Raw genomic sequence first — 47,444 nt, 5'->3', positions numbered from 1 at the left:
TCGGGTTCCGCAACCTGACCAACTACATCGCCCGAAGCCTGCTCGAGACCGGCGGCTTCAGACCCCAACTCCTACACCCCCGATTGGGATGAGCCTCTTTGCCGTACGGGCCCGGGAGGACGAGCGCCACCGGCGGGCTCGACGAGATGATCGTCTCGCCCGACGAGTACGAGGCCATTCATCTACATAGGACCGACACGCCTTCGGCTTCTGCAACGACCTCTCAAAACCGTCGACCATCCTTCGGGCCTGATCTGCTCACCGACGTGTCCGTGAAACGGGTCAACATCACCGCCGTTGTGCGACCACCAGGACGGTTGGCGTCTCAGCATGGCGGATCCTCCGTGGCTGAAACTGGGCCCTGTGCCTCGGAGATATCGGTATCGGGTCGGAACGGGTGGTCTGTGAGCACGGCCGAACGGGCGACCATGATCCCGCCGACGGCAGCGGTGACGATCTGGAGAGCGACCGCCAGCAGCGCCTTTACAACGTCGGCGACCCCCGGGGCCACGAGCACCGAGCCGATGATGACCAAACTGATCCCGACACCGGAGGCCGTCGCGACTGAGGAAGCCCGCATGTAGACGTCGCCGAATCGGAGCAGCCCGATCGCGGCGAGGAGTAAGGTGAGCCCGCCGGCGACGGCGACGATCTGCCCGAGGAGGATGAGGACCTCGCTCATCGTGCACCTCCGGTGAGCGCGCGGGCGAACGAGACGGCGGCCAGGAATGCGACCATGGTCGCCACGAGCACGAGATCGAAGGTCGATGTGCTGCCAGAGCGGACACCACCGAGTGCGATCAGACCGACCACGGTGACAGTGAGCAGCTCGGCGCCAATGACACGGGAGCCGCTATCCGGCCCGCGCACGATACGCACCACTGCGAGCAGCGCGGCCAAGCCACAGCAGACGAACGCGATGTCGAGCCCGATCACACCGACACCTCCTTTCGTGGCGGACCGAACGCTCGCAGCATGCGGGCTTCCATGTCGCGCAATTCCGTTACCGCGGCCTCGGCGTCCTCGTGGTACATCGAATGGACCAGCAGCGCGCGGTGGTCATCGACGACACCGAGGGTGAGGGTCCCCGGAGTCAGCGTGATCAGCGCCCCCATGACCGCGGCCCGAGCACCGGTCTCGGACGCCAGAGGAAGCCGGACCACCCGCGGCGTCGCGGACGAGCCCGGCGTGAGGAGGTCGGCCAGCACGTCACGACAACTGAACAGGACCTGGCCAGCGAACCATAGGCCGAACAGGAACAGGCGCGGCAGCCGCGCGATGGATCGAATCATCCGAGCACCGCTTCCACATAGCCGCCGGTGTCGAGCAGGCCGGCCGCCGCCGTCGCGGACAGCCCGTAGAGCAGCTCGGCGCCGAGTCCGAGGCCGAGAGTCACGGTGGCCAGCACGAGCGCGGGCAGCGTCAGTCGCAGCCCCACGGAAGGCACCGGTGGAGCCGCGACGGTGGTCCCACCGCCACCGCCACCGGCCGGCTCGCCGTTCTCGTCGGGCCTGCGGACCAGCGCGTTCCAGATCTTGATCATTGACAGCAGGGTGAGCAGGCTGACCACGATTGCGACGACCGCGGCGGCGACCTGGCCGGCGTCGAGCGCTGCGAGGATCAGGGTCAGCTTCGCCACGAACCCGGAGAACGGCGGGATCCCCGCCAGCGACAGGGCAGCCACGCCGAACGCCGCGACCAGCAGCGGATCGCGGCGGGCGACGCCCCGGATCCCGTCCAGCGCGCCGGTTCCGTGCCGTTCCTCGACCGCGCCCGTGGACAGGAACAGCGACGCTTTCACGATCATGTGGTGCAGCAAGTAGAAGATGCCCGCTGCCAGCCCGAGCGGGGTGAACAGGGCGACGCCGAGCAGGATGTAGCCGATCTGGCTGACCATGTGGAAGGCCAGGATCGAGCGCATCGTGGACTCGCCAACCGCTCCGAGGACACCGACGAGCATCGTCGCCGAGAACAGCACGACGCCGATCCACAGCCAGCGGGTCTCACCGTCGAACACGACGGCGTAGATGCGGTAGATCGCGTAGATCGCGACCTTGGTGTGCAGCCCGGAGAACAGCGCCGTGACTGCAGGCGAGGTCGAAGGGTAAGCGCGGGCGAGCCACCCGTGCACGGGGACGACGGCAGCCTTCATCGACAGCGCGGCCAGGCAGATTCCGACCGCGGCCGCGACGGTCCCGGACTCCTGTGCCGCTCCAGCGAGTTCGGCCAGGTTGACCGTTCCAGCGCTGCCGTAGACGAGCGCGACGCCGGCGAGGAAGACGGTGGAGACGAACAGGTTGAACGCGACGTAGAGCCGGGTGCCGCTGACCGAGAGCAAGGTCCCCTGCCTGCGCCGGGCCAGGACCAGAAGCCCGTACGAGGGCAGGAGCATGACCTCGATGAAGACGAACAGGTTGAACAGGTCCGCGGTCAGCAGAGCGCCGTTGACCCCGCCGACCAACGCCAGGACCAGGGGTGGGAACAACCGCGCGGCTCCGGGTCCGGTCATCAGCCCGAAAGCGGTGCACACCAGCGCGAGCAGCCCGGTCACAGCCAGCATCAGCGACGACAGCGCGTCCGCGACGAACGGGATCGCGATCCCGCCGGGCCAGGCGCCGACCGGCTCGGCCAGCACCTCGCCGCCGGAGGTGGCGGCGACGAGCGCGATCCCGGCGGCGAGGTTCGCACCGAGCAACCCGAGCAGGACGACGCGGGCCCACAGCGCGCCGGCCCCGGCCGGCGCGGTGAGGCCGGCGGCACCCAGCGGCAGCCCGACGAGCAGGGGGAGGAGAGCGGCGGTCGTCATCGGGCCGGCTCCGATCGTACGGCTGGACGTTCCCGGTCGGAGGTGTCGTCACCGGGTCGCCCGGTCACGGCGAGCACGAGCATGACGACGGTGATCGCGAAGGCGATCACGATCGCGGTGAGCACGAACGCCTGTGGCAGCGGGTCGGCCGCCGCGGCCGGGTCGGTGCCCTCCAAGGGCTCGCCGCGGCGCTGGATCCCGCCGGAGGCGAACAGCAGCAGATTGACGGCGTGGCCGAGCATCAGGAAACCGAGCACTGCTCGCAGGTAGCTGCGGTCGAGCATGAGGTAGGCGGCTCCTGCTACGAGAAGTCCGATCGTCAGGGCGAGGATCATCGCGAGACCTCCTCGGATGCGTGGTCCTCCTCGGACCGGTCGGGCGGCAGACGGGAATCGGGCTCGTCCTCCTCCTGTGGTGCGCCCAGCAGGTTCAGCCCGGCGACCACCACGCCCAGGACCGCCAGGTACACCCCGACGTCGAACACCAGCGCGGTGGAGAGGTGCACGCCGAGGACGTCGGCGTGCAGCGGACGTAGGAAGGAGCCGTCGAGCAGGCCGAGCAGCCCGGTCGCCGCCGCGACCACGGCGCCCATTCCGGCCACCAGGAGGAACGGCAGCCGGACCCGGCCGGTGGCGTCGGACGGCGCGGCGAGATACGCCAGTACCAGCGCCGAGGCGCCGACGAGCGCGCCGATGAACCCTCCCCCTGGAGCGTTGTGCCCCCGCAGCAGCACGTACACAGAGGCGAGCAGCAGGAACGGGACGAGTACCTTCGCCGCCGTGCGCAGGAAGATCGCGTTCGCGCGGGGATCGGTCACCGGAGCAGCCGGAGCGTCGGCCACCTGAAGGGACTGCGGCCTGCGCGCGTCGAGCAGCGCGGTCATCACCAGGGCGGCCAGCGCGAGCACCACGAGCTCGCCGAAGGTGTCGAGCGCTCGGAAGTCGACCAGGATCGTGTTGACGACGTTGCTGCCGCCGGTCTGCTCCTGCGCCTCGGCCAGGAACCACGTCGACGCCGCGGACGGGCCCCGCCACCCGGTCGATACCAGAGTCGCGGTGGTCGCCGCGACCCCCGCACCGACCGCGAGCACCGCACGCGTGACGGTACGACGGGCGCCGCCGGGCCCCGCCGGGAAGCCGCGAGGGAGGCGCCGCAGGATCAGCACGATCACCGCCACCGTCAGCACCTCGACCAGGAGCTGGGTGAGGGCAACGTCCGCGGCACCGAGGCCGAAGAACCACAGAGCCACCGAGAACCCGACCACGCCGGCTCCCAAGACCGCGGCGAGCCGATTGCGCGCCATCAGGACGGCCCCGATCCCGCACGCAGCGAGCAGCAGGAGCAGCATGTCGGACGCGCCGGAGGTGCCGGGTGCGGCGGCGATGTCGCCGGCCAGCAGCCCGACAGCGACGGTACCGGCCAACGCGATCAGCAGGATCGGGACGAGCAGGTGCCGGGCAGGTGCGTCGCCGGCGGTGGGGCGGCCGGTGACGCGGCCGAGTTCGATGATCCCGCTGCGCAGACTCTCTACGGCGCTGACGCCGGTGAACGGCCACAACGGGCGGTCGAGGAGCCGGTCGACACGCTCATGTGCGAGCACCAGCCCGGCGCCGACGGCGATGGCCAGTGCGGAAACGAGCAGCGCTGGGTTGAGCCCGTGCCACACGTAGAAGCCATCGATCGCTGCGGGCGGGACCTGAAGCGAGGCCGCCGCGGAGGTGCCGAGCAGTGGATCGAGGGCGCTCGCTGCGGGCCCGAGGACTCCGCCTGCGAGAGCGGTCACAGTGACGGTTCCGGCCATGGTCCGGGCTCCGCCTCCAGGGCGCAGATCGGCGGCCGGTCCGAACATGACCGGGACGACCATGCGGGCGCTGTAGGCGACGGTCAGCACCGCCGCCGTTCCGAGGCCGATAGCAGCGAGCGTGCCCGGCCCGGTGCCGGCGGTCAGCGCGGCGTCGAGCACATACTCCTTGGAGACGAAGCCCAGCGTGATCGGGATCCCGGCCATGCTCACCGCGGTGAGGACGATCATCGTCGCCGTCCAGGGGGTCGCACGGAACAGGCCGCGCAGCTCGCGAAGGTCTCGGGTGCCCGCCCGGCGTTCGAGCAGGCCGACCGTCATGAACCCGGCCGACTTGAACAGCGCGTGTGCTACCACGTGTGCGCTCGCCGCGAGCAGGGCCGTGGGGGTTCCGATGCCGATGACCGCCACCAGCAAACCGAGCTGGCTGACCGTGGAGTACGCGAGAAGCTCCTTGAGATCGTGCCGCTGCAACGCGAACACCCCGCCGAGCAGGGCCGTGACGACCCCGACCGTCACCAGCAGCCAGGGCCACACCGGCGAGGCCGCGGCCGCTCCGGAGAACCGCATCAGCAGGTAAATTCCCGCCTTCACCATGGCCGCCGCGTGCAAGTATGCGCTCACCGGAGCAGGGGCGACCATCGCATCCGGAAGCCACGAGTGGAAGGGGAACTGTGCCGCCTTCGTCATCGCCGCCATCGCGACGAGCACGGCGACCACGCCGGCGAACACCGGGTCGGTTCCCCACGCCGGGTCGGCGAGCGCGACCGACAGCTGTGTCGTGCCGGTGCGCACCACGATCGTGCATACAGCAGCGAGCAGCGCGAGCCCGCCCGACACGGTGATCAGCAGCGTCCGGGCGGCCGGCTCGCGGCCTTTCGGGCCAACCCGCAAGATGAGCAGGTAGGAGCATATCGTCGTGATCTCCCACGCGACGAAGAGCAGCACCAGATCATCGGCCAGCACCAGGGTCAGCATGGCCGCGGCGAACGCGGTCATCAGTGTGTAGAACCCGCCGGAGCGTTCCTCGGTCAGGTAGGACGTCGAGTAGGCCATGATCACCGCGCCGATGCCGAGCACCAGCAGAGCGAAGAGTGCACCCAGGCCGTCCATCCGCAGCCGCAGCATCACCTCGACGGCCGGGATCCAGGGAAGGGCCTCGTCAACGGATTCCGGCGACGAGGCGGGCCCGGTGGCGACCACGACGGTGAGCGCGCCCAGCACGGCGGCGGCGACCCAGCCGGCACGGGTCCCGAGCCGTGCGCCCAGCATCGGCATGACCAGCACCAGTGCCCATGCGGTGACTAGCACGGGGAACAACGACACGAATCCTCTTCCCGGGACGTCGGGCGGGTGACGGACAGGAGCGCCGGACCGGTCCGACGTCCGTCACGGAGACGGCCCCGGCCGGACCGGGCGAGCGACCCCCCGAGCTGGTGGCCGCTCTAGGCAGGTCCGCCGAGCGGCGCGAGAGCGGCTCAGGCGTCCGGAGCCACGCCGGCCAGCATCGGCCCCCACGATGTTGGGTGACCGTTGGTGCCCGGGTGTCGGACGAGCCACGCTACGGCGCGCAGTACGCATGCGGTGCTCATGGGCCGGAGTCTAGACGGAGGAACCTATGGGACGCGGAGCCCCTGACGATCAGTCCGGTCACTCGTCGACGTGACGTGCCGGTGGTCCGCTCACAGTCCTGGCCTGTGAGCTTCCGCCCTTCTGCACGCTAGTCGCCTCGGGAGGCGGCAAGAGTCGCCTCAGTACTGCAAACGGGGGTTCGGCGTGTCGGGAGAGGCTGATCCAGGTCCGGGCGACGTTGATCGTCGGGTGGAGGATCTTGCTGGGGGGTGGCGGCGTCGGACCAGGTCATCGGGTTGATCGGGTGGCGGTTCTTCCGGCGGGAGCCCCGTGCCCGGGCCGGTGCCTATGTCCGTGGGCTGCTCGCGTGCCCGGAACGCAAGAACGGGTGGACCCTGGCCGAGCATGCGGGTGCGGTGTCGCCGGACTCGACGCAGCGGCTGCTGGGGACCGCGGACCGGGACGTCGACGGGGTCCGCGACGACGTCCGCGGCTACGTCCTCGACACGCTCGGCGACCCGGCCAGTGGGGTGTTCGTGGTCGACGAGACCGGGTTCATCAAGAAGGGCATCCGGTCGGCCGGGGTGCAACGCCAGTACACCTGGTAGAGCGGATCACCGCTGCGGCCCCGACGGCCCAGGGTCTGTTGCTGGAGGCGTTGGTGGGAGGTGTCGAGCTTCGCCCCGGCCAGGGCGACGACGTGGAAGGGGTCCGTCACCGTGACCGCGTCCGGGATCTCGCTGGTGGCGGCGTTCTTGTAGCCGGTGAGCCCGTCCATCGCCACGACCTGCACCTGCGCCCGGAACTCCGGTGTGCGGGCGCCGAGCCAGCCGGCGAACGCGGCCGCCGAGCGGCCCTCGACCAGGTCCAACAGCCGGGCCCGCCCGGTCTGGGCGACCACTGCGGTGAGGTCGACGATCACGGTCACGAAGCGGTCCCCGGCGGCGTGGCGGGTATGGGCCCAGCGGTGCTCGTCGACCCCGAGCACCCGCACCCCCGTCCAGGCGGGCCGGGCCGGTCGCGGCGAGCAGCTCGGTGGTCGCCGTCACGGCGATGGTGTTGATGGTGTCCAGGACCGGCCCAGCTCGCGGGCGACCGCGGCCACCGTGGCGCGGTCGACGACCAGGCGGCGCAGCACGAACCGCGCACACCGTGCGGTGGTCGACGCACCCGCCCGGGCCAGCCGGGACGTGTCGTGGGCGAGATCACCCGCTCGCACGACGGCGCGGGGCAGCGGTGACGCCGAACCCGGACTCGTAGCTGCAGCGGGTGCCCGGCCACCGGTAGATCAGTGAGCCGGCGCTCGACGCTGTCGCGGTAGACCCCCGTCGACGTGCACTCCGGGCAGCACGACGGCATGTGGTCCACGACCTCGCACCACACCACCGTCGTCTCCCCGTCCACGGCGGTGTCGGTGATCGTGACCCCGAGTTCCGCGGTACGGACGATCGTGTCGGCGAGGATCGAGGCAGCAGAGACCGTGGGCTCGGACACGAGGCTCCCGGGTGGCGTTGATCAAGGCATAGGAACCTGCATCATCAGCCACCCGGGGCCCGTCTTCCCGCACCGACACGAGCCCCACGCGCCGGGCCGTCACGGGCCTACCTGCACTCCATTTCCGGAGGAGCCCGTTATGGTGAGGAGATCCCACGTGGCGACATGGCGTCGTGGCTCGACGAGGAGGTGGCCGACGAACCCGAGGCCGTCGGCGGGCGCATGGTTCTGCACCACGAATCGGCGGCACTCAGCTGCGCCCGCCGGATTCTCCTCGAGTCATTCCGGGGGCGCACCGACGCTGAATGACGGCTGGTGGCGCCGCAGCGTCTCCACCAGCTCGTCGCATCGGGCGGAGATGTCGTGCCGGGTTCCGACGATTCCGATCGCGGCCCTGGTCCGGCCGTTCTCCTTGACGGCCACCGACACCCCTTCGCCGATGTCGGAGACGTGCGGGGAGGCGCAGATCCCGGTTTCCTGCAGCTCCTGGAGGTGGTCCAGGAAGGGATCGACGTACTGTTCCTCGTTCCGCGGGAGATTCCGCAGGTAGGTCCACAGGGTGCGCTGTTCCATGCCGGCCAGGAGGACCCAGCCGGACGACGCCCGTATCAGTGACCGTCGCACCCGGTTCTCCGCGAGGTACGCGTATTTCGGATCGTTCGACACATGGTCCACATAGAACAGGTCGTTGGCGACAGCGATCGAGAGGACCGTCGTCAGGCCGATTTCCGCGTGTATCGCTTCCAGGTGCTCGTGGGTCACCTTTCCGGGCATGTACCGGCCGGCCATCAGGTTCAGCAGGTAGGGCGCGGCGCCCAGCGTGTAGCGCCGCGCGCGCTCGTCCAGATATCCGGCGACGACGAGCCCGTTCACCAGGGTCTGCACCGTGCTCAGCGGTGCCTCGGTCCGCGCGGCCATCTCGGTGAGGGTCAGACCCTCCGGCGATCGTGCCGCCTCCTGGAGCAGGACCGCCATCAGGTCGACCATGCGGTGCCGTGGTCGTCCGCGGCCCCGCATCGCGCCGTGTGTCGTCATGACCGCCTCCTCGTCCATCGTAACCGCAACGTATATACGTAGCTTTACACGTACTTGCGGACTTCGCAGTTGAGTGGCACAGTTCGGCCTGTGCGAGACATCACAGATGATCCGGGCGGCCCGGCCGGCGCGGCCTCGCCCCGCGCGGTCGGACCGTTGGACGGCGTTCGCGTCATCGATCTCACGACCGTCGTGATGGGTCCGTATGCCACGGCCGTGCTCGGCGATCTGGGTGCTGATGTGGTCAAGGTCGAGCCGTTGGAGGGCGACATGACCCGCGGCATCGGCGCCCGTCGGCACGCCGGGATGACCGCGATGACGCTGAACCTGCAGCGCAACAAGCGCAGCATCGCGCTGAACCTGCGCGAGCCGGACGGGCTCGCGGCGCTGCGGCGGCTGGTCGAGGACGCCGACGTGATCGTCACGAACCTCAGGCCGCGGTCCCGGGAGCGCCTGGGCATCACCTACGAGGCGCTGTCCGAGTGCAACCCGCGGCTGGTGATGTGCACCGCGCAGGCCTACGGCTCCCGGACGGACCTGGCGGACAGCCCGGCTTACGACGACATCGTGCAGGCCGCGTCCGGCGCGGCGCTGCTCACCGACCGGGTCCACGGCCGGCCGAGCTACGCCCCCTACGTCATCGCGGACAAGGTGGTCGCGCTGCACATCGCGGTCGGCGCACTGGCGGCGGTGCTGCGGGCCCGCGTGACCGGCCGCGGACAGAGTGTGGACATCCCGATGGTCGACGCGATGATCGCGTTCAACCTGGTCGAGCACCTGGGCGGGCACACCTTCGATCCGCCCGAAGGGGACTTCGGCTGGTCCCGGATCCTCGTGTCGGAACGCCGGCCGCACCGCACGGCCGACGGGTGGATCTGCATCATGCCGTACTCCGACCAGAACTGGCGGGACTTCTTCGCCCTCGCCGGCCGGCCCGAACTCGCCGACGATCCGCGGTTCCGCGAGGTCAACGAGCGTCACCGCAACATGGACGAGCTGCTCGGCACCGTCAGCCGGATCGCCCGGCACCGGACGACCGAGGAGTGGCTGGAGCTCTGCGCGAAGCACGAGATCCCGGCGAGCGAACTGCTCGATCTCGCGGCGGTGGGGGAGGACGACTACGTCCGCGAGCGGAATCTCCTGCGCAGCGTCGAGCACCCGTCCGAGGGCCGCTACTTCGTGACCCCGACACCGATGGACTTCTCCGACACCCCGATCGGACTCACCCGCCACGCCCCACGACTCGGGGAGAACTCCGCCGAGATCCTCGCCCAGGCCGGCTACTCGCCTGCCGAGGTCGCGGACCTGTTCGCCCGCAGGGTCGTGGCGGGTGACCACCCGGCCCCCGTGAACGAGGAGTGCGCGTGAGCACCTCGACCGTCACCGACCGGCCGGCGCCGGAGCTGCGCGAGCTACGGACCGAGGTGCGCCGCTTCCTGGCCGCAGCCGTCGATGCGGGTGTGTTCACCCCCCGCGTCAACAGCTGGCTCACAGGCTGGGACGGGTCGTTCAGCCGCACGCTCGCCGAGCGGGGCTGGGTCGGGATGACCGTTCCGGCCGGGTACGGCGGCCACGGCCGGAGCCATCTCGAACGGTTCGCCGTGACCGGGGAGCTGCTCGCCGCCGGCGCCCCGATCGCCGCCCACTGGATCGCCGACCGGCAGATCGCGCCCTCGATCCTCAGGTACGGCACCGAGGAGCAGAAGCGGTACTACCTGCCTCGGATCGCCTCCGGCGGGTACTACTTCGGCCTGGGCATGAGCGAGCCCGACTCCGGCTCGGACCTGGCGAGCGTCCGTACGCGCGCGGTCCGGGTCGACGGTGGGTGGCAGCTCACCGGCACCAAGGTGTGGACCTCCGGCGCGCACCGGGCACACGCGCTGGTCGTACTGGCCCGCACCGCGACCGATCCCGACGATCGTCACGCCGGGCTCAGCCAGTTCGTGGTGGAGCTCGGCGACCCCCGGATCCAGGTCCGACCGATCATGTCGATGAACGGGAAGCACCACTTCAACGAGGTGGTGCTCGACGAGGCGTTCGTCCCGGATGCTGGCGTGCTCGGCACCGTCGGGAACGGCTGGACGCAGGTGACCTCGGAGCTCGCCTTCGAGCGCAGCGGCCCGGAGCGGCTGCTGTCGACCTACCCCCTGCTGCAGGAGCTCGTCGCCGCCACCGGCCGCGGCTCGGTGCCCGCCGACGCCCGGATCGGCAGGCTCGTCGCCCGTACCGCGGCCCCGCACCGCATGTCCGCGGACATCGCGGAGACCCTCGCGCGGGGCGACTCGGCGGCCGGCGAGGCCGCACTCGTCAAACTGCTGGGGACCCGGCACGAGGGCGACATCGCCGACGTCGCGGACACGCTCGCGGGTGGCCTCCCGCCGGACCGTGAACCCGCGCTGCAGGACCACGTACGGACCGGCCTGCTCGAGATGCCCGGCTTCACCCTGCGCGGCGGTTCGAACGAGGTCCTGCAGGGGATCGTCGCGCGCCGGATCGGGGTTCGCCGATGAACGCCCGCAACGTCGACCCGATGCTGGCCGACACGATCGACTCGGTACTGGGTGACCGGCGCGGCCGGCCCGCCGACGGCCGCGGCGCCACCTCCTTCGACCGGGAGCTGTGGACCTCGCTGACCGATCTCGGGTTCGCCCGGCTGACCACGCCGGAGACCTCGGGTGGCAGCGGCGCGGGCGGGCCGGCCGGGGCGTACCTCGCCCGCAGGCTGGCCTTCCACGCGCTCGACGTCCCGCAGGTCGAGCACGACCTGCTGGCCGGGTGGCTGCTGGACCGGACCGGGCTTCCTCCTGCCGGGGACGGGGGTGTCGACACCGTCTGCGTCCTCGATGACGACGGGCGCGGGATCGCCCCGTACGGCGCCGTCGCCGACCGGGTCGTCCTGGTCCGGCCGGACGGCGACGGGTGGCGCGTTGCGGTGGCCGCACCCGCCGATCTCGTCCTGGGACACGGGACGAATCCGGCGGGCGAGCCCCGGAGCGCCGTCGTGGCCACGGGCCCCGTGCACGGGGTGCCGGTCGATCGGCGCCTCGTCGAGGACCTGCTGCTGCGCGGCGCGCTGGCCCGCGCCGCGCAGATCTGCGGCGCCCTCGAGCGGGCGGTCGAGCTGAGCATCCAGCACGCCGGGACCCGGGAGCAGTTCGGCCGCAGGCTGGCGGACTTCCAGGCCGTCCAGGCCCTGATCACCGACGCCGCCGCGGAGACCGCCCTCGCACTGGCCGCCGTCGACGGCGCCGTCGACCTGGCCGGGGCCGCGGATCCGGGCCTGCCGTTCGCGGTCGCGGTCGCGCGGTCCTGCACCGGACACGCGGCGTCGGTCGTGACCCGCAACGCCCACCAGGTGCACGGCGCGATCGGCACCACGGCGGAACACGACCTGCACCGGTCCACCACCCGGGCGCTCGCGTGGCGCAACGACTACGGACACCTCCATGGATGGGACGACGCCGTGACGACGATGGCCGCGCGGGCCGGCGACCGGGCACTGTGGCCGTTGCTGCTGTTCCACCTCTGCGGCCCGGTGCGGGGCTGGGCGCCGGGCCTCGTCCCCGGCTCGGAGGCCGGGCCCTTCGGCGTCCCCGCATCCGCCGGTCCCACCGGACCTGTGGACCGCGCGGGCGGCGACACAGCTGCCGGACCCGCCGACCTCGGCGACCCGGTCGGACCTGACGACCGCGACGGGACCGTCCCGGGCGAACCCGCGGGACCGGCATCCGCCAGGGCCGCGCACGCCGGCCTGCGCGAACCCGCCGGACCGGCACCCAGCCGGTCGCGACCGTCGCGGACCTGACCGCCGCGGCCCCCCGCGCCGAAGGCCGCGCATCCCGGACACCGAATCCGTCATCGCCGTCGCACGGCCGATGCCGCCACCGCCGGTACTGCCTCCATCCGATCGCCGCTGGACCTCGCCAGGGGTCCCGCATCGCCATCCGTTCAACTCTGAATGTCGATTCTCAATGAGGAGAGGGACTTCACCATGGCCACTACCAGCACCAGCGTCGACGAGCTCGACGTCCTGATCGTCGGGGCCGGCTTCGCCGGTCTCTACCAGCTCGAGAACCTCCGCAGACGCGGGTTCACGACCAGGATCCTCGAAGCCGGCGGCGGCATGGGTGGCATCTGGTACTGGAACTGCTACCCGGGTGCCCGGGTGGACAGCGAAGGTCCGATCTACCAGTTCACCCGCGACGACCTGTGGAAGGACTTCGGGTTCTCCGAGCTGTACCCGGGCTGGCAGGAGCTGCGTCGCTACTTCGCGCACGTCGACCGGAAGCTCGACCTGAGCAAGGACATCCGCTTCAACGCCCGGGTCGAGTCGGCGACCTTCGACGAGCGGACCAACCGCTGGACGGTCGAGGCGGGTGACGGCTCGACGACCAGTTGCCGCTTCCTCGTGCTCTGCACCGGCTTCGGCTCGAAGCCGATCTTCCCGGACATCCCCGGCCTGGACGACTTCACGGGCGTCAGCCACCACACCGGCCTGTGGCCGCAGGAGGGTGTGGACCTGCGCGACAAGCGGATCGCGATCATCGGTACCGGTGCGAGCGGGGTGCAGGTCGCCCAGGAGGCCGCGACCTGTGCCGCGCAGCTGACGATCTTCCAGCGCACCCCGGTGCAGGCGCTCCCGATGCGCCAGTTCGACCTCGGCGACGAGGACAACGAGCGGATCAGGCTCGATCTCGAAGACCGCTTCAGCCGCCGCGGGAGCACCTTCGCCGGCTTCGAGTGGGACTTCATCCCCACGTCCGCGCTCGCGGTCAGCGAGGAGGAGCGCACCGCCACCTACGAGGAGCTGTGGGAGGGCGGTTTCAAGTTCTGGCTCGGCACCTACCAGGACGTCCTGTTCGAGGACGAGGCGAACGACACCGCCTATCGCTTCTGGCGGGACCGCACACGCGCCCGCATCAAGGACCCGGTGCTGCGGGAGAAGCTCGCACCGCTCAAGAAGGCCTATCCCTTCGGTGTCAAGCGCCCCTCGCTGGAGCGCACCTACTACGACATCTTCAACCAGGACAACGTCGAGCTGGTCGACCTGCACGAGGATCCGATCGAGCGGATCCTCCCGAACGGGGTCCGAACCGCCTCCGGTGATCGCGAGTTCGACATCATCGTGCTCGCCACCGGCTTCGACGCGGTGACCGGCGGGTTGACCGCGATCGACATCCGGGGCACCGACGGCCGCTCGCTCCGGGACAAGTGGTCCACCGGTGTCGAGACGTACTTCGGGGTCGCAACGGCCGCCTTCCCGAACATGTTCTTCCTCTACGGCCCGCAGAGCCCGTCCGGCTTCTGCAACGGCCCGACCTGCGCAGAGCTACAGGGCGACCTGATCCTCGACACCATCGATTACCTGTGCGACAACGGGTACAGCCGGATCGAGTCCGAGCCGGACTCGGACCGGAACTGGACATCGCACGTCACCGAGCTGACCGAAGCCGGCCTCTACGACCGGGCCAACTCCTGGTACATGGGCGCGAACGTCCCCGGCAAGCCGCGGCAGCTGCTGAACTACCCCGGCGGCCTGCCGACGTACTTCCGCAAGTGGTCGGAGATCGCGAACGCCGGTTACAAGGGCTTCGCACTGAGCTGACCGCGGCCCACGACGAGCGGCGGCACCGGACGAACCCCGGCGGGGCCGGTGACCTGCCGCCTACACGAGCCGCGCCCACGAACGAGCGGGCGGCGCGGGCGCGTCCGGGCGACCGGCCCGCCGCCGCACCGCGATGCGCGCACGCGCGCGACAGAGCCGGCCGACCACGGCCGGCATCCCGGCGCACTGTCCGACGGCAGTGAGCCCGACATCCCGAGGAGACATGTCATGGCGTTCTTCACCGTGGTCTGGAAGTACACGGAGGACACCGATCTGATCGACAAGGCGCGCGGCCCGCACGGCGCATACCTCAAGGAACAGGTCGCGGCGGGCACGATCCGCGTCGCAGGCCCGTTCGAGGACGGCACCGGCGGCATCCTCGTCGCCGAGGTCGCCGACGCGACCGAGCTGAAGTCGGTGCTCGACGGCGACCCGTACGTCGCCGACGGCGTCGTCGTCGACACCCGGATCTTCCCGTTCAAGCCGGTGCTGGGAGCGCTGGCATGACGGCTCCGGCCCGCTCCGCACCGCAGGAGTCCGTCGACGTCGGCGACATCCGGATCACCTATCTGCCCGACGGCGACGCCGTGGTGTCGGCGGAGGCGGTCTTCCCGACCGGCAACGCCGAGCTGTGGGAGGCCCATCGGGAGCTGTTCGACGCCGACGGCCTGCTGATGCTGACCATCGGCGGGTTCCTCGTCGAGACCGGCGGCGAGAAGATCGTCGTCGATCTGGGATTCGGGGACATGACCGTCCCCTTCGAACCCGTCGGCGGGGAGTTCCGCGGCGGACGGCTGCTGTCCAGCCTCCGCGCGGCCGGGGTGGAGCCCGCCGAGATCGACACCGTGTTCTACACGCACCTGCACCTCGATCACGTCGGCTGGACCGCCCAGGACGGCAAGCTGACCTTCCCGAACGCCCGTCACCTGGTCGGCGACGGCGAGTTCGAGTTCTGGCAGGGCGTCACCGACGAGCGGCTGATGGTGGTCGGGCCGCACCCCGAGGCGGTGCAGGCGCCGCTGCGCGACCGGGTGGAGTCGGTCGCCGACGGTCAGGCCCTGGCGCGCGGGGTGAACGTGCTCGCCAGCCCGGGCCACACCCCCGGCCACTGCTCGCTGGTGGTCTCCTCCGGCGTCGAGCGCGCGATCATCCTCGGCGACGTCGTGCACTGCCCGCTCCAGCTCGGCGACGACGACCTGCGGATCATCTTCGACGTCGACCCGGACACCGCCGCCCGGACCCGCGACAGGATCGCCGCCGAGCTCGAGGGCACCCCGTCGACGATCGGCGCCGACGCGCACTTCAGCGGTTCGGCGTTCGGCCGCGTCGTCCGGGGCACCGGGAGGCGGTGGGTGGGGCTGTCGTCCTGATCCGGCCGCGACCGGCCGGGAGCCCGGGTGAGGTGTCGCGGTGAGCACGGCGAGACCTCCGGGCGGAGCGGATGTGCCCGACGCACCTGCTCCGCCCGGAGGTCCGCCACCCGGCGAGCTCCGCCGCGGGCTCGACCGGCGCGTCGAGGATCGCCAGGGCCAGGGTCCCGGCCTCCGCGACGACGTCGGGCCGGATGCTCGGGGGAGACCCGGCCGATGCCGCCGTCGACACCTGGTGGTGGCCGTCCCGCGGACGACCGGCCACCGGTCAGCGTGCCAGACGGGCGAGTGCGCGGGCCGCGGCGTGCGCACCGCACATCCCGTGCGCACCCGGGCCCGGTGGCGTCGCCGCCGAGCAGAGATAGTGCCCGGCCGCCCCGGTGTCGTAGGGCTGCAGGGTCGTCCGGGGCCCGAACACCAGCTGCCGGAGATCCTTGGCACCGGTCAGGATGTTGCCGCCGACGAAGTTGGGATTGCCCGAGAACGCCGCCGGGTCCGTGCTCGTCGTGGCGACGATCCGGTCCCGGAATCCGGGGGCGAACCGCTCGATCTGGGCGGTCACCGCGTCCGTCGCGTCCCCGGTGTAGCCGTGCGGGACGTGGGCGTAGGCGTAGACCGGGTGCACGTCCCCGACCGCCCGGGTGGGATCGGCGAGGGACTGCTGGCCGACCAGGACGAACGGCCGTTCCGGCATCCGCCCGGCGTGTACCTCCCGCTCGACGTGCGCGGTCTCCGCCGCCGAGCCCGCGACGTGCACCGTCCCGGCCCGCCGGGCACCTGCTGCGCTCCACGGGATCCCGTCCTGCACCGCGTAGTCGACCTTGAACGCCGCCGGGCCGTACCGGAACCGCCGGTAGGAGCGGGCGACCCGGGCCGGCAGCAGCTCGCCGAGCAGTGCGGGCAGCTGATCGGGGCCGACGTCCCACAGCGTCACGTCCGACGGCGGCAGCTCGCGCCACGAACGGACGTGCACGCCGGTCTCGATCCGGCCGCCGTGTTCGGCGAGCACCGCGGCGAGCGCCGCCGGGATGGCGCCCGACCCGCCCTCGGCGACCCCCCAGCCGTGCCGGTGGCCCGCGGTCAGGATCCCCATGCCGATCGCCGACGACAGCGGCCGGTTCAGCGGCCGGAAGGCGTGCGCCGCGGTCCCCAGGAACAGCGCCCGCCCCTGCTCCGTGCGGAACGCCAGGGCCAGGGCCTCCGCGGGGAGCACCGTGGGCGCCCCGAACCGGGCGATCCGCAGGGGATGGCCGGGGACGCGCAGCAGCGGCCCCATGATGTCGGCGGAGAACTCGTCGTAGTGCCGCGACGGGCCGCCGAAGAGCGCTCGCCACAGCGTCCCGTCGGCGCCGAGCCCGGCCGCGGTCTCCTCGACCGAGCGGTGGAGCAGACCGGCCCCGCCGCCCTCGAGCGGATGTGCGCAGTCGATCTCGGGCAGCCGCCAGCGGAGGCCGTGGCGCTCCAGGCCGAGGTCCCGCAGCGCGGTGGACCCGATGGCCATCGGGTGCACGGCCGAGCAGTGGTCGATGCGCAGGCCGGGGACGAGCGCCTCGATCGTGCGGGTGCCGCCGCCGATCTCGTCGGCGGCCTCGAGCACCGTCACCGTCACCCCGGCCCGGGCCAGCACGGCGGCGGCGACGAGCCCGTTGGGCCCGGAACCGACGACCGTCGCCTCGCTCATGGAAGCGCCCTTCGCTGATCGTGCCCCTGCCCGCGGACGCGACGTGTCAGCGGTACACCGGTGTCGCGCCGTGCGGGCGTCGCCGGTGGACCGTCCGGGTCAGGACAGCACGCGGAGCTGGAAGGGGTAGTCGTAGGTCTCGTTGTTCGACGCGCGGATCGCGCCCTTGATGTGGCACCACGCGGACACCACGAACAGCGCGAGCAGCAGCGGGACGGCGACGATGATCCCGATCACGGTGAAGATCAGCAGCCAGCTGACGACGAACAGCACCCAGAACGTCAGGTTGAAGTTGAACGCCCCGGCGGCGGCCCGGCGCGCGAACGGGTCGTCCTTCTTGACCAGCCAGACGAGCAGCGGGCCGAGCAGGCTCAGCAGCCCGGCGCTCAGGACCGCGGCGATCGGCGCGGAGAGGTGGGCGAGGACGGCCGCGATCCGGCTGCCCTCGGACGGCCGGGGTGCGGACGGGCTGGGGTACGGATATGACATCGGGAGCCTTCCTCTGGTCCGCGAGCCTGGTCGGCCGGACATCGGCGCGACCGGATGACGGCCGCCGGTTGCCACCAGCCTGCCAGCTCACGGCCCGTCCGCGGGGTCCGGCCGGCCCGGGGCCGGGGCTGCGTCACCCGGACGGACGACCGGAGCGGAGAGGAATCGGCGGACACCGGGGGCGGGCCGCGCCGGCCCCCGGTGTCCCCCGGGCCCACCGTCCGCCCCACGACCGGCGGCCCGTCCTCGGCCGGTCCTGATGGAGTGCGGCGGGCAGGGGTTCCGGGTACCGGCGCCGGGGGGCAACGCCGGTACCCGGAACGGACGCGGACCGGGTTCCGTCCCGGGGAAGAAACGGAGTCCGGTCCGCGGCTCTAGGCGGTCGGGATCCGCAACAGCTCCGCCGCGTTGAGGCGGCCGATCCGATCCGCGTCGTTCCGGTTCAGCGGGGTCGCGTCGAATCAGGTTGCCGCCTCGTCCATGGACTCGTACGGGTAGTCCGCCGAGAACAGCACCCGGTCCGAGCCGATGGTGCTGATCGTGTAGGCGAGCGCCTTGGTGTCGAAGTGACCGCTCGTGGTGAGCACGAAGTTCGACGTGAAGTACTCCATGACGGTCCGCTTCGCGGCCCCGAGCCCGGTGCCCTCGCGCTGCTTGTGCAACCGGTGCTCGAGCCGGGGCAGCAGGAACGGCAGCGCCTCGCCGAGGTGCCCGACCACGATCTGCAGGTCGGGATGCCGGTCGAACAGCCCGGACAGCATCAGCCGCACCGCGTGGGTAGCGGTCTCGTGGCCGAATCCCCAGGCCGAACCGACCAGCGACCCGTAGCCGTCGTAGATGCCGCGGGCGCTCGGATGGGGTTCCCGCGGGTGCAGGTACACCGGTACGCCGAGCTCTGCGGCCATCTCCCAGAACGGTTCGTAGGACGGGTGGTCCAGGTAGCGGACCCCGCCGTCGGGCAGGTCGGTGTAACCGTTGACGAGCGCGCCCTTGGCGCCCAGCTCGGTGACGGCCCGCTGCAGCTCGAGCGCGCCCGCGTCCGGGTCCTGGACGGCGACGGTCGCGAAGAACGCGAACCGCGAGGGGTGCGGGCGGACGAACGTGTCGTGGATCGTGTCGTTCGTGTGCCGGGCGACCGTGCCGGCCACCTGCGGGTCGGGAATGCCCTGCACCCCGGGGGAGGTCAGCGACAGCACGGACACCGCGACGCCCGTGCGGTCCATCGTCGCGATCCGGTCGTCCACGTCGAGCAGCCGACGAGCCACCTCGGCCATGTATGCCGGCCCGTTCCGCGCGGCCTCCCCGGCGTCGTCCCAGTACTGACCGTTCTCCCGTGTGGAGAGGTGCTCCTCGAGCGCGATCTTGTCCTGCACGTGGTCATCCCCTCCTCGTCCGGACCCTGTTCACCACCCTGACGTTAGAACGGTGGGACGGTCGCGTCTGGCCGGATCGGGGCCGATCTCTGGCCACCTGGCGCGGGGGATCGCCCGACCGGGTGGCGGTCAGGCCACCGGTGCCCGGCCGGCCGGCGCCGGCCTGCCGAACAGCCACCCCTGGCCGAGGTCCACCCCGGCGCCGGCGCAGCGTTCCGCGGTCGCGACGTCCTCGATGCCCTCGGCGACGGCCACCGCGCCGAGCTCGTGCACCAGCTCCAGCGCCCGGCACAGCGCGCGGCGGCCGCGCCCGGTGTGGATGAGCCGGATCAGCGCGCGGTCCAGCTTGACCACGTCGAACGGGTACTCGATCACCCGGGCCAGCGTGCTGAGGCCGGCACCGAGGTCGTCGGCGGCGATCCGGACCCCGGCCCGCTGCAGCGTCGTCATCGCCGCCCGGAACCAGTCGGGCTCGCGGATCACGCCGGTCTCGGTCACCTCGAGGAGCAGCCGGTCCGGCGGGAACGCCCGCATGGTGCAGGCGTCGAGCACCCGGCCCGGGAAGGTCGGGTCGCAGAACCCGGCGACGTCGACGTTGACCGACAGGAACCCGCCGCCGCGGACGACCTCCATGCCGTCCATCAGCGCGCGGGTGGTGAGGCCGGGGAGCCTGCCGGTGTCGTCGGCGATCGGCACGAAGTCGGCCGGGGCGACCTCGCCGAGCTGCGGATCGGTCCAGCGGGCCAGGCTCTCGACGCCGACCGTCGTGCGGCCGGTCAGGCACACGATCGGCTGGTAGGCGAACCGGACGTGGGCGAGGAAGTCCGGCCGGCACAGCCGCTGGGTGATCAGCGCGGCCCGTCCGGGGAGGTCGATCGTCGCCTCGTGCATCGTCGCTCTGCCTGCCTCTCGTCGACGACTGTCTGGCGACGCTAACGGGCGCCGGGTTGCGCCGTCTGGCCGTTCCGCGCGGTTCGATGGTCACCGAGCGCGACATCATCACATATTCGTCCCTCCGCGGTGGGGCGGAGGCGCGAACGAACCGGCGTGCCGATCACATCGGGTGTGCCGCGCGGGCCGTTCCCCCCGGCTGGATGCCCCACCCGGGTGGTGCCGGCGGGACCGTTGCCGGACGTGACGGACGCCAGTACAGCCGATACATTGGTACCCGTCCTGTAACAGTGCCGACGGCGAGCGGGTCGTGGCGTGGAGAGTCCTGAGGGAGCCCGGTGAGTCGCCTCCGGCGACACCCCGCGGGGTCGGACCGCGACCGGCCGGTGCCCGCCCCCCGCTCGGTTATGCTCCCCGGGTACGACACGGCCGGAAGCCGGTCCTGGTCGCGACCCGCTGGTCGCCCCCCGGGGCCGGACGACGCGGAGGGAAGCATCACTGATGCTGACGGGCGGTCCGACGGGCCCCGACCGCTCCGGCTCCATGCGTGACGGGACGTCGGAGACCGACGCCACCGCTGCCCGGATCCTGGTCGCGGCGAGGCGGGTCGCCGAGGAGTTCGGACTCCGCCGGTTCACCATGGACGAGGTCGCCCGGCAGTGCGACATCGCCCGGGTCACGGTCTACCGCTACTTCCCGCGCAAGGACGAGCTGATCCGCGCGCTGGTGCTGGAGGAGCTGCGGCTGTTCACCGAGGAGGCCGACAAGGTCGTCCGCGGTGAGACGACGGTGGACGGCACGATCGTCGTCGGCGTCCGGTTCTGCGTCGGCTACCTGCGCGGACACGCCGTCCTGAACCGGCTGCTCCGCACCGAGCCCGAGGTGATCCTGCCGCACCTGACGACCTCGGGTGGGCCGGTGCTCGCGATGGCGACCGGATGGATCCTCGAGCACGTCCGCCGGGAGATCGACGTCGCCGGGCTCGCCATCCCGCCGGAGCACGCGGAGCCGTTCGCCGAGCTGCTCGTGCGGACGGTGATCTCGCTGGTCCTGACCCCCGGCACGCTCGACCTGGACTCCGACGAGGGCTGGGAGCGGGTCCGCAGGCTCTACGTGGCGCCGTTCGTGGCGATGCTGCGCCGGAACGGCTGATCCGGCCGGCTGCGCAGCGCGTCCCAGGCGAACGTCGCGAGCCAGTGGGTGGCCACGAAGTCGCGGTTCGCCAGCGACCGCAGGCCGTGCCCGAGCAGCTCCTCGGCGGCCGCCGCGAGCTGCGTGTCGCCGAGCACCGCGGCCAGCCGGTGCGCGGCGCCCGCCCGGGACAGGTTGAGCCCGTCCAGGTGCACCAGGTACGGATCGCCCGGGTCGCTCACCTCGACCGGCGCCAGCAGCGGCGCCGGGTCCGGGAGGAAGCCGTCGAACCAGGTCGCGAACTCGTCGGCGGACAGGACGCGGGCCATCAGGTCCGCCTCGCAGAGCCCGGCGGAGAGGAAGTCCTGCCCGGACAGCTCCCACCGGGCGGGCCAGCCGCGGTCGCCGGAGAACAGCCGGCGGGCCGCATCGGCGATCCGGTCCGCGTCGTCGGTGCGGCCGAGATCGAGCGCGGCGCCGTGCAGCAGGGTCAGGCCGAACGCCGTGTTCGAGTGCAGCCCGTGCCGGACCGGATGGTGCAGCCGGGGGAGCCAGCCCGTGGTCAGCCGGTACACGGTGTCGGTCAGCGGCTGCAGCGCGTCCCGCCAATCCGGCCGGGGCAGCCGGGCGCAGGCGGCGGTGAGCCGGGCCGTCCAGGCCCAGCCGTAGGGCCGCTCGAACACCGGGTGCGCCTCGAGATGGGCCGCCTCGCCGCGCAGCCGGTCCGCGGTCAGCGTTCGGCCGAGGGTGGCCGGCAGCTGCGGGTCGTCCGCCCCGGCCAGCAGCAGCTCGACGCCGAGCCAGTGCATGTGCACGCAGGAGTGCCAGTCGAACGAGGTGTGGAACGCCGGGTGCACCCGCTCCGGGGTGATCCCGGACCGGACCTCGCCGGCGTCGGCCAGGTGGACGAGGTGGTACGGCGCCGTCGTCGTCAGGTTCTGCAGGACGACGGCGGTGAAGTCGGAACGGCTCGGGATCACGGTGCGGTCACCTCGGGAACGCGAAGATGTACATGATCACCACGTTGGCCACGAGCATGATCGCGGCCGTCGGGGCGTGTGTGCGGATCACTCCGTAGCGGTCGCGCATCTCCAGCAGCGCGGCCGGGACCAGGGTGAAGTTGGCCGCCATCGGCGACACGAGCGTCCCGCAGAAACCGGCCAGCATCCCGATGCTGAACACCACCGCCGGGTCCGCCTGGTGGATCTCGACGAGCAACGGCCAGCCCAGTGCGGCGGTGACGATCGGGAAGGCCGCGAACGCGTTGCCGACCAACAGCGTCAGCAGCGCCATCGTCAGGCAGTAGGCCGCCACCGCGACCAACCGCCCGTCGGGCAGGACGGTCTGCAGGACCTGCCCGACCGCGTCGCCGAGGCCTGCCCTGGTGAACAGCACCCCGACCACCGCGAGCACCAGCGGGAGCAGCGCCATCGAGCCCATCAGGTCGAGCAGCCTGCGTCCCTCCTGGAAGGGGGCGCCGATCGGACGGCCGCCCACGGTGACCGCCGGGCCGGCCAACGTCACCACCAGGGTGATCACCGGGACGCACAGTGCGGGCAGGAACAGCCGGTGGCTGAGCCGCGTCGCGGACTCCTCGCGGGCGGCGTCGCCGGTGCTGGTCACCGTGCCGGGGCGCAGGGTCCGCGCCGACGAGCCCAGCACGACGACGGTCAGCACGACCAGTCCGAGCGGCCAGGCCGGCGCGGCGCCTGCGGTGACCCACGACGCGTAGACGAACCCGGCACCGGCCAGCCCCCAGAACACCGCGCTGGTGTGCCGCCGGGGATTGCCGCGGTCGCGGGCGGTCAGCCCGGCGACCACGAGCAGCATCGCGGCGATCGCCCAGTTGACCGGCTCCGGGCCGATCACGGCACGGCGTCCGGCGCCGGGGCGGCCGCTCGCCGCCGAGGAGCCCTTCAGCCGGTCCCGGACCTCCTCGGTCAGCGGGCCGGTCCGGCGCTCGGCGGCAGCCTCGACCATCGGGTACAGGACCGGGCGCACGGTCTGCGCGACGCCGAGCACGGTCAGCAGCCCGGCCGCCGCGGTCACCTGGCGCAGTGCCAGGTAGCCGAGCAGAATCCGGCCGGGGGTGAGCGAGGCGAGCCTGCCCACCGTCCGGCGGACGTGCGCCTGCAGCCCCATCCGCTCGACCAGCCCGACCATCGGCAGCGCGAGTAGCAGGATCATCACCGGCCGGCTGTCGGCGAACGCGGTACCGACGATGTCGAGCATCTGCAGCGGGGTGAGACCACCGACGGCACCGGTGACCAGACCGGACACGGTGACCACGAGCAGCGGGTTCATCCGCAGCACGAACCCGATCACGACCAGTGCGAGGCCGATCAGGACCAGCATCGAGGCAACTCTTCCCGGGAGGGACGACGAGCTCTGTTGACACGTGAAATTGTCCTACAATCCAACAACGCGCAAGCTCCTGTGGCGCGCCTCATGCCGCGCTCACGCCAGGCCGAAGAAGAAGTCCCGGAAGGTCCACGCGGCGACCGCCAGGATCAGCAGGTACCAGACCGCCGGGACGCTGGAGTGGAACCGGCGCAGCGCCACGACCAGCGGGCGGGCCGGGCGGACCAGCGCCAGGGTCTCCAGCGTCGAGTACCAGAACACGGTGATCGTGACGAGCCAGACCACCATGCAGTACGGGCACAGCGCGTGGATCTCGGCCAGGCTCTGCCAGATCAGCCAGTGCACGAACACCAGGCCGAGGGTGCTGCCGACCTGCATGCCGACGGTGAACCAGGCCGGCGGTTCGAACCCGGCGAGCATCGCGACGCCGCCGGTCACCGCCACCGCGAACGCGACCAGCCCGATCAGCGGGTTCGGGAACCCGAACACCGACGCCTGGGCGCTCTCCATCACCGAGCCGCAGGAGATCACCGGGTTGATCGAGCAGGACGGGACGTAGCCGGGATCGCTGAGCATCGCCAGCCGCTCCAGCACGAGTACCGCGGCCGCGGCCAGCCCGATCGTGCCGCCGACCAGGTAGACGGCACCGGCCCGCCGGCGGCGGGCGCCGGCCCCGGACGACGAGCGCCCGGTCCCGGCGAGCGTGGCCGTCACGCCGCCTCCGCCAGCGCCCGGTCCAGCTCGGCGCGGATCTCCTGGTCGACCTCCGCGAAGGTGCTGCCGGCCGGCTCGAAGCGGCGGCCGTCGATGAAGAACGTGGGGGTGCTGAACACGCCGAGCTCCTCGCCGAGGTCCATGTCGGCGTCGACCCGGTCGGCGACCTCGTCGGAGTCGAGATCGGTCAGGAACCGCGGCATGTCGAGCCCGAGGCGCTCGGCGTAGCCGGTGAACCGCTCGCGGGCGGAGTCCTCGTCGGACGCGGCGCCGTTCCCGGCCCACGCCGAGTACTCGTCGTAGAGCAGGTGGTACATGTCGGCGTAGCGGCCCTGGTTCTCCGCGGCCTCGGCGGCCTGCGCGGCGAGCGGGGCCAGCGCGTGCATCTCCAGCGGGAAGTTGCGGGTGGCGAACGTGATCCGGTCGGCGTAGTCCTGCTCGATGCCGACCGTCAGGTTGTCGTAGAACGCCGAGCAGGCCGGGCACTGGTAGTCGAGGAACTCGACCATCGTCACCGGCCGGCCGGGCTCGGTGATCATGCTGGCGCCGACGACCAGCTGGTCCTCGGACACCTCGGACGGCGGCGCGGGCGAGAGCAGCGCGCCGCCGATCGAGAACGCGGCGAACAGCACGACCACCACGGTCAGCACCGTGTTGATCGAGATGCCCCTGCGCTCGGCCATCGGGTTCGGGGCCGCCTTGGCCGGGCGGGCCTGCGGCTTCTTCTTCTTGGACATCGGGATCTCCTCCGGAACGGGGTCAGTGCGCCGAACCCGGCGCGGTGAGTGCGGGGAGCAGGGACCGGATCCCTGCGGTGACGGCGTCCCGGCCGTCGGCCCGGCGGGTGCTGCCCGGCTGGTGGGTCAGCAGCACGACGACGAACCGGTCGCCCGCCCCGACGACGCCGCGGGTGGCCGCGCCGTCGTCGCTGCCCCGCAGCATCCGCGCGACGACGGTCGCGGTGGCCGGATCGGGCGGCTGCCGGCCGTTGGCGCGCAGCACGTCCAGCGCGATCAGCAGCTTCACCACCGACGCCGTCGCGAAGCCGGGGCGGTCCGCGACGCCGACCGTCTCCCCGGTCCGCCGGTCGTGCACGGCGACGCCGACCTCGGCCCCGGGAACCTGCGCGACGACGGCCGTACGGGCCCGCTCGGCGACCGACCGGCCCAGGGTGGGCGGTGCCGCGGACGGGGTGTCGACGACGGTGGTCCCGGGCACCCCGGTCGAGACCGCCACCAGCGCGGTCGTCACGGCGGCGGCGGCGACCACCAGCGTCCCGCGGCGGGGGCTCGCCGGCCGGGCCGGGCCCTTTGGGCGGTGGCCCCCGGTGCCGGACGCCGAGCCGGGACCGGCTGACACGGTGTCGAACGCTGACACGGGGGCCTCTCGTCCGGTCGGATGCGGATGGACCGGTGGCCGGGCACGCAGGTGACCGCCGCCGGGCCGCCCGGCCGGAGGGCACCCGCCGGCCGGGCGGGGTTCCGGGGCGGGGGAACCCCGGAACCGGGTGTCACCGCGGTCGTGGGGCCGGTCCGGTGACGCCGTCGGCGACCGTACGAGCACCGGTGACGGTCCCGCCGGGACGTGAGCAGGCGCTTTCCCCGGCGCGGAAATCAGCGACCGGCCACCCGGGGGTGCACCGGCTGACCGGTCCGTTCCGGGCCGGTCAGGGCCTGCCGAGGCACCAGCTGCGCTCCTCGGGGAGCGCAGCGAGGACGGCGCCCGCGGTGTCCTGCAGCAGCGAGGCGAGGTAGGGCAGGTCGGCGGCCGGGATCCGGTGCCGGGGGCCGCCGACCACCAGGGCTGTCTGGTCGGTGACTGCGAGCCCGATCCCGCGCACGTCCGGTTCGGACTCGCCGTCGATGGTGGCGTAGCCCCGCTCGCGGACCCGGTGCAGGTCGGCCAGCAGCGCGGGGACCTCGGTGATCGTCCGGTCGGTCATCCGGCGCAGCGGCCGCCCGGCGTAGAGGTGGCCGACCGTGTCGTCGGTGTAGCGGGCCAGCAGCGCCTTCCCGCCGGAGGTGGCGTGCGCGGGCATCGTCATGCCGAGCCGGGTGGTGACGCGGGTGGAACGGTCGCTCTCCCCGTTCGCGACGAACTCGACGCTGCGCCCGATTAGCTGGACCAGGTGCGCGGTCTCGCCGCAGGAGCGGGCCAGCTCGCGCAGGTGCGGGAGGACGTCGTCGGGCACCCGGGGGGCGGCGAAGGTGGTGGCCAGCTCGGCGAGGGCGGGACCGGGCCGGTAGAGCTTGGAGCCGGTGACCCGGGCGAGCATCCCGGTGTGTTCCAGGCTGCTCAGCAGCCGGTGCGTGGAGCCGAGTGCCAGGTCCAGCTCGGCGCTGACCTCGGAGAGCCGGACGACGCCGCGTTCGGCGATCAGCCGCAGCACCTGCACCGCGCGGTCGACACCGCGCAGCGAGCTGCCGTCCCGGTTCGTCTCGGTCATGGCTGGGTCCTCCGGCTCCGGTGGTCGGGCTGGGCGTCAGTCTGTGCCGGCATGGGCGGCGCGGGCCACCGGGTCGCTCAGCCGGATGACGGCCCGGTCCGCCGGGGTGCCGTCCGGCAGCGGCTGCGGGTCCCGCCGTGGCAGCGGTCGCGCCCGGCGTCCCGACTGCGCCGGCGCCGTCGGGCGACCATCGGCCCGTGCGGGGGGTGCACGATCACGTTCCCCGGACCGTCGAGCAGGCAGGTGCCGGTCGCCGCTGCGCAGGGCCCCGGGGGCCGCCCGCGCAGCAGGGCGAGCACCCGGCGGCCGCCGGCGCCGGCGCGCCGGACGACGCGGCCGGCCGCGGCGGCCAGGGCGACCAGGCAGCCGGCGAGCTGCGGGACGTCCCGCTCGTCGTGCCAGTAGGCGTCGTGGCCACGGTCGGCGGTGTCGTCCGGCTCGTCCGCCCAGCCCATGTTCACGTCGTGCACCCGGTGCGGAGGAGATCCATGGTGGTCCTTCCGGAACTCGGTGTGGCAGGCGGTCCCGGAGGACCGGAGGTGGGGTGCGCGCAGCGGTCCCCCGGCCGGTGGGACACGGCGGCGGGCCGATCCTCACGGCGGCGCGCCGTCGGATCCGTGACAAATGGGACACGGCTCAGTCGTGGTCGGCGGGCACCGGCGTGCGCACTGTGACCGGGAGGTGGATCCGCCGCCCGTCCCGGTCGAAGGCGTGCAGTGACCGGGCGTCGAAACCGATCGCCATCCGCGCATTCACCGGTGGCCGGTCGTGCGGCCCGAGCCGGACCCGGAACACCGCGCGGCGCGGGGGCCGGTCGAGCGGGGTGAGCACGTCACCGCCGTCCGGATCGCAGCCGTGCGGATCGATCCCGCCCGCGCCGGTGTCCAGCACGGCGTAGACACCGCCCGCCCGCTGCTCGACACCCTGCACCACCCCGGTGAGCACGAACCCGGACCCGCCGGGCAGCACCGCGTCCGGCCGGACGCCGAGCACGATGCGCTCCCCGTGGAAGCGCGCGATCGACCGGGACCGCAGGTCGTTCCAGGGCATCGAGTGGTTCTGCCGCCCGATCGTCAGCACGACGTGCCGGTCCTGCTCGGCGTGCACACCCGCCTCGACGAGGTTCATCGGCGGATCGCCCAGCGCGACCGCGCCGAGCACGGTGCCGGGCCGGTCGGCGAGATCCCGCGGGGTGCCGGCGTCGCGCAGCCGGCCGCCGTGCAGCAGCGCGACCCGGTCGGCGATACCGGCCGCCTCGGCCGGATCGGCGGTCGCGTACAGGATGGTCCGGCGCTCGGCGCGGAACTGGCGGAGGACCTCGCGCAGCACCGCCGCGGTCTCTTCGTCCACGCCGGCGAGCGGCTCGTCGAGCAGCAGCATCCGCGGGCGCCGGGCCAGCGCAGTGGCCATGGCCACCCGCCTGCGCTGTCCGGCGGACAGGCCGTCCAGCGGGTAGGGGAGCAGGTCGCCGACGTGCAGCCGCTCGGCCAGCTCGGCGATGTGGCAGGTCCGGGTCCAGGTGCCGACGCCGGCGACCTGCATCGGGCGGTCGATGTGCTCGGCGACGGTGCGCCGCCGGGTGGTGTCGCGCCGGGTGTCGACGAGGGCGGCGGGCCGGTTCCTGGCCCGGAACCGGGAGCAGGCGGTGCCGTCGATCAGCACCGAGCCGGTCACGGGGGCGAGCTCACCCGAGCCGAGCCGCAGGACGGACGACTTGCCGCTGCGCGGCGGACCGAGCAGCGCGACGACCTCGCCGTCGCCCACCTCGAACGTCACGTCCACCAGGGCGACGGTCCCGTTCGGGTATCGCGCGCCCGCGCCGCGGAACGACAGTGTCGGCATGCGTTGTCCAGAGCCCCGTTCCCGCTTCTCGTTGCACCGGCGTGCGATTCCGGGAAGCTAGGAGATCGGAGATCAGGGAACTGCGGATCTTTACCATTTCTTAAGGAGACAGCGGCCGGAACGGCGCGTTACACGATGCTCGTACACGAGCGGCCGAATTCGCAAGATAGTTGATGAAATCAATTCGGTCGAGCAGCGGCGGGACGGGCCAGCAGGTGCAGGTCCCAGCCCGCGAGCCCGCTGCCGGGTGCGCGCCAGGCGTGCCGCACGGCCGCGGTGTGCACGAACAGCGGCCCGGGCAGGTCGTCCGGATCGGCCCAGCGCCAGGCGTCGACGGCGTGCGGCTCGGTGACCGTGAGCAGCGCGCCGGCCGGGGCGGCGACGTGCACCGCGAACGTCACCCCGCTGCCGACGGTCCGCACGCACACCGCGAACAGCGATCCCCGCGCCGCGACGACGCCGGTCTCCTCGGCCAGTTCGCGCAGCGCGGCGGCCACCGGCGTCTCGCCGCCCTCCAGGTGACCGCCGGGGAACGACCAGCTCGGCTCCTCGCCGGCGGTGACCCGGTGGCCGATCGCGATCCGGCCGTCGTCGCGCTCCAGCACGACGCCGACCCCGGACACCGGGCGCGGGAGATTCATGCGGACGAATCTGGCACGCCGGAGGATCCTGGTCGGCATGGACCCCGCAGCGTTCGACGCCGAACGGGCCCGGGTGGACGGCCGGCTCGCCTCGCTGCGCCACGAGCTGGCCTCGCTCGCCGAGGAACAGGCGCTCACCAGCCACGACGACGAGCACGATCCGGAGGGCGTCACGATCGCCGTGCAGCGGGCGCAGCTGCAGGGCCTGCTCGCCGCCGCGGAGCGGGACCGGGCCGAGCTCGACGCCGCCGCCCGGCGGCTCGCCGACGGAAGCTACGGCGTCTGCGCGGAATGCGGCGGCCCGATCGCCCCGGAACGGCTGGAGGCGCTGCCCGCGGCCCGCACCTGCATCGGCTGCGCCGCCCGCCGGCGCCCCCGGTCCCGGCGCTGACCCGCGGATCGTCAGGTAACCGTCAGGGTGACCTCACCACCCTGTCACGATCTCCCGGGGAACCTGGGGGCATGCCCGACTCCCCACCCACCGGTGACCGCGTGCGCTTCGTCCGTCGCAGGCTGTTGCAGGGGATCGGGGCGAGTGCGTTGGCCGGGGTGCTGCTCGCCGGGATGCTGGCGCCGGTCGCCGTCGCGACGGCGGTGGTGACCGAGGAGATCACCGGCGTCGCCGACGAGGCCACCAGCGCCCGGCTCGGCGACGGGCGGATTGGCGCCACGTCGGTGCTGCTCGACGCCGCGGGCGAGCCGTTCGCGCACCTCTACGACCAGCACCGGGAGCCGGTCGGGCCGGACGGCATCGCGGACACGATGACCGCCGCGATCGTCGCCATCGAGGACCGCCGGTTCTACGAGCACGACGGCGTCGACTGGTACGGGATGGGGCGGGCGCTGATCAGCAACGCGGCAGGCGGCTCCGCACTGGACGGGCAGGGTGCCTCCACGCTGACCATGCAGTACGTCAAGAACTACCGGCTCAACGTGCTCGCCTCGACACCGGAGGAGGAGCGCGCGGCCACCGCGAACACCCCGGCCCGCAAGCTCGCGGAGGTGCGGCTGGCGCACCAGGTCGAGGCGGTGCTGGACAAGGAGGAGATCCTCGCCGGCTATCTCGACCTGATCTACTTCGGCCGCGGTGCCTACGGCGTGCAGAACGCGGCCCGCACCTGGTTCGGGACGACCGCCGACCGGCTCACCGTCCCGCAGGCAGCGCTGCTGGCCGGGATGATCCAGGCCCCCGAGCGGTTCGACCCGCTGAACAATCCGGAGGCCGCGCAGAACCGCCGGGACACGGTGATCTCCGCGATGGTCGACGTCGGCTCGATCACCCCGGCCCAGGCCGAGCAGGCCCGCGCCACCCCGGTCGAGGTCCGGCCGGACGCCGGCGTCCCCGCCCAGGGCTGTGCCGGCGCCCGCGAGGGCACCGGCCACTTCTGCCAGGCCGTCGTCGAGGCGCTCGACGCCGCCGGCCTGGAGGCGGGCGTGCTGCGCAACGGCGGGTACACGATCCGCACCACCCTCGATCCGCGGGCCACCGAGGAGGCGCTGACCGCGGTCCGCCGGGCCGGCGCCGCCGAGGGCTCGTCGTCGGTCGCGAACGTCGCCGCGCTGGTGGAGCCGGGCACCGGCCGGGTCGACGCGCTCGTCTCCAGCAGCGAGTACGGCTTCGACGCCGACGCAGGCGAGACCGCCTACCCGCTGGCCACGCTGCCGCTGCACGGCGCCGGCTCGGTCTACAAGGTGTTCACCGCGGCGGCGGCGCTGGAGAGCGGGATCGTCACCCCGGACAGCATGCTGGACAACCCGGCGAGCTACACCTCGCGCAACTTCCGCAACGGCACGGCGCCCTACACAGTCGCGAACTACGGCAACTCCGGCAGTGGCCCGATGACCCTGCGGCAGGCGCTCGCCAGCTCGCCGAACACCCCGTTCGTCGAGCTCACCGACCGGATCGGGTCGCTGCAGCCGGTGGTCGACATGGCGTGGCGGCTCGGGCTCCGGCAGACCCTGGAGGCGCCCACCCGCGACGGCGGCACCGTCGGCGAGGCGGTGATCGCCCAGCGCCGGGCGTCGTTCACCCTCGGCCCGGAGGGCACCAGCCCGCTGGAGCTGGCGACCGTCGGCGCCACCATCGCCTCCGGCGGGGTGCACTGCACGCCGCTGTTCGTCGAGTCGGTGACCGACCGGGACGGCGGCGACGTCGCGCTCCCGGGGCCGCGCTGTGACCGGGTGATCGACGAGTCGGTGGCCCGCGACCTGGTCACCGCGCTGTCCGGGGACGCGACCTCCGGCACCGCCGCGGGCGCGGCCGCCGCGGTGGGCTGGAACCGGCCGGTGATCGCCAAGACCGGGACCACCCAGAACTACGCCTCGGCCGCGTTCATCGGGGCCACCGGCGACCGGGCCGGCTCGGTGATGACGCTGCCGACCGGGACACCGCGCCCGGTGTGCACCGGCCCGCTGCGCACCTGCGGGTCCGGCAACCTCACCGGCGGGGCGGTGCCGGCGCGGGCCTGGTTCGCGATGGTCTCCGCCCTCGACGGCGGCGCTGGGGGCACCCCGCTGCCCGGGACCGGCGCCGGGACCTGACCGGCCGGCGGCCCGCCGGGCCGTCCGGCGCGGGACCCGGCCGCCGGACGGTGATCGGCGGCTCGCCCGGCGCGTGCGGTACGGACCGGTCCATCCGGGACGTCCGGTCCACCCCGGACCACCGGTCCACCCGGGACGGCGACGAGCGTGAGCCGTCGCCGTCCCCGGTCGCGGACGGGCACCCGTCCCCGGTGGGCCGTAGCGGCGGGGCCGTGCGCGACCGCTCCCCAGAAGCCGCGCACTCCACCGCCGATCACCCGTCCCCGATTCTGCCCCCAGCAGCTCCCGGCCGGGGACACCGATCGCGATCGTCAGCCAACCGTCAGGCATCTCCGCCCTGGTCAGGGCGGGTGTCCGGAGCCGTTCCGGAGTGCGTCGGGGTCGAAATGGGGGTCGGGGTCGGGGTGGCCGACGGGGTCGGCGCGTCCTCCGGCAGGTCGTCCGGCCGGACGCTCACGGTCGGTGCGGGCGACGGCGCTTCCGTGGCCGGACCGTAGGGCTCCGGCTCGTCCTCCAGGGTCACCCCGCACCCGCCCAGCGCGACCGCCAGCCCGACGGTGAGCACCACCGCGACGCGTCTCATCCCGCCACCCCCGGAAGCTCCACCACGACCCGGGCACCGCCGCCGGGCCGGTCCTCGATCCACACCGATCCGTCGTGCCTGCGGACGTGCGCCGCCACCAGCGACAGTCCGAGCCCGGTGCCGCCGCCGTCACCGCGGCTGCCCGCCCGGGCACCCCGGGAGAACCGCTCGAACACCTCGGCCCGCTTCCCGGCGGGCACCCCCGGCCCGGCGTCGTCGACCTCGATCCGGCCGCGGCCCTCCCGCGCCGACACCCCGACCCGTACGGCGCCGCCGGCGTGCGCGTCGGCGTTGTCGAGCAGGTTGCCGAGGATCTGGTCGATCCGGCGCCGGTCCGCGCGTACGGGCACCGGCTCCGGCGCGTCGATCTCCGGCGGCGTCCCGCCGCGCACCCCGACGATGCCGCGCACGAGCTCGCCCAGCTCCCACGGCTCGCGCTCCAGGGTGTCGCTGCGGGAAATCTCCAGCAGGTCGAGCACCATCCGGCGGAACCGCTGGATGTCGCCGTCGAGCAGGTCCACCGCCTGCTGCGCGGTCGGCGGCAGCTCGGAGCGCCTGCGCCGCAGCACGGCGACCGCGTTCACGAGCGTGGTCAGCGGCGAGCGCAGCTCGTGGCTGACGTCGGCGGCGAACCGCGCGTCCCGGGCCACCCGCTGCTCCAGCGCGTCGGCGGTCCGGTTGAAGGTCGCGACCAGTGGCGCGAGCTCGGCGTCGGAGCTGCCCGGCAGCCGGGCGGCGAGATCGCCACCGGCGACCCGGCCGGCCGCCTCGGTCAGCTCGGTCAGGGGCTGCAGCGCCCGCCGGCCAGCCCAGTGCCCGAGCCCTAGCCCGAGCACCGTGCTGACCGCCACACCGATGATCAGCACCGAGCTCAGGAACCGCAGGTTGGCGTCCAGCAGCTGCAGCGGGAAGACTTCGACGAACACCGTCTCGCCGGGCATCGGGGCGGCGACGACCAGGCTGGGCATTCCCTCGACCAGCATCCGCTGCCGGGCGCCGATCCCGGACCGGGCCATGTCCAGCAACGGCTTCGGCATCTCGGAGACGTTGATGTCGCGGCCGCTGGTGATCCAGTTGCCGTCGTGGCGGAGGGCGACGGTGGTGTTCGGGGTGCCGGCCAGCCCGGTGAGCAGGTCGTCCAGCCCGTCGGACTCGGGACTGGCGGAGATCGCCCGCTCGACCAGCCGGACGTTCACATCCACCTGCCGGGTCGCGCCCTCCACCCGCTGCTCGACCAGGTAGTAGGACGCCAGGTTCCAGGTGACGGTGGCGAACAGGCCGGTCACCACCAGCGACACCAGCGCGAACGCGGCCCCGATCCGGTGCCGCAGCGGCAGCCGCCGCAGCGGCAGGCGGTCCAGCACCGACCGGCGGGGCGCGCCGGGAGGGGTCATCCGCGCCAACCGGGCACTGGCTCCGAGTCCGGGACGGCCGGTTCGGGCCGGCGCTCGACCCGGCCGGCCTTGTAGCCTGCCCCGCGCACGGTGAGCACCACGGTGGGCCGGTCCGGGTCGGCCTCGATCTTGCGCCGCAACCGGCGGACGTGCACGTCCAGCAGTCGGGTGTCGCCGTGGTACTCGTAGCCCCAGACCCGGGACAGCAGCTCGTCGCGGGTGACGATCCGGCCCGCGGCCGCCGCCAGCTCGGCGAGCAGCCGGAACTCGGTGCGGGTCAGGTGCACCGGATCGCCGGCGCGCAGCACGACGCCCTCGTCGGGCCGAAGTTCGACGTCGCCGAGCAGCAACCGGCGCGGCGTGGCCGGGGCCAGCCTGCGGCGCCGCAGCAGGGCCCGGATCCGGGCCGCCAGCTCGCCCGCGACCAGCGGCTTCGTCACGTAGTCGTCGGCGCCGGCCTCGAGCCCGGCGATGACGTCGGCGGAGTCGGACCGCGCAGTCACCATGATGATCGGCAGGTCGCCCGCGTCGCGCAGCCTGCGGCAGACGGTGAGCCCGTCGATCCCGGGCAGCATCAGGTCCAGCAGCACCAGGTCGATGTCGGGTGCGCCGGCCCGGGCGAGGGCCTCCTCGCCGGTGTGCACCGCATCGACATCGAAGCCCTCGTCGTCCAGGGCGAGCCCGAGCGCCTGCCCGATGCGCACGTCGTCGTCCACGATCAGCACCCGGGTCCGGGAACCGACTCCGCCCTGTGCCACCTCGAGCTCGACCATGATGACCCCGATTCCACCCGATCGTCGACGTGAGGTCGAACCGCTGGGTCCGCCCGCGACGATCGTCAGCTGATCGTAAGCAGCGGCCGGTCGGCGTGCACCTCACGCGAACGGGGCGGCACGCCGACCGGTCCGGGATCCGGCTGCGCCGGCCCGGCTCAGCGCGGCGCGCGCGCCACCAGGACCGAGTTCACGACGTCGGTGCGCGGATGCACCTCCAGCAGCACGTCCAGGGCGGGCAGGTCGGCCGGGCCCAGCTCCGGGTACAGCAGGGTCCGCAGGCCGGCAGCGGTGCGCACGAGCAGCGCCGTGCCCGGGCCCGCGGCGGCCGCCAGCCGGGCGGTGACCACGTCCTTGGCGGCGGCGTCGGCACCCACCAGCGCGCCGAGCAGCACCAGGTCGGCGCGCCGGATCTCGTCCGCCAGGTCCGCGGGCAGCGCCGCCGCGGACAGGTCCGCGGCCAGGCTGCGGGTGCCGATCCCGACGGCGTCGGCGACCGCGGTGCCCGCGGCGAGGGCGGCCGGGTCCCGGTCGACGTGCAGCACATCGCTGCCGTGCCGGTCGGCGAGCACCATCCCGGTCAGCGGCAGCGGACCGGACCCCAGCACCACGGCCCGGCGCGGCACGCCGAACCCGACCGCGGCCAGCGCGGCCAGCTCGAGCCGGACCAGGTCGAGATAGTTCCCCAGGTAGGGGAACCGTTCGAGCTCGGCGGCCGGGTCGGCGGCACCGGCTATCCGGTCCGCCCAGTACTGCTCCATCAGGCCCTCGCCCTCCGAGCTCAGCCCGCGCAGCCGGTCGACGTGCGCCGCCACGCGCTCGAGGACCGCGCCGGTACAGCCCGCCGGCGGATGGCAGCAGAGCCGCACCAGCTCGCCGAACGCGGCGTCCACCACCGGACCGGGCCGCAGGTCGGTCCGCTCCAGCTCCTCGCACAGCGCGACCAGCCGCTCGGCGGTCGTGATGGCGGCACCGCCGGCGTCCCGCGGCGCGCGGGGCGCCGGGAACCCGATGGCAGTGATCGCTTGGCTCCTCTGCGTAGTCACGTTGATCGACAGTAACCAATGACAATCGTTATGCATGTCGGTCGACCGGGTGGACGATAAACCTGAGCATCTGCTCCAGAACCGGGGTAGCGTCGGGCCGGACACCGCCGGACAGGGGAGGACGGACACATGTGGGGATGGCTCGCACTGGCGATCGGGGCCGAGGTGACGGCCACCATGTCGCTGCGGGCGTCGCAGGGTTTCAGCAGGCTGCTGCCGTCACTGGTCACCGTCGCCGGCTACGGCCTCGCGTTCTGGGCGCTGGCCCAGGCGCTCACCCGGGGGATGGCGCTCGGCGTCGCCTACGGGGTGTGGGCCGCGGCCGGGGTCGCGATCGTCGCGCTGCTCGGGGTGCTGTTCCTCGGCGAGTCGCTGACCTGGGTGCAGGTCGGCGGGATCGTGCTGGTCATCGGCGGCGTGCTGGCGCTGGAGATGGGCGGATCGGCGGCGCATGCCTGAGCCCGCCGACGGCCGGCTGCGCAAGGGCGAGCGCCGCCGCCGCGCGCTGCTCGACGCGACGCTGCGGCTGGTCGGCCGGGACGGGACGGGCGCGGTCACCCAGCGCGCCGTGGCGGCGGAGGCGCAGGTGCCGCCGAGCGCGGTGCTCTACTACTTCGCCTCGGTCGACGAGCTGCTGGTGTCCGCGCTGGCCACGGTCAACGACCGCTACATCGAGCGGCTGGCCGGTGTGCGCACCGTCGCCGAGCTGGTCGTGGTGCTCGGGGAGTGGGGCAGCAGGCACGATCTGTCGCTCACGGTCGCCGAGTACGAGCTGCTGCTGTTCGCCGCCCGCCGCCCGGACCTGGCGCACGAGCTGCGGCGCTGGGACGACGCGCTGGCGGCGGCCGCCGTCCGGCTGGTGCCCGACGACCCGCAGCGGCGGCCGCTGTTGGTGGCCTGCGTGAACGGCCTATGCCTGGCCGCCGCGCTGGGCGCGCCGGACGACCCGTCGGTGCTGCTGCGGATCTGACGCCGCCGACGGCTCAGGCGAACGGCTCCAGCGGCGAGTCCAGCCAGCCGGCGTCGATCCCGAACCAGTGGCTCACCAGCCCGAACACGTCGAGCAGCCACAGCGTGACCAGCACCACGGCGCCGGTCGCGGCGAACAGCAGCAGCCGGACGACGATGTGCTGCTGCTTCTGCCAGTCGTTCCACCGGTCGTAGTGCCTGCGGGCGAAGTGCAGCAGCCGGCGCGCCCCCTCGAACTCCGAGGCCAGCACCGCCAGCCCGGTGAACACGACGAGCCAGCCGGGGCCGGGGTAGGGGATCAGGATGATGCCGACGATCACGATCAGCGTGCCGAGCACCCCGATGCTCCAGCGCCAACAACGGTCCACCACCGGGCGGTGCCGCAATCCGTCGCGGAAGCCGCGGTAGCGGGTGTGCGCGCCGTGGTAGCGGGCACACCAGCCGCGGACCGGCGGGTCGGCGGACGGGTGGGCGGAGGAGCCGTGGTCGGGTGCGCTGCCCGGGGGCCGACCGTCGCTCATGGCCTGCATGGTTGCAGATGTTCATCCCCGGGCCCTGCTGCGGGCGGATACCGTGGGCCTCATGAACACGGTTCCCACCGGCGAGCGCCATTCGGAGTCCGTGGAGAACTACCTGAAGACCATTTTCCTGCTGGGGGAGCGGTGGGAAGGCTCGGTGGGCATCTCCGCGCTGGCCGAGCGGCTGCAGGTGTCGTCACCGTCGGCGTCGGGGATGGTGCGCAAGCTGGTCGAGACCGGGCTGGTCGATCACGCGCGCTACGCCGGGATCACCCTCACCCCGGTGGGCCGGGCGTCCGCACTGGCCGTGGTCCGGCGGCACCGGCTGATCGAGATGTTCCTGGTGACCGAGCTGGACCTGGCCTGGGACGAGGTGCACGAGGAAGCCGAGGCGCTGGAGCACGCCGTCTCCGACCGCCTGCTGGACCGGATCGACGACCGGCTCGGCCATCCTCGCTACGACCCGCACGGCGATCCGATCCCCGGCCGGGACGGCGAGCTGCCCGAGGTGCTCGCCCGCAGGCTGCCCGATCTCCGCTTCGGCGAGGGCGGCGAGCTGGTCCGGGTCGACGACACCGATCCCGAGGTGCTGCGCTTCCTCGACGCGCACGACGTGCGGCTCGGCGACCGAGTGCAGCTGGCGGCGCGCAAGCCGTTCGACGGCCCGTTCGTGGTGCGGCTGCAGCGCACCGGCGACGGGCGGGCCGACACCGACGAGGAGTGGGGCCCCTCGCTGGCCCGGGCGTTGTGGGTGGGGTCGGGCGCCCCGGCCTGACCGCCTCGCATGACGGCGGCAGGCCGGGGGAACGCGTTCCCGCCCCGCCGGCCGGTCAACTCCGGTCTTCGCGGGATCCGGGTGTCCGCCCGGGGACGTCGCCCACCCCGTTCGAGGGGGACGAGGCGAACTCGGCGACGGCGGTCTCGCGCATCAGCGGATCGGACTCCGGCTGCAGCTCGTCCGGCTGCTCGGCGTCGCCGGGCGCGGCCCTGCTGGTGCTGCGGCGCAGTGAGTCGAGCGGTGAGGGCTCCGGCGGCAGTGTCACCACGAACTTCTCGTCGCGCAGCGCAGTGGAGAGACCGACCGCCATCAGGATCAGCACTATGCCGAGCGGGAGACCCGCCGCGATCGCCGCGGTCTGCAGAGCGGACAGCGCGTCCGCCCCGGCCGCGGCGCCTGCGGCGAGGAGCACCGCGGCGATCACGCCCTCCAGCACCGCCCAGAACACCCGCTGCTGCCAGCGCGGGTTCGGGTCGCCGCCGTTGGTGAGGATGTCGATGACGAGTGATCCGGAGTCCGAGGAGCTCGCGAAGAACAGCACCACCACGAGCACCGTCAGGATCGACGCCAGGGTGATCAGGATCTGGGCGACCGGCAGCTGGTCCAGCAGCACGTAGATCGCGGTCTCCGGTGCCGCCGTCGCCAGCGGGTGGTCCGGATCGTTCTGCACGAGCTCCAGCGCGCTGTTGCCGAAGACGGTCAGCCACACCATGGAAGCACCGATCGGTGCGAACAGGCAGCCGGCGACGAACTGGCGGATGGTGCGGCCGTAAGAGATCCGTGCCAGGAACATGCCGACGAACGGCGACCAGGAGATCCACCAGCCCCAGTAGAAGAGCGTCCAGCCGCTCTGCCACTCCGCCGCGGTGCCGTTGCCGCCGTCCGGGAAGGTCTGGAAGCTCAGCCCCGGGATCTCCTGTACGTAGCTGCCCATGTTCGCGGCGAGGCTGTTGAGCAGGTCACGGGTCGGCCCGAAGAAGAACACGAGCAGCATCAGGGTGAAGGCGAGCCACAGGTTCAGCAGCGCCAGTCGGCGGACGCCCTTGTCGAGGCCGAGCATCAGCGAGGCGATCGCGATGGCGGTGATCCCCAAGATGAGTAGTACCTGGAGCGTCGTCGTGTTCTCCCAGCCGAACAGCACGTTCAGCCCGGCGCCGACCTGCTGGGCGCCGATGCCGAGCGAGGTGGCCAGGCCGAACAGCGTGCCGAACACGGCGAGCACGTCGACCAGGTAGCCCGGCCAGCCGTTGATCCGCTCCTTGAGCAGCGGATAGAGTGCGGCGGCCGGGCGCAGCGGTAGGCCCCGTCGGAACGCGAAGTAGCCCAGCGACACACCGAGCACGATGTAGATCGCCCACGGGTGCAGGCCCCAGTGGAAGAACGTGTAGAGCATCGAGTCGCGGGCCGCATCCGGCGAGCCCGGCTCACCGGTCGGCGGCGCGGTGAAGTGCGAGATCGGTTCCGACACCGCGTAGAACACCAGCCCGATGCCCATTCCCGCGGTGAACAGCATCGCGAACCACGAGGTGCTCCCGTACTCCGGCGTGGAGTCCGATGGGCCCAGCTTCACCCGGCCGTACCGGGAGAACATGAGGAACAGGACGAAGATCAGGAACCCGGTGGCGGAGAAGATGTACAGCCAGCCGAGCGTGTCGGTGATCCAGGTGTTGACGGCCCCGGCCACCTCCCCCAGCGATGTCGGCGAAATGACCCCCCACAGCACGAAGGCCACGGCCAGACCGGCGGAGCTGATGAAGACGGGCGGGCTGGTGTGCGCCCGCAAGTATCGAAGAATCAACTCGTTTACCCCCATACCGCTCGGATCGACACGACGACGACCACGGTCACGATTCAGACCCCTGCTTCATATCGCAGGCACTGTAGGTCCACTCGGAGCATCCGCACAGCACGGGGGCGCGTCCGGTGGCCGGTGCCACCGCCGCGACCTACCCTCAAGGACCCATCACGTCCGCGCCGGAGTCTGACGAGGAGTGCCGTGCTGGAGGACCGTCCCGCCCGTCCGCTGGACCAGCGTGAGCTGCGGGTGTTGGACGAGATCTCGGCAGCGACGCTGCGCGACGACCCTGGTCTGGTGCACCGGCTGCACGGTGTCGAGGGAAACACGCACCCGCCCGCAGCGCAGACCGGGACGCCGCTCGCCTGGCCGCTCGTGTTGGGGGTGATGACGGTCGCCGTGCTCTATGCGCTGGTGATCGTCGCGCTCCCGCCGGTGCTGGCTCTGGCCGTGGTGCTCGGCGTGCAGCTGGTGCTGGTGCCGGCCGGCTGCCTGTACTGGGCCCACCGGCGCGGCGAGCTCTGAGCCCCGGGCCGCGGGCCCGGGAACCGTCCCGGCGCCCGGCCCGGGAACGGTCCCGGCGCAGGCGGACGGGCCCGGTCCCGCGGATGCGGAACCGGGCCCGGTGCGTCAGGCGCCGTGCGCGGAATTCAGCGCGTGGGACTCAGCGCGCGGCGTCGGCCGCGTCGGCCTCGGTGCCGGAGTCCGCCGAGCGCAGCGAGCCGTCCGAGCTCTCCAGGTGGGCGCGCACGAACCACTGGAACTGCTCCAGCTCACCGGACTGCGCGATCAGCATGTCCTGGGTGACCGGGTCGAGCGTCTCCAGCTTCTCGATCTGGGTGCGGTGGTCGGTGATGACCCCGGTGTAGACGAGATCCAGCGCCCCGAGGTGCGCGATCGCCTCGTCCCGGCCGATCGAGTAGTCGTCCCAGGTGCGGTCGCGCACGAGCGCCCCGGGGGTGCCGTCCGGCGAGCCGCCGAGGGTGGCGATCCGCTCGGCGACGTCGTCGACCATGCCGCGCACGCTGTCGACCTGCGGGTCGAGCATCTCGTGCACCGCGATGAAGTTCGGGCCCACCACGTTCCAGTGCACGTGCTTGAGGGTCAGCTGGAGGTCGTTGAGCGCGTGCAGGCGGTTCTGCAGCAGCGCGACGACCTGCTCGGCGTCGCCCCGCTCGAGTCCGGGAACGGTGTAGCGGATGGTGGCCATGATGGATCGCTGTCCTTCCGTGTGGTGATCGTGTGCAGGGCGGGTCTCAGGACGCCGCGGGACGCTCGTCGTCCGGTTCCACCGGCTGCTCGGCGAGGTGCACGCCGTCGCCGTCGGGGGTCTCGTCGACGGGTGTGTCGCTCTGCTCCGTCGGGACCGGACCGGTCTCGCGGCGGGTCGCGTCGGACGTCGTCATGGGATCCGGGTACCCGCTCGGCGCGGGTTCATGTACGGCACCGCGATCCCGGTTCCGACGGGTGCGCCGCCGGTTGCCGTGGTAGTTGTGAGGGCAACGACCAGACGAGGAGGGTGGATGTCGACCGAACTCACCCCGCACGGCCTGCACCACGTCACGGCGGTGGCCGGTGATCCGCAGCGGAACGTGGACTTCTACGTGACCGTGCTGGGGCTGCGGCTGGTGAAGCGGACGGTCAACTTCGACGCGCCGCAGGTCTACCACCTCTACTACGGCGACGGCGGCGGCAACCCGGCCACGCTGCTCACCTTCTTCCCGTGGCCGGACGTGAGACCGGGCCGTACCGGTGCGGGGCTCACCACGGCGACCTCGTTCGCCGTCCCGCCGGAGTCGCTGGGCTGGTGGCAGGGCCGGCTCGCCGGCCTGGGCGTCCCGGTCGACGGGCCGGTGACCCGGGACGACGAGGAGGTGCTGACCCTGCGCGACCCGGACGGACTGGTCGTCGAGCTGGTCGCGGCCCCTGGCGACCACCGTTCCGGCTGGGACGGCTCCGGCCACGTCCCGGCCGAGCACGCCGTCCGCGGGCTGCACGCGGTGACCGTGTCGGAGGCCGACGCCGAGCCGACCCACCGGATGCTGACCGAGCTCGGGATGAGCCACGCCGGCGACGACGGGCCGCGCTCCCGGTTCCGCGCCGACGGTCCGGCCGCGACCGCGGTGGACGTGCTGGACGGGGTGGACGGCCGCGGGCTGCAGGCCGGCGGCACCGTGCACCACATCGCGTTCCGGGTGCCGGACGGGGAGACCCAGCAGCGCTGGCGCGACGAGCTCGTCGCCCGCGGTCTCGAGGTGACCGAGATCCTCGACCGGCGGTACTTCACGTCGATCTACTTCCGGGAGCCCGGCGGCGTGCTGTTCGAGCTCGCCACCGACGGCCCCGGCTTCACCGTCGACGAGCCGCTGCTCGAGCTCGGCCGGTCGCTGCGGCTGCCGCCGTGGCTGGAACCCGATCGCGCCTCGATCGAGGCGAACCTGCCCGCACTGACGGCCGGGGACTGAGCCCCGGTCAGGTGTCGTGCCGCTCCGCGCGGTCCGCCGGGTGCTCGCCGGTGAGGTGTTCCCAGGTGCTGGTGATGCGGAGCAGCCGGTCCAGCGCGCGGCCGCGGTTGTCCAGGCGCAGCGCGATCCCGGCGGCCGCGGTACGCCGGCGCAGCATCAGCAGCGCCGACAGGCCGTAGGAGTCGCAGAACCCCAGTCCGGCGCAGTCCAGCCGGAGCTCGTGCGGATCGGCGACGGCCTGCAGCGCGGCGTCGGCGGCGTCGGCCAGCTCGTCGGAGGTGTCGTAGTCGAGATCGCCGGAGAGCGCGACCAGCGCGACCCCCGGTCGTGGCTCGGAGTGGGGCACGTCCGGTCCTCGTTCGTCGTTCATGCCGGCCTCCCGGCACCGTGCGGGTCGCCGTCGCGGGCGGCGGCGGCCACCGCCAGCAGGTCCGACGCCCTGGGGAAGTCGCGCAGCTCCTCGCCCAGCAGGTCGAGGACCGGGGGCAGCACGTGCGGCGGCACCGACCGGGCGGACAGCACCGAGGCCGTCCAGTCCAGGAACCCGGTGAACAGCTCCGGATCGCCGGTGTAGAGCGCGACGGCCAGGAAGTCGACGATGTGGCGGACGTCCTCGGCGGTGCGCAGCAGCTGCGCGTCGTCGTAGTGCGCCATCTCGGGGATCCGGCCGGGCAGGCCCTCGACGACGGCGGCGACCAGCCCGGGCGCGTTCCGGTCGACCAGGGTGAACTCCTGGTCGGACAGGTGCGGCAGGTCGTCGGTCGGCTGGGCGTGCGGGCGGGCCGGTGCCGGCAGGCCGCCGGCCAGTGTCTCCGCGGCGGCCCGCGCGTCGGGCGCCCAGGCGTCGGCCGCGAGCAGCCGGGCGTACCGGCCGTCCGGTCCGAACGCGGCCCCGCCGACGATCACCGGGACGCCCGCGGCCTGGCAGGCCGAGATCGTGGCGTGCGCGGTCGGCAGCCGGGTGGCGATCGACGACGACAGCGCCACCGCGTCCGGCCCGGTCCGGTGCAGGTGGGTGATCAGGTGCGCCGACGGGACCTGGGCACCGAGGTAGTCGACGTCGAAGCCGCGCAGCCGGAGCACCTCGGCCAGCAGCCGGGCCGGGAGCGCGTGCCACTCGCCGTCGACGCAGGCGACGGTGATCCGGCCGCGGCCGCCGGGGCTGCGGGGGGTGGACAGCGCGAGGGTGCCGATCACCCGGTCGTTGATGGCCGTCGCGGCGTGCTCCTGGGCCACCGAGATGCGGTTCGCGGCCCAGTCCTCGCCGACCGACGCCTGCACCACCCCGATCACCTCGAGCAGCACCGTCTCCGCGTCGATCCCGTCGTGCAGGGCGTCCACGACGACGTCGACCGCGGTGTACTCGTCCCCGCGCAGCACCGCGTCCCGCAGCAGCGCGGTGCATCGGACGACCGGATCCGGATGCCCGCTCATGCGGTGTACCGGCCGCGACCGTGCCCACCCACCGCCGACAGGTGACGCCCGCGGGGGGCGGTGACGGCGAGCAGGGCCATGTCGTCGTGCGCGTTGCGGCCGACCCACTCGGCGGCGACCATCTGGATCCGCTCGACGAGGGCCTCGGCGGGCAGGCCGGCGCACTCGCCGGCCACCCGCTGCAGGCGCTGCTCGCCGAACTGGCCGTGGCCCATCGGGCCGCCGCGGGCCTCGGTGATGCCGTCGGTGTAGAGCAGGCAGGTCTGGCCCGGGGCGAGCCGGGTCTCGTGGGTGGTCGCCGCGACGGCGGGGAGCACCCCGACCAGGGTGCCCCGGGTGTCGGCCTCCTCGACCCGGCCGTCCGCCCGCACGATCAGTGGCGGCGGGTGGCCCGCGGCGGTGAGCCGCAGCCGGACGTCCGCCCCGTCGCGGGTCACCGACGCCAGCACCATCGTCACGAACCGGGTGTGGTCCTCGCTGAGCAGGGCGTCGTTGAGCAGGTCGAGCAGGCGGCCGTGGTCGTCGGCCATCGGGAGCAGTGCGTGCAGCGTGCTGCGGATCTTCCCGGTCAGCACGGCCGCCTCCAGGCCCTTGCCGCAGACGTCGCCGAGCACGGCGAGGGTCCGGGCGGCCCCGTCGGCGGTGGGCGCGCAGGGGTGCACGTCGTAGAAGTCGCCGCCGACCCGGTCGCCGTCCTCGGCGGGCCGGTAGCCGCCGGCGAACTCGACGCCGGCGATCTGCTCCAGGCGCGGTGGCAGCAGGTCGCGCATCAGGGTCTCGGTGACGGACGCCTGCTGGGCGAACATCCGGGCGGCGGACATCGCCAGGCCGGACCGGGCGGCGAACTCGCGGGCGGTCGTCTCCTCGCCCTCGCTGAACGGGCCGGAACCGGCGCGGCGCAGCAGCACCAGCGCACCGGCCGGGATGCCGTGGCCCGGCAGCGGGGTGATGACGATCGAGCCGGCCGTGCCGATCCCGGACGGCACCAGCCAGGCCGGGGCGGCGGCCGGGTCGATCCAGCGCGACGGGACGGGCGGGAAGCCCTGCAGCGCCTCGGCCAGGCCGGGCACCTCGTCCGGATCGAGCCGGGTGGTCGCCGACTGCGCCGGGCCGCCGCCCGCGACGGCGCTGACGACCCGGTACTGACGGCGGCCCGCCGGGGTGAGGACGACCGCGGCGTCGGCGAGCACGTCGACCGCGAGCCCGGCGGTCACCTCCATGCACCGCTGCAGGTTCAGCGAGCCGAGCAGCGCGGCGGACGCCTCGGACAGGAAGGTCGCCCTGGCCTGCTCGATCCGCAGCTCGTCGCGGACCGACCGGACGTCGGTGACGTCGACCAGCCACCAGGTGACCGAGCCGTCGTCGTGCGATGTGGGGGTGGCCTCGATGGCGCGGCCGTCCACCACGTCGGCGAAGCCGGCCGGACCGGCGGCCACGTGTGCGCTGTGCAGCCACGGCGCGACCCGGTCCAGCGGCTCACCGGTCCGCAGCGTCGGCACCAGGACCAGCGCCGCGTCGTTGATCTCGAGCACGGTCCCGTCGGCGCGCACGGTCAGTGCGGCGCAGGGGGCACCCGTCCACCGGGGGTCGGCCACCCGGGCCGGCCCGCCGGTGGTCTGCTGGATCTCCGTCACGTCGGGTACCGGTCTCCCTGCTTTTCGTTGCGTGTTCCGGGTTCGGAAGGGGGTACCGCATCGTACCGTCCGCGCGGCCCTCCCGGAGGTCACGGTCCGGCCGCACGGTGCGCGGCCGGACCGTGGGATCACGCGTGTGTGCTGCCCCGGCCGGTGAGTTCCTGCCAGGCGCGGCGCCGCTCGGCGAGATCGCGGATCGACCCGACCTCGGCGAGCAGGCGGCGCTGCTCGTCGGTGCCGCCGCCGGAGGCGACCAGCCGTTCGGTCTCGGCGAGCGACCCGGCGGCCTCGATGTCCGCCGAGCCGTGCGGGAGCCGCTGGTCGCGATCCTCGTCACCCTCGGCGTCCACCGGATGCCGCTGCTCGTCGGAGTACGGATTGTCCGACGGGAGCCGTCCGGTGAACCGGCCGTAGCCGCCGAGCGTCAGCAGGACCAGCCCGGCCAGCAGGCTGAACACGACGTTCGGCATCCGGAACGACAGGACGTTGTACGGCGTCCCGATGAGCAGGACGTTGACCACGCCGGACAGCATGAACAGCGCGCCGACGGTCACGCTCACCGTGGACGCCATCCGGCCGCCGCGCACCGCGGCCGCCACCAGCACGGTGCCGACCACCAGCGAGACCGCGGACAGCAGGTTGTTGGTGGTCATGCCGAACAGCGGTGCGCCGGTGGTGGAGAAGAAGTCGAGGTTGTTCGTGATTCCGAGCCCCCCGAACACCCAGAGGGTGACACCGATCAGCGCGCTGCTGACCCGGTGCAGGCCGTTCAGCAGACGCGGGTCGGACCCGAGCGATGGCATGCAGTTCCTCCGATACTGATCGAGCGGGGTTCTTCCGGATATCCCCTCGCCAGGCCGGTCAAACCCGGCGGCGGGCCGGGCCTCAGCGCGCTCTCAGGTCCGCCGGGCACTGTCGGTCAGGTAACGGCGGCGGAGGACGCCCGCCGGGGGAGGACCCATGACGCTGCTCGACGTGATCGTGCTGATCGTGCTGCTCGCCGCCGCGGTCGGCGGGTTCCGCAGGCTCGGCGGGGTGGCTCGGGCCGGGAGCCTGCTCGGCCTGGTCATCGGCGCCGGTGTCGGTGCCGCCTGGGGCTCGCAGCTCGCCGGATTCGGGGCCACCCCGGGCTCGGCCTGGCTGTGGGGGCTGCTCGGCATCCTCGGCGGCCTGCTGCTGGGCTCGCTGGTGGGGAGGTTCCTCGGCGGCCTGGTCAGCAGGCTGCTCGCCGGTGCCCGGCTGTCGTTCCTGGACCGGGTGGTCGGGGCCGTCACCGGCGGGGTGGCCGCGCTGCTGGTGATGTGGCTGGTGTCCTGGGTCGTCCCGGCGCTGGTCGACCCGGCCGCACTGGCCCCGGTGGGCTCGCTGGTCGACGCGCTCGGCGGGGGCAGCCGGATCCTGAGCTCGGTCGGCGAGGTGTTCCCGGCGACGACGTCCGCGGTGCGGGACGCGGTGGACGCGGCCCGGCCGCCGGCCGGCTGAGATCGGGGAGTGCTCCCCGCCGGATCGCGACGCGCATTCGCCCCCGACGCGCTGCGGGAGCCGGCGAGGAGCACTCACCCGGTCAACGCGCCGGACCCCGGCGCGGATACCCCCCTGATGCGGTGACGGCACCGACGGTCGGCCACCCGCAGCGACCGGAGCTCCGTCCCGGCCGGCCGGGACGGAGCCGCTGCCGGGGCCGGGCCGGCGGCGCCGCCCTGTTCAGTGCGGGATCGCCACCCGTCCGGGCGGTCCGCCGCCACCGCGGGATCCCGGTGCCGGGGTGCGGACGGCGGGGAGCCGCCGATACCCGGGGTGCCCGGGCGCTACCGATCCGGCGATCCGGCCGTTCCGCCGGGCAACGGGCCTGGTCGAGGCACCCGATCCAGGGCCGATGCGACGACCCCGACCGTTGAGAACACCACGCGGGCACCGCCCCGCAGCCGCGAAGTGCTCGGCGTCACAGAAGTCCCGGGATCCCCGAAATCGCTTGTGAGGGCCGCTCAGGAACCGTGCAGCCGGTCCTCGCATGCCGGTTGACCTGCGAGGACACCTGCCGTTCGACAAGAGGACCCCCCGGTTTGACCATGCCGGACACCGTGCCGTAACTTCTTCCCCGTCAGCGAGTGAGCCGGACAGAACGGGCCACAGAGCCCGGTCAACAGGTCCCGTTGGCCAGATGGTCCCCCCCGGTGGATGTCCGAGTTTCTCGGGTGTTTATGGTGGTGGGGTCAAGGCGATCCGCCTTCGGATCCGGTTGTGAGGCCGGTGGTGTGGTGC

General features: G+C 73.0%; 49 protein-coding genes and 2 pseudogenes. 16 read left to right on the top strand and 35 right to left on the bottom strand.

Annotation, left to right across the window (positions count from 1 at the left end; translation table 11 throughout):
- Nucleotides 1–325 precede the first annotated feature (325 nt).
- The 6 genes from ACVJO7_RS31075 to mbhE are packed head-to-tail and all read right to left on the bottom strand — an operon-like array spanning nt 326 to nt 5,933.
- Nucleotides 326–682, bottom strand: a complete 357-nt coding sequence (locus ACVJO7_RS31075) for a cation:proton antiporter (protein WP_491675919.1) — start codon at nt 680–682, stop codon at nt 326–328.
- The gene (locus ACVJO7_RS31070) at nt 679–936 is read right to left on the bottom strand and encodes an MrpF/PhaF family protein (protein WP_491675918.1); all 258 of its coding nucleotides are present in this window, start codon (nt 934–936) and stop codon (nt 679–681) included. The genes ACVJO7_RS31075 and ACVJO7_RS31070 overlap by 4 nt, the downstream gene beginning before the upstream one ends.
- The gene (locus tag ACVJO7_RS31065; protein WP_491675917.1) at nt 933–1,292 is read right to left on the bottom strand and encodes a Na+/H+ antiporter subunit E; all 360 of its coding nucleotides are present in this window, start codon (nt 1,290–1,292) and stop codon (nt 933–935) included. Before ACVJO7_RS31065 ends, ACVJO7_RS31070 begins: the two co-directional genes overlap by 4 nt.
- Nucleotides 1,289–2,806: a monovalent cation/H+ antiporter subunit D family protein gene (locus ACVJO7_RS31060; RefSeq protein ID WP_491675916.1), complete on the bottom strand. Its 1,518-nt coding sequence runs from the start codon at nt 2,804–2,806 to the stop codon at nt 1,289–1,291. Before ACVJO7_RS31060 ends, ACVJO7_RS31065 begins: the two co-directional genes overlap by 4 nt.
- A complete protein-coding gene (locus ACVJO7_RS31055; protein WP_491675915.1) occupies nt 2,803–3,141 on the bottom strand; it encodes a sodium:proton antiporter in 339 nt (112 codons plus the stop codon). Before ACVJO7_RS31055 ends, ACVJO7_RS31060 begins: the two co-directional genes overlap by 4 nt.
- Entirely contained in the window at nt 3,138–5,933 is a 2,796-nt protein-coding gene (gene mbhE / locus ACVJO7_RS31050; protein WP_491675914.1) for a hydrogen gas-evolving membrane-bound hydrogenase subunit E, read from the bottom strand. Before mbhE ends, ACVJO7_RS31055 begins: the two co-directional genes overlap by 4 nt.
- Before the next feature lie 495 nt (nt 5,934–6,428).
- Between mbhE and ACVJO7_RS31045 the strand changes: the two are divergent.
- Nucleotides 6,429–6,781: pseudogene (locus ACVJO7_RS31045) on the top strand (transposase); the annotation flags it as partial.
- Here the strand turns inward: ACVJO7_RS31045 and ACVJO7_RS31040 are convergent.
- From ACVJO7_RS31040 to ACVJO7_RS31025, 4 genes and pseudogenes are all read right to left on the bottom strand, one after another.
- Complete coding sequence (locus ACVJO7_RS31040; protein ID WP_491675913.1) at nt 6,673–7,167, bottom strand: ISL3 family transposase; 495 nt, start codon at nt 7,165–7,167, stop codon at nt 6,673–6,675. The pseudogene ACVJO7_RS31045 and the gene ACVJO7_RS31040 sit on opposite strands and share 109 nt — an antisense overlap.
- Before the next feature lie 57 nt (nt 7,168–7,224).
- Nucleotides 7,225–7,398 (bottom strand): hypothetical protein, encoded by a 174-nt coding sequence (locus tag ACVJO7_RS31035; RefSeq protein ID WP_491675920.1) that lies wholly within the window; start codon nt 7,396–7,398, stop codon nt 7,225–7,227.
- Between the two features lie 17 nt (nt 7,399–7,415).
- Nucleotides 7,416–7,538 (bottom strand): annotated as a pseudogene (locus tag ACVJO7_RS31030) (transposase family protein); the annotation flags it as partial.
- 414 nt (nt 7,539–7,952) lie between these two features.
- On the bottom strand, nt 7,953–8,726 hold the full coding sequence (locus tag ACVJO7_RS31025; protein WP_491675912.1) for a helix-turn-helix domain-containing protein: 774 nt from the start codon (nt 8,724–8,726) through the stop codon (nt 7,953–7,955).
- A 72-nt stretch (nt 8,727–8,798) separates the two neighbouring features.
- Here ACVJO7_RS31025 and ACVJO7_RS31020 point away from each other — a divergent pair, with 72 nt between their 5' ends.
- The 6 genes from ACVJO7_RS31020 to ACVJO7_RS30995 all read left to right on the top strand — a co-directional run bounded on the left by ACVJO7_RS31020 (nt 8,799) and on the right by ACVJO7_RS30995 (nt 15,683).
- Nucleotides 8,799–10,076 (top strand): CaiB/BaiF CoA transferase family protein, encoded by a 1,278-nt coding sequence (locus ACVJO7_RS31020; protein WP_491675911.1) that lies wholly within the window; start codon nt 8,799–8,801, stop codon nt 10,074–10,076.
- Nucleotides 10,073–11,218, top strand: coding sequence for an acyl-CoA dehydrogenase family protein (locus tag ACVJO7_RS31015; protein WP_491675910.1), 1,146 nt, complete (start codon nt 10,073–10,075; stop codon nt 11,216–11,218). The genes ACVJO7_RS31020 and ACVJO7_RS31015 overlap by 4 nt, the downstream gene beginning before the upstream one ends.
- On the top strand, nt 11,215–12,513 hold the full coding sequence (locus ACVJO7_RS31010) for an acyl-CoA dehydrogenase family protein (protein WP_491675909.1): 1,299 nt from the start codon (nt 11,215–11,217) through the stop codon (nt 12,511–12,513). Before ACVJO7_RS31015 ends, ACVJO7_RS31010 begins: the two co-directional genes overlap by 4 nt.
- A 186-nt stretch (nt 12,514–12,699) precedes the next feature.
- Nucleotides 12,700–14,313, top strand: a complete 1,614-nt coding sequence (locus ACVJO7_RS31005; RefSeq protein WP_491675908.1) for a flavin-containing monooxygenase — start codon at nt 12,700–12,702, stop codon at nt 14,311–14,313.
- Nucleotides 14,314–14,541: 228 nt separating this feature from the next.
- Nucleotides 14,542–14,820: a YciI family protein gene (locus tag ACVJO7_RS31000; RefSeq protein ID WP_491675907.1), complete on the top strand. Its 279-nt coding sequence runs from the start codon at nt 14,542–14,544 to the stop codon at nt 14,818–14,820.
- The gene (locus ACVJO7_RS30995) at nt 14,817–15,683 is read left to right on the top strand and encodes an MBL fold metallo-hydrolase (protein WP_491675906.1); all 867 of its coding nucleotides are present in this window, start codon (nt 14,817–14,819) and stop codon (nt 15,681–15,683) included. The genes ACVJO7_RS31000 and ACVJO7_RS30995 overlap by 4 nt, the downstream gene beginning before the upstream one ends.
- A 268-nt stretch (nt 15,684–15,951) precedes the next feature.
- On the opposite strand, the gene ACVJO7_RS30990 is transcribed toward ACVJO7_RS30995, so the two are convergent.
- The 4 genes from ACVJO7_RS30990 to ACVJO7_RS30975 form a co-directional block, all read right to left on the bottom strand.
- Nucleotides 15,952–17,364, bottom strand: coding sequence for a phytoene desaturase family protein (locus ACVJO7_RS30990; RefSeq protein WP_491675905.1), 1,413 nt, complete (start codon nt 17,362–17,364; stop codon nt 15,952–15,954).
- A gap of 99 nt (nt 17,365–17,463) precedes the next feature.
- Complete coding sequence (locus ACVJO7_RS30985) at nt 17,464–17,853, bottom strand: DUF4870 domain-containing protein (protein ID WP_491675904.1); 390 nt, start codon at nt 17,851–17,853, stop codon at nt 17,464–17,466.
- A 461-nt stretch (nt 17,854–18,314) separates the two neighbouring features.
- Nucleotides 18,315–19,226 carry an amidohydrolase family protein gene (locus ACVJO7_RS30980; protein ID WP_491675903.1) on the bottom strand — a complete coding sequence of 304 codons (912 nt, stop codon included), beginning with the start codon at nt 19,224–19,226 and terminating at the stop codon, nt 18,315–18,317.
- Between the two features lie 129 nt (nt 19,227–19,355).
- Entirely contained in the window at nt 19,356–20,117 is a 762-nt protein-coding gene (locus ACVJO7_RS30975; protein ID WP_491675902.1) for an EAL domain-containing protein, read from the bottom strand.
- A 543-nt stretch (nt 20,118–20,660) separates the two neighbouring features.
- On the opposite strand from ACVJO7_RS30975, the gene ACVJO7_RS30970 reads away from it, so the two are divergent.
- Nucleotides 20,661–21,269, top strand: a complete 609-nt coding sequence (locus tag ACVJO7_RS30970; protein WP_491675901.1) for a TetR/AcrR family transcriptional regulator — start codon at nt 20,661–20,663, stop codon at nt 21,267–21,269.
- Here the strand turns inward: ACVJO7_RS30970 and ACVJO7_RS30965 are convergent.
- From ACVJO7_RS30965 to ACVJO7_RS30925, 9 genes are all read right to left on the bottom strand, one after another.
- Nucleotides 21,227–22,228 (bottom strand): DUF2891 family protein, encoded by a 1,002-nt coding sequence (locus tag ACVJO7_RS30965; RefSeq protein WP_491675900.1) that lies wholly within the window; start codon nt 22,226–22,228, stop codon nt 21,227–21,229. The genes ACVJO7_RS30970 and ACVJO7_RS30965 overlap by 43 nt on opposite strands.
- A gap of 7 nt (nt 22,229–22,235) precedes the next feature.
- Complete coding sequence (locus ACVJO7_RS30960) at nt 22,236–23,603, bottom strand: 5-oxoproline transporter, DUF979 family subunit (RefSeq protein WP_491675899.1); 1,368 nt, start codon at nt 23,601–23,603, stop codon at nt 22,236–22,238.
- Nucleotides 23,604–23,705: 102 nt separating this feature from the next.
- Nucleotides 23,706–24,323, bottom strand: coding sequence for a vitamin K epoxide reductase family protein (locus ACVJO7_RS30955; protein WP_491675898.1), 618 nt, complete (start codon nt 24,321–24,323; stop codon nt 23,706–23,708).
- On the bottom strand, nt 24,320–25,060 hold the full coding sequence (locus ACVJO7_RS30950; RefSeq protein ID WP_491675897.1) for a DsbA family protein: 741 nt from the start codon (nt 25,058–25,060) through the stop codon (nt 24,320–24,322). The genes ACVJO7_RS30955 and ACVJO7_RS30950 overlap by 4 nt, the downstream gene beginning before the upstream one ends.
- A gap of 22 nt (nt 25,061–25,082) precedes the next feature.
- A complete protein-coding gene (locus ACVJO7_RS30945; RefSeq protein ID WP_491675896.1) occupies nt 25,083–25,682 on the bottom strand; it encodes a serine hydrolase in 600 nt (199 codons plus the stop codon).
- A 307-nt stretch (nt 25,683–25,989) separates the two neighbouring features.
- Complete coding sequence (locus ACVJO7_RS30940) at nt 25,990–26,769, bottom strand: IclR family transcriptional regulator (RefSeq protein ID WP_491675895.1); 780 nt, start codon at nt 26,767–26,769, stop codon at nt 25,990–25,992.
- Nucleotides 26,770–26,846: 77 nt separating this feature from the next.
- Nucleotides 26,847–27,239: a hypothetical protein gene (locus tag ACVJO7_RS30935; protein ID WP_491675894.1), complete on the bottom strand. Its 393-nt coding sequence runs from the start codon at nt 27,237–27,239 to the stop codon at nt 26,847–26,849.
- Nucleotides 27,240–27,405: 166 nt separating this feature from the next.
- Entirely contained in the window at nt 27,406–28,611 is a 1,206-nt protein-coding gene (locus ACVJO7_RS30930; RefSeq protein WP_491675893.1) for an ATP-binding cassette domain-containing protein, read from the bottom strand.
- Between the two features lie 179 nt (nt 28,612–28,790).
- Complete coding sequence (locus ACVJO7_RS30925) at nt 28,791–29,252, bottom strand: nucleotide triphosphate diphosphatase NUDT15 (RefSeq protein WP_491675892.1); 462 nt, start codon at nt 29,250–29,252, stop codon at nt 28,791–28,793.
- Between the two features lie 37 nt (nt 29,253–29,289).
- On the opposite strand from ACVJO7_RS30925, the gene ACVJO7_RS30920 reads away from it, so the two are divergent.
- Both ACVJO7_RS30920 and ACVJO7_RS30915 read left to right on the top strand, forming a co-directional pair.
- Nucleotides 29,290–29,643 carry a TraR/DksA family transcriptional regulator gene (locus tag ACVJO7_RS30920; protein WP_491675891.1) on the top strand — a complete coding sequence of 118 codons (354 nt, stop codon included), beginning with the start codon at nt 29,290–29,292 and terminating at the stop codon, nt 29,641–29,643.
- A gap of 71 nt (nt 29,644–29,714) precedes the next feature.
- Entirely contained in the window at nt 29,715–31,793 is a 2,079-nt protein-coding gene (locus ACVJO7_RS30915; RefSeq protein ID WP_491675890.1) for a transglycosylase domain-containing protein, read from the top strand.
- 322 nt (nt 31,794–32,115) lie between these two features.
- On the opposite strand, the gene ACVJO7_RS30910 is transcribed toward ACVJO7_RS30915, so the two are convergent.
- The 4 genes from ACVJO7_RS30910 to ACVJO7_RS30895 form a co-directional block, all read right to left on the bottom strand.
- Nucleotides 32,116–32,376, bottom strand: a complete 261-nt coding sequence (locus ACVJO7_RS30910; RefSeq protein ID WP_491675889.1) for a hypothetical protein — start codon at nt 32,374–32,376, stop codon at nt 32,116–32,118.
- On the bottom strand, nt 32,373–33,770 hold the full coding sequence (locus tag ACVJO7_RS30905; RefSeq protein ID WP_491675888.1) for a sensor histidine kinase: 1,398 nt from the start codon (nt 33,768–33,770) through the stop codon (nt 32,373–32,375). Before ACVJO7_RS30905 ends, ACVJO7_RS30910 begins: the two co-directional genes overlap by 4 nt.
- A complete protein-coding gene (locus ACVJO7_RS30900) occupies nt 33,767–34,543 on the bottom strand; it encodes a response regulator (protein ID WP_491675887.1) in 777 nt (258 codons plus the stop codon). Before ACVJO7_RS30900 ends, ACVJO7_RS30905 begins: the two co-directional genes overlap by 4 nt.
- Before the next feature lie 158 nt (nt 34,544–34,701).
- Nucleotides 34,702–35,589, bottom strand: a complete 888-nt coding sequence (locus ACVJO7_RS30895; protein WP_491675886.1) for a nicotianamine synthase family protein — start codon at nt 35,587–35,589, stop codon at nt 34,702–34,704.
- Between the two features lie 129 nt (nt 35,590–35,718).
- On the opposite strand from ACVJO7_RS30895, the gene ACVJO7_RS30890 reads away from it, so the two are divergent.
- Nucleotides 35,719–36,048 carry a DMT family transporter gene (locus ACVJO7_RS30890; protein WP_344024736.1) on the top strand — a complete coding sequence of 110 codons (330 nt, stop codon included), beginning with the start codon at nt 35,719–35,721 and terminating at the stop codon, nt 36,046–36,048.
- Complete coding sequence (locus tag ACVJO7_RS30885) at nt 36,041–36,559, top strand: TetR/AcrR family transcriptional regulator (protein WP_491675885.1); 519 nt, start codon at nt 36,041–36,043, stop codon at nt 36,557–36,559. Before ACVJO7_RS30890 ends, ACVJO7_RS30885 begins: the two co-directional genes overlap by 8 nt.
- Nucleotides 36,560–36,572: 13 nt before the next feature.
- On the opposite strand, the gene ACVJO7_RS30880 is transcribed toward ACVJO7_RS30885, so the two are convergent.
- Nucleotides 36,573–37,079 (bottom strand): TIGR02611 family protein, encoded by a 507-nt coding sequence (locus tag ACVJO7_RS30880; protein WP_491675884.1) that lies wholly within the window; start codon nt 37,077–37,079, stop codon nt 36,573–36,575.
- Between the two features lie 61 nt (nt 37,080–37,140).
- Here ACVJO7_RS30880 and ACVJO7_RS30875 point away from each other — a divergent pair, with 61 nt between their 5' ends.
- Nucleotides 37,141–37,851 carry a metal-dependent transcriptional regulator gene (locus ACVJO7_RS30875; protein WP_491675883.1) on the top strand — a complete coding sequence of 237 codons (711 nt, stop codon included), beginning with the start codon at nt 37,141–37,143 and terminating at the stop codon, nt 37,849–37,851.
- A gap of 55 nt (nt 37,852–37,906) precedes the next feature.
- Here the strand turns inward: ACVJO7_RS30875 and ACVJO7_RS30870 are convergent, their stop codons facing one another.
- Entirely contained in the window at nt 37,907–39,637 is a 1,731-nt protein-coding gene (locus tag ACVJO7_RS30870) for a BCCT family transporter (protein WP_491675882.1), read from the bottom strand.
- 213 nt (nt 39,638–39,850) lie between these two features.
- On the opposite strand from ACVJO7_RS30870, the gene ACVJO7_RS30865 reads away from it, so the two are divergent.
- Nucleotides 39,851–40,174, top strand: coding sequence for a DUF3040 domain-containing protein (locus ACVJO7_RS30865; RefSeq protein ID WP_491675881.1), 324 nt, complete (start codon nt 39,851–39,853; stop codon nt 40,172–40,174).
- Nucleotides 40,175–40,313: 139 nt separating this feature from the next.
- Here the strand turns inward: ACVJO7_RS30865 and ACVJO7_RS30860 are convergent, their stop codons facing one another.
- Together ACVJO7_RS30860 and ACVJO7_RS30855 are read right to left on the bottom strand one after the other, a co-directional pair.
- Nucleotides 40,314–40,859 carry a Dps family protein gene (locus ACVJO7_RS30860; protein WP_344024725.1) on the bottom strand — a complete coding sequence of 182 codons (546 nt, stop codon included), beginning with the start codon at nt 40,857–40,859 and terminating at the stop codon, nt 40,314–40,316.
- A gap of 46 nt (nt 40,860–40,905) precedes the next feature.
- The gene (locus ACVJO7_RS30855) at nt 40,906–41,055 is read right to left on the bottom strand and encodes a hypothetical protein (RefSeq protein WP_344024723.1); all 150 of its coding nucleotides are present in this window, start codon (nt 41,053–41,055) and stop codon (nt 40,906–40,908) included.
- Nucleotides 41,056–41,172: 117 nt separating this feature from the next.
- Here ACVJO7_RS30855 and ACVJO7_RS30850 point away from each other — a divergent pair, with 117 nt between their 5' ends.
- Entirely contained in the window at nt 41,173–42,114 is a 942-nt protein-coding gene (locus ACVJO7_RS30850; RefSeq protein ID WP_491675880.1) for a ring-cleaving dioxygenase, read from the top strand.
- 7 nt (nt 42,115–42,121) lie between these two features.
- Here ACVJO7_RS30850 and ACVJO7_RS30845 read toward each other — a convergent pair whose 3' ends face one another.
- The 4 genes from ACVJO7_RS30845 to ACVJO7_RS30830 all read right to left on the bottom strand — a co-directional run bounded on the left by ACVJO7_RS30845 (nt 42,122) and on the right by ACVJO7_RS30830 (nt 45,985).
- Nucleotides 42,122–42,484, bottom strand: a complete 363-nt coding sequence (locus tag ACVJO7_RS30845) for an STAS domain-containing protein (RefSeq protein WP_358489116.1) — start codon at nt 42,482–42,484, stop codon at nt 42,122–42,124.
- Nucleotides 42,481–43,548 (bottom strand): cobalamin B12-binding domain-containing protein, encoded by a 1,068-nt coding sequence (locus tag ACVJO7_RS30840; RefSeq protein WP_491675879.1) that lies wholly within the window; start codon nt 43,546–43,548, stop codon nt 42,481–42,483. The genes ACVJO7_RS30845 and ACVJO7_RS30840 overlap by 4 nt, the downstream gene beginning before the upstream one ends.
- Nucleotides 43,545–45,182 carry a PP2C family protein-serine/threonine phosphatase gene (locus ACVJO7_RS30835; RefSeq protein ID WP_491675878.1) on the bottom strand — a complete coding sequence of 546 codons (1,638 nt, stop codon included), beginning with the start codon at nt 45,180–45,182 and terminating at the stop codon, nt 43,545–43,547. Before ACVJO7_RS30835 ends, ACVJO7_RS30840 begins: the two co-directional genes overlap by 4 nt.
- A 128-nt stretch (nt 45,183–45,310) precedes the next feature.
- Nucleotides 45,311–45,985, bottom strand: a complete 675-nt coding sequence (locus tag ACVJO7_RS30830) for a DUF4383 domain-containing protein (protein ID WP_491675877.1) — start codon at nt 45,983–45,985, stop codon at nt 45,311–45,313.
- 157 nt (nt 45,986–46,142) lie between these two features.
- Here ACVJO7_RS30830 and ACVJO7_RS30825 point away from each other — a divergent pair, with 157 nt between their 5' ends.
- Entirely contained in the window at nt 46,143–46,664 is a 522-nt protein-coding gene (locus ACVJO7_RS30825; RefSeq protein ID WP_491675876.1) for a CvpA family protein, read from the top strand.
- Nucleotides 46,665–47,444 lie beyond the last annotated feature (780 nt).

This window comes from Pseudonocardia sp. DxW, assembly GCF_058448985.1.
The sequence above is the reverse complement of the archived record's forward strand: the minus strand, read 5'-3'. Positions and strand labels throughout refer to the sequence as shown.

Coding starts and splice junctions, on each gene's coding strand:
- ACVJO7_RS31075 (WP_491675919.1), bottom strand. CDS start 682: ATGAGCGAGGTCCTCATCCTCCTCGGGCAGATCGTCGCCGTCGCCGGC.
- ACVJO7_RS31065 (WP_491675917.1), bottom strand. CDS start 1,292: ATGATTCGATCCATCGCGCGGCTGCCGCGCCTGTTCCTGTTCGGCCTA.
- ACVJO7_RS31060 (WP_491675916.1), bottom strand. CDS start 2,806: ATGACGACCGCCGCTCTCCTCCCCCTGCTCGTCGGGCTGCCGCTGGGT.
- ACVJO7_RS31055 (WP_491675915.1), bottom strand. CDS start 3,141: ATGATCCTCGCCCTGACGATCGGACTTCTCGTAGCAGGAGCCGCCTAC.
- ACVJO7_RS31025 (WP_491675912.1), bottom strand. CDS start 8,726: ATGGACGAGGAGGCGGTCATGACGACACACGGCGCGATGCGGGGCCGC.
- ACVJO7_RS31010 (WP_491675909.1), top strand. CDS start 11,215: ATGAACGCCCGCAACGTCGACCCGATGCTGGCCGACACGATCGACTCG.
- ACVJO7_RS31005 (WP_491675908.1), top strand. CDS start 12,700: ATGGCCACTACCAGCACCAGCGTCGACGAGCTCGACGTCCTGATCGTC.
- ACVJO7_RS31000 (WP_491675907.1), top strand. CDS start 14,542: ATGGCGTTCTTCACCGTGGTCTGGAAGTACACGGAGGACACCGATCTG.
- ACVJO7_RS30995 (WP_491675906.1), top strand. CDS start 14,817: ATGACGGCTCCGGCCCGCTCCGCACCGCAGGAGTCCGTCGACGTCGGC.
- ACVJO7_RS30990 (WP_491675905.1), bottom strand. CDS start 17,364: ATGAGCGAGGCGACGGTCGTCGGTTCCGGGCCCAACGGGCTCGTCGCC.
- ACVJO7_RS30985 (WP_491675904.1), bottom strand. CDS start 17,853: ATGTCATATCCGTACCCCAGCCCGTCCGCACCCCGGCCGTCCGAGGGC.
- ACVJO7_RS30975 (WP_491675902.1), bottom strand. CDS start 20,117: ATGCACGAGGCGACGATCGACCTCCCCGGACGGGCCGCGCTGATCACC.
- ACVJO7_RS30970 (WP_491675901.1), top strand. CDS start 20,661: ATGCGTGACGGGACGTCGGAGACCGACGCCACCGCTGCCCGGATCCTG.
- ACVJO7_RS30960 (WP_491675899.1), bottom strand. CDS start 23,603: ATGCTGGTCCTGATCGGCCTCGCACTGGTCGTGATCGGGTTCGTGCTG.
- ACVJO7_RS30950 (WP_491675897.1), bottom strand. CDS start 25,060: ATGTCCAAGAAGAAGAAGCCGCAGGCCCGCCCGGCCAAGGCGGCCCCG.
- ACVJO7_RS30940 (WP_491675895.1), bottom strand. CDS start 26,769: ATGACCGAGACGAACCGGGACGGCAGCTCGCTGCGCGGTGTCGACCGC.
- ACVJO7_RS30930 (WP_491675893.1), bottom strand. CDS start 28,611: ATGCCGACACTGTCGTTCCGCGGCGCGGGCGCGCGATACCCGAACGGG.
- ACVJO7_RS30925 (WP_491675892.1), bottom strand. CDS start 29,252: ATGAATCTCCCGCGCCCGGTGTCCGGGGTCGGCGTCGTGCTGGAGCGC.
- ACVJO7_RS30920 (WP_491675891.1), top strand. CDS start 29,290: ATGGACCCCGCAGCGTTCGACGCCGAACGGGCCCGGGTGGACGGCCGG.
- ACVJO7_RS30915 (WP_491675890.1), top strand. CDS start 29,715: ATGCCCGACTCCCCACCCACCGGTGACCGCGTGCGCTTCGTCCGTCGC.
- ACVJO7_RS30910 (WP_491675889.1), bottom strand. CDS start 32,376: ATGAGACGCGTCGCGGTGGTGCTCACCGTCGGGCTGGCGGTCGCGCTG.
- ACVJO7_RS30905 (WP_491675888.1), bottom strand. CDS start 33,770: ATGACCCCTCCCGGCGCGCCCCGCCGGTCGGTGCTGGACCGCCTGCCG.
- ACVJO7_RS30900 (WP_491675887.1), bottom strand. CDS start 34,543: ATGGTCGAGCTCGAGGTGGCACAGGGCGGAGTCGGTTCCCGGACCCGG.
- ACVJO7_RS30890 (WP_344024736.1), top strand. CDS start 35,719: ATGTGGGGATGGCTCGCACTGGCGATCGGGGCCGAGGTGACGGCCACC.
- ACVJO7_RS30885 (WP_491675885.1), top strand. CDS start 36,041: ATGCCTGAGCCCGCCGACGGCCGGCTGCGCAAGGGCGAGCGCCGCCGC.
- ACVJO7_RS30880 (WP_491675884.1), bottom strand. CDS start 37,079: ATGAGCGACGGTCGGCCCCCGGGCAGCGCACCCGACCACGGCTCCTCC.
- ACVJO7_RS30875 (WP_491675883.1), top strand. CDS start 37,141: ATGAACACGGTTCCCACCGGCGAGCGCCATTCGGAGTCCGTGGAGAAC.
- ACVJO7_RS30860 (WP_344024725.1), bottom strand. CDS start 40,859: ATGGCCACCATCCGCTACACCGTTCCCGGACTCGAGCGGGGCGACGCC.
- ACVJO7_RS30855 (WP_344024723.1), bottom strand. CDS start 41,055: ATGACGACGTCCGACGCGACCCGCCGCGAGACCGGTCCGGTCCCGACG.
- ACVJO7_RS30850 (WP_491675880.1), top strand. CDS start 41,173: ATGTCGACCGAACTCACCCCGCACGGCCTGCACCACGTCACGGCGGTG.
- ACVJO7_RS30845 (WP_358489116.1), bottom strand. CDS start 42,484: ATGAACGACGAACGAGGACCGGACGTGCCCCACTCCGAGCCACGACCG.
- ACVJO7_RS30840 (WP_491675879.1), bottom strand. CDS start 43,548: ATGAGCGGGCATCCGGATCCGGTCGTCCGATGCACCGCGCTGCTGCGG.
- ACVJO7_RS30830 (WP_491675877.1), bottom strand. CDS start 45,985: ATGCCATCGCTCGGGTCCGACCCGCGTCTGCTGAACGGCCTGCACCGG.
- ACVJO7_RS30825 (WP_491675876.1), top strand. CDS start 46,143: ATGACGCTGCTCGACGTGATCGTGCTGATCGTGCTGCTCGCCGCCGCG.